Here is a 57,671-nt window from a genome sequence, read left to right as displayed (position 1 = left end):
ATGTAGAATCTGAAGCGAACGGAATTAATCCTGGTGCTATATTAGGATATTCTCCGTTGGCAAGCCCTTACAATGCAGATGGTAGTTTGAAAACTGTAATGAGTACTGCCGGAAATATTGATCAAACGTGGATCTACACACGTCAAAGATTAGAGAGTTTAGGAGAAAAATATGTAGATGAAACGAAAGCTTTTTCATCTTACAACAATATGTATGGTGAAATAAGCTTACCGCTTAATGGTTTAAAATACAGATTAAATGTAGGTTTAGACTATCGCACATCCAATAGTGGCAATTATACAGGCGTAGGAGTTTTCAACACAAATGCAACAGCTCCATCAAGTGCAGGCAGAGGAAATAATCAAACCTATCACTGGGTTTTAGAAAACCTATTGACGTATGACCGCACATTTGGTAAACATAAAGTCAATGCAGTGGCATTATATTCTGCTGAAGGCAATAGATATGTAAGCACTTACTTAAGTGCCAGAAACGTTCCTGCAGATTTCTTTCAGTATTATAATCTAGGTCAGTCTCCACAGGCAGACATTCAGGTAAGGCCAGAGGATCAGACTTACTACCAAAATGGTCTTATATCAGCCATGGGAAGAGCAATGTATACTTATGACAACAAATATATGTTGACTGCAACATTGCGTGCAGATGGATCGTCGAGACTTGCACAAGGCAATAAGTGGCATACATACCCGGCGATATCAGCAGGGTGGACGATCTCTAATGAGTCATTCATGGAAAATGTGAAAGCCATTAACCTTCTGAAATTAAGAGCAGGTTGGGGACAAACATCGAATCAGGCAGTACCTGAATATTCAACATTAGGAAGAATGGCAGTTACTCCTTATAATTTTGGAAATTCAAACACTACAGGTGTATATGTAACAGAAGCCCCAAATCCAAATTTAGGATGGGAATATTCTAAAACACAAAATTACGGTTTGGATTTCGGATTATTCAATAACAGAATTACTGGTAGTGTTGAATACTACAAAACGCATACTTATGACCTCCTTACTTCAAAAGTTTTGCCAACAACTTCTGGTCTGCAGAGAGTTTTAGAAAATGTAGCCGAAACGGAAAATAAAGGTTTTGAAGTAGCGCTTAATGGTTCTGTATTCAGTAATCCTGAAGGATTTTCATGGGATGTGGGTGTGAATTTTTATACAAACAGAAATAAAATTTTGGCGTTGGCATCAGGAACCCAAAAAGACGAGGGAAATCTTTGGTTTGTAGGGCACAACATCAATGCTATTTATGATTATCAGTACGTAGGTCTTTGGCAAGCAGGTGATCCTTACCAGAATATTCTTGAGCCAGGAACTCCAGCGGATGTAATAGGATCTATTAAAGTTCTGTATACAGGGGGGTACAATGCTGATGGTACCCCGACAAGAGCAATTGGTGCTGCGGACAGGCAGATCTTTGATACAGCACCTGATTTTCAGGGTGGATTTAATATGAGATTTGCTTACAAAAATTTTGATTTGAGCACAGTAGGAGCATTTCAGAAAGGCGGAATCTTAATCAGTACGCTGTACGGATCTGCAAGTTATCTGAACAGATTGACCGGTAGAGGAAACAACGTAGATGTAGATTACTGGACAGAAGATAATACGAGTGCCTATTTTCCCCGTCCTGGAAGACATCTAAGTGGTGACAACCCTAAATACTCTTCTACTTTGGCAATGTTTGATGCATCTTATCTAAAGCTTCGTACAATTACTCTGGGATATAATTTTGATAAAGATTTAATGGAAAGTTTAAGTATAACTTCTTTAAGACTTTACTGTACGGTTACAAATCCTGTGGTCTTATTTTCTTCTTATCACAAGTTTTCAGGTATGGATCCTGAGCCAAACTCTGTGGGGAATCAGAACCAGGCTGTAAACGGATATCAACAACGTCAATTAGTCATTGGTACCAACAATCCTTCTACTAGAAATTATTTAATAGGTGTAAACTTAACTTTTTAAAATACAGAATCATGATAAAACTTAATAAAAAACTGATTGTGGGAGCTGTTTTTCTTTCTCTTACCTTCACAGGGTGTAATGAGATTTTGGATGAAGAGCCAAGATCTATCTATACTGTAGACTATTTCAATACTGCAGATGGTATCAATCAAAGTATCCCGTCCTTGTACAGACATATGAGATTGCTGTACGGTAACGGATATTTTATGAGTAATTGCCAAAACGGGACTGATGAATCTACATTTGCCCAAAGTGCAGATGGCAACTTCAGAGAACTTGATATGTCTGGAAACGGTAACATCAATGCCGCTACCTTCCCTACAAGCATGGTATGGGGTGCAACATTTCCTAATATAAATACAGCTAACGGAATTATAGAAAGAGGCCCCGGTTTCGGAGTAGCTGAGGCTTTAATCTCGGAAGCACGTTTTTTCAGAGCATATGATTATTTTATGCTTGTACAGACCTATGGCGGTGTTCCGTTAGATTTAGGTTCTGGTGAATTAGCTTTTAACATCAATCCTACCACAACTTCTGTAAGAAATACAGTTCCTGAAGTATATACAAGAGCCGTTTTTCCTGATTTGAAGAAGGCTATTGATAATCTGCCTGTTAATCCTAGGGTAACCGGTGGTGTGACGAAAAATGTAGCACGGTTGTTTTTAGCGAAGGCATATCTTACCTACGGGTGGTGGCTACAGAACCCGAACAGTATTCCTACATATCCGGAGACTCCACGTACAGATCCGGACGGTCGTAGTGCTCAGTACTATTTTCAGCAGGCATATGATATTGCAATGGCCGGAATTACCAGTCCTGGACCCTATGGTTTAGAAGCAACATTTTATGATGTGAATGAGGGATCAAAGGATCGTAACAAAGAGTGTATGCTTTATGCAGATCACACACAGTCAAGTACCTTCTACAACGAAGGAGATCCTACAGGTTTCGGATCAGGATGGGCACCGGATAATTTTGCTGCATGGATGCAAACATGGAATTATACTGCGATAAAAAGTAGTAAAACTACTGCGTGGGCAGCTTCAGACATTGCAAGCGCAGTGCAGAGAGAGGCATCTCAACCTTTGGGAAGACCTTGGGTACGTATGGCACCTACCATTGGAGTAATAAAAAATACTTTTGCAGATAAAACCAATGATTCCCGCTATGATGGGACTTTCGTAACTACCTACAGGGGCAATTGGCAGAAAAATGGAACAGGATTGACATCTGTCCCGGTTCTATACAATGCCAATAATCTACCGGTACAGCCAGGAGGGGCTATTCTTAGCTTTCTTAATGACGATTCACAAATGCCTAATTATCCTTCAGGAGCAGGACAAAACGGTGTTGGAGCAGGAACTTTGCCGGGAAGAGCAGACTGGGTAGTTGCACCAAACGGAATCAGCCGTATCGTATATCCTGGTTTATGGAAAATTGGTACATACCGTACAGACGATCCAAACGGCCTTGGTTACCCGAATGCAGGTCTTACAAGACCATTTAATGTTGCTAAATTCTCAGAATTCTACTTTATTGCTGCAGAAGCTGCCGTAAAAGGTGCATCGGGTGCAATGTCTCCGAGAGATTTGATCAATGTAATCAGAGCCAGAGCAGGAAAATGGAGATTTAACAATAATGGAAATGTACCTTATGTAGCAGATAACAGTGCACAAATGACTGCTGCAACTCCGGCGACAATCACTATCGATTATATTCTTGCTGAAAGATCCCGTGAATATTATGGTGAGTTCTATAGATGGTATGATCTTGTACGTACACAAAAATGGATAGATTATTCAAAAACCTATCAAATTGGTGGTTCTTCATATGGAGATCATAATCCACAAACCGTTACAAGAACTATTCAGCCATTTCATTATCTGAGACCAATCCCTCAGGGGCAGTTGGACGCAATGCAGGTTTCGGCCGACATTAAAGCAAAATACCAGAATCCTGGTTATAATTAAAATTTAGACACATTCTTATTAACAGCAGCAAAGTAGGTGTTACATAGCACCTGCTTTGTTTTAATAAAAAATGAAATTTATGGAAAAAACATGGCGTTGGTTCGGGAAGAAGGATAAAATCAAATTAGATATGCTCCGCCAAATTGGAGTGGAAGGTATTGTTTCGGCGCTTCACGATATTCCAAATGGAGAAGTTTGGTCGTTGGAAGCTATTAATGATTATAAAAACTATATAGAAAATTTTGGACTTCGCTGGTCTGTCGTAGAAAGTCTGGCAGTAAGTGAAGCCATAAAATATGGAGGGGAAAACAGAGATCAATTAATAGAAAATTACATCCTGAGTCTTGAAAATCTGGGGAAAGCTGGCGTAACAACGGTTTGTTACAATTTTATGCCGGTTCTGGATTGGGCTCGTACAGATTTGTTTCATCAGTGGGAAGACGGTTCGTCGTCACTATATTTCGATAAAGCCAAATTTGCTTATTTTGAAATTCATATTCTGCAAAGAAAAGGTGCAGAAAACGATTATAATTCAGATATTCTTCAAAAAGTAGAACAATTAAAAAATACCTTAACTGATGAAGATAATAAAGATCTGATTGATTCTATCATTGTGAAAACGCAAGGTTTTGTGAATGGAAATATCAAAGAAGGCGACAAAAATCCTGTTCAATTATTCAAAAATCTATTGGCATTGTATGATGGGATTGATAAAGATCAGCTCCGTCAGAATATGAAATATTTCCTGGAAAAAATAATGCCTGTCTGCGAAAAATGGAATATCCAGATGTGCGTACATCCCGACGATCCGCCTTTTTCATTATTAGGTTTACCAAGAATCGTGACCAATGAAGAAGATATCGATTGGTTTTTAAACGCTGTCGATAATCCACACAATGGACTCACATTTTGTACAGGTTCTTTAAGTGCGGGTCTTCAGAATGATGTGCCGAAGCTTGCCCAAAAATATGCTCACCGTACAAAATTTGTTCATTTAAGAAGCACCAATGTCTTTGACAACGGCGACTTTATCGAAGCTCATCATTTAGGTGGAAGAGGAAAATTAATCGAAGTAATCAAAATCTTTGAAAAAGTAAACCCGGATTTACCAATGCGTGTAGACCACGGAAGACTGTTGACAGATGATATTGATAAAGGCTACAATCCCGGATATTCATTTCTAGGAAGAATGCTTGCTTTAGGACAAATTGAAGGCGTGATGGCAGCAGTACAATCAGAATTGCAAAAAAATTAAATCTAAAATTTGCAATAATTATAAAAAATAAAAAATGAACGAAATATTCAGCATAAAAGATAAAGTAGCTGTAATCACAGGTGCTTCCGGCGTTTTAGGCGGAAGTCTGGCTAAAAGTTTCATTGAGGCCGGAGCCAAAGTTGTTGCTCTTGGCAGAAATCAGGAGACTCTGGATTCTCGTGTAAAAGAACTGGCAGATTTAGGTGGCGATGCATTTGCGGTAGAAGCCAATGTAATGAATATCGAAAGTCTTGAAGCTGCTTCAAAAAAAGTCCTAGAAAAATACGGTAAAATCGATATTCTGCTCAACATTGCAGGTGGAAATATTCCTTCTGCAACACTATCTCCCGACCAATCTTTTTTCGATATGAATATGAACGGATGGGATGAGGTAACGAATCTCAATATCAACGGAACTGTTTACCCAAGCTATGTTTTCGGAAAAGTAATGGCAGATCAAGGCAGCGGAAGTATCGTGAATATTTCCTCAATGGCAGCATATTCTGCAATCACAAGAGTCGCAGGATATTCTGCAGCCAAATCCGCAATTACCAATTTTACACAGTGGCTCGCTTCTGATGTAGCTTTAAAATTTGGCGACAAAATCCGTGTAAATGCCATTGCTCCGGGATTTTTTATAGGAGATCAGAACCGGGCAATTTTATTAAATCCAGACGGCTCTTTAACCGACCGAAGTAAAAAAGTCATCGCCAAAACCCCAATGGGACGTTTCGGAAATGCAGACGAACTGAATGGAGCGGTACAGTTCCTTTGTTCGGATGCAGCCAGTTTTATCACAGGTGCTTTACTTCCTATTGATGGTGGTTTCAGTGCATTCAGTGGTGTTTAGAAATTAGTATTATTTTCTTCTTATAGTAAGCAAGGCCTTAATGATTTTCTCACTCGGTTAAGGTCTTGTTTTTAAAGATTTTCACAAAAATCAAAATCAATTTTAAATTTAAAAATGAATCACTCCATCAGCAATAAAGAAGTTTTCGGAGAATCGTTTTTGCTGGAATCGGCAAAGGCAGAAAATCTATATTTCGGTTATGCGACAGAAATGCCGATTATTGATTACCATAATCATCTCGAGCCGGATGTGATTTCAAATAATCAGAATTTCCGTTCACCGACAGCAATTTGGCTGGATGGTGATCATTACAAATGGCGGGCAATGCGGAATTTTGGGATTGATGAGCAATTCATTTCAGGCAATGCTTCAGACCTTGAAAAATTCAAAAAATGGTCAGAAGTAGTTCCTTTTACGCTTCGAAATCCTTTATTTCACTGGAGTCATTTGGAACTCAAAAATCCTTTCGGAATCAAAGAATATCTTTTCCCGAAAAATGCAGATTCTGTTTATCATCAAATGAATGAATGTTTGCAGACTTCAGATTTTTTACCTCAATCAATTATACAGAATTTCAAAGTAGAAGCACTTTGCACAACTGATGATCCTGCTGATGATTTGTATTATCATAAAGTATTAAAAAACAGTGGTTTCAAAACTCAGGTTTTACCGGCTTTCCGTCCCGATTCTTACATCAATATCATCAATCCGGAACACTATCTTTCAGGAATTAAAAAACTTGAAAATGTTTGTGGGATTTCAATCGAATCAGTTTCCGATTTATTAAATGCGCTTCAATCCAGAATCAATTATTTTGCAGAAGTAGGCGCCAAAGTTGCCGACCACGGTTTTGAATATTTTCCTGATACCACAAAATGGAATCTTAAATTAGAAACCGAATTTTCTGAATTTTTAAAAGGAAATAATCCAACATTCTCAAATCCGGAAGCGTTGTGCGGTTATCTGCTGAAAGAACTTTGCAAAATGTACGCTGGAAAAGGCTGGGTTCAGCAGTTTCACGTCGGTGCCACCCGAAATAATAATTCTGAAATGCTTAGTAAAATCGGAATTAATGCAGGTTACGATGCTATCAGCGAACAATATTTTGCACAAAGATTGAGTGTTTTGCTGAACGAACTAAATTCTGCCGGACAACTCACCAAAACCATTATTTATAACCTTAATCCCACTTTCAATGAGGTTTTAGCAACACTCACCGGGAATTTCAATGAAGGCGGAATTAAGTCCAAAGTACAATTTGGTGCAGCCTGGTGGTTTCTCGACCAATTAGATGGAATGAAAAAACAGATGAACACACTTTCCAACATTGGTCTCATCAGCACTTTTGTCGGAATGCTTACTGATTCCCGAAGTCTGCTGTCATTCTCAAGACACGATTATTTCAGAAGACTTTTATGCAATATGTTCGGCAGCGAGATGGAAAGAGGGCTGCTTCCCAATGATGAAGAATGGGTTGGGAAAATCATTCAGGATATCTGTTATCACAACACGAAAAATTATTTTGAAATTTAATACAATGCAAGATTCATCTTCCAATAAAATACTATGTTTCGGGGAATTGCTTTTGCATTTTGCTCCCGATTCCGAAGGAAACTGGCTCAATGACCAGTCTCTGAAAATTTTTGTGGGCGGTGCAGAATACAATGTAGCTTCTGCGCTTGCACAATGGAAAAATCCGGTAAAACTCCTTTCAGCTTTGCCTGAAAATTTTGTAGGAAGTCAATTAGAATCTCAACTCAAAAATAAAGGAATCGAAATTCTTGCAGAGAAAAACAACGGCAGAATCGGAACATTTTATCTTTCTTCGGACGGAGATATGCAGAACGCATCTGTTGTTTACGACCGTTTTCCGTCGGTTTTCACCGAATCGGATTTTGAAGCATTTAGTTTTGATGAAATCTTTTCAGAAGTAAAATGGCTTCATATAAGCACTATTACGCCGGCTTTGAGTGAAAATGCGTATCAAAAATGTTTGGATTTAATGAACGAAGCGAGATCAAGAAACATCACGGTTTCCCTCGATTTGAATTACCGTTCTGCACTTTGGAAAGGCAGGAATCCTTCAGAAAAAATAAAAAATCTGATGCCTTTTGTGAATGTTCTGATGGGAAATATCTGGTCGATTCAACAATTTTTGGACATTCCGGTAGAATATGAATTAAATGGAAATTTTGATGATAAAAATCTTTTAAAACAGACCGAAAAATCAGCTTTGGAAATTCAGAAGCAATTTCCTAATATAGAATTGGTTGCCAATACATTCCGGTTTACTAGCTGCTCAGAAGTCAATTATTTTGCGACTTTATTTGCTGATGAAAAGCTTTTAGTTTCTGAACATTATCATTCAGACAAAATTGAGGAAAGAGTAGGAAGTGGCGATTCTTTTATGGCGGCCTTAATTTACGGAACTTTAAAAGGAAATTCCTCACAACAGATTTTAGAAGATGCTACGAAAGTCGCTTTTAAAAAGCTTTTTGTAAAAGGCGATACGATTAATGACAGCATTAATATTGAAAAAATATGAGTTTAATATTGCAAAAAATAAAAGACCAGAAAATCGTTCCGTTGTTTTACAACGAATCATTTGAGGTTTCAAAAAATACCGTAGAAGCTTTATACGACGGCGGAATTCGTGTAATAGAATATACAAACCGCGGAAGTCAGGCTTTGGAAAACTTTACTAAACTGAAAGAAATCTCAGTCACCGAATTTCCGAAACTTTTATTAGGAATCGGAACCGTGAAAAATATAAAGGAAATGGATGATTATTCCAATGCAGAAGCTGATTTCATCATTGCACCTGTCATTAGCGAAGAACTGGTAAAACATTCTGTATCAAAAAATATTATTTTAATTCCGGGTTGTTTCACGCCTTCTGATGTTAATTTAGCCTTCCAAAACGGACTTCGCTTAGTAAAGATTTTCCCGGCAGATGCTTTGGGCAAAAATTACATCAAATCCATTCAGCCCGTTTTTCCTGGAATGAATTTTATGCCAACCGGAGGAATCAATGCCGATATTGAAGACATTACAGAATGGCTCAAAGGTGGCGCAATCGCTGTCGGTTTGGGAAGTTCGCTCATCAGAACAGATTTTACGACAGAACAACTGACTGAGAAAGTTCAGAATTTATTAAAACAACTTAATCAAAACTAAATGCAGGCTCCTAAAAATCACAATATCAGATGGTTTATGCTGTCTTTGGTCTTTCTCGCAACCACTATCAATTATCTCGACCGTCAGGTAATGGGATTGCTAAAGCCTGTTCTTGAAAAAGAGTTCAGCTGGGACGAAAAAGATTACAGCTATATTGTGATGGCATTTACCACCACTTACGCTATCGGATATCTTGCAATGGGAAGATTTATCGATAGAGTAGGAACCAAAATCGGTTATGCCGTTTCCCTCATTGTCTGGAGTTTAGCTTCCATAGGACACGGTTTTGTGAAGAGTACCGTTGGGTTTTTAATTGCAAGAAGCACACTCGGAATCAGTGAAGCCGGAAATTTTCCCGCAGCGATAAAATCAGTCGCAGAATGGTTTCCGAAAAAAGAAAGAGCTTTGGCAACAGGGATTTTCAATTCTGGAGCCACAGTCGGAGCTATTTTGGCACCACTTCTTGTTCCGATTATTTTAGCGCATTATGGCTGGAGAGAAACTTTCGTTTGGATTGGGGCGCTCGGTTTATTATGGATTGTCCTTTGGTGGAGATTTTATTCAATTCCGGAAAAGACTAAAAAATTAAGTCAGGAAGAATTACAATACATCAAAAGTGACCAGGACGGAAAAACTGAGGAACAGTCCAAAGTTCCGTTGTCCGAAATATTAAAATACAAAGTAACCTGGTCTTTTGCCATCGGAAAAATTCTGACCGACCCGATTTGGTATTTCTTTATGTTCTGGCTGCCTGCGTATTTTTCGGACGTATTTAAAATGGATATGACAAAACCTTCCATTCCGTTGATAATCATCTACAGCGGAACTACGATTGGAAGCATCGGTGGCGGTTATCTTTCCTCATTTTTAATTAAAAAAGGCTGGGCAATCGGAAGAGCGAGAAGTTTTACAATGTTGCTGTTTGCTTTAATGGTCGTTCCGGTAATGTTCTCAAAATATGTAGACAATATGTGGCTGATTACCATTATCATTGCTTTTGCGACTGCGGCGCACCAAGGTTGGGGAGCTAATCTTATGACCACGGTTGGAGATAAATTACCTAATAACTATGTAAGTTCGGTTATCGGATTTGGTGGAATGTTGGGTTCAGCAGCAGGAATTGTTTTTCCTTTGTTTATCGGAATCGTATTAGATACTTTCAAGAAATCAGGAAATATAAACGGTGGATACAACATCATATTTTTCATTGCCGGTGTTTCTTACGTTGTTGCATGGGGAATTATTTGGCTGATTAATAGGAAAAAAACTGAAATAATAATAAAATAACAATCACATAAAAAGAAAAAATATGGAACAGAACATAATGAATTGGGCATTTTTTAGGAATAAAACCAATATACTTTCAGCAGCGGCTTTGCTTTCCGTGAGCAGCATTTCTGCACAAACTTTCTCAGACTTTTCTTACCGTGGAAATGATAAAATTTACACAAACAATCCTTTAAAAGAAAACGAGTTTTACTCTCCGATTCTTCAGGGCTGTTATCCCGACCCGAGTATTACCAGAAAAGGAGACGATTATTACTTGGTCAATTCTTCATTTTCAATGTTTCCGGGCGTTCCTATTTTTACTTCTAAAGATTTGGTCAACTGGAAACAGGTGGGTCACGTTCTGGACAGGCCTTCACAGCTTAAAGTGGAAAAAGGAGGCGTTTCCGCAGGAATTTACGCTCCTGATATCAAGTATAATAAAAACAACGACACCTTTTATATGATTACTACTCAGATTGCTGGCGGAGTAGGAAATATGGTCGTGAAAACCAAAGACCCAGCAAAAGGCTGGAGCGAAGTCCAAAAACTGAATTTCGACGGAATTGATCCTGCAATTTTCTTTGATGATGACGGTAAAGCATACATCGTACATAACGATGCGCCGCCAAAAGGAACTGAGCAATACAACGGTCATCGTGTCATCAAAATGTGGGATTACGATTTGGAAAAAGACCAAGTTGTTGCGGGCTCAGATAAAATTATTGTGAATGGAGGCGTTGACCTCTCTCAAAAACCAATTTGGATCGAAGGTCCACATATTTACAAAAAGAACGGAAAATATTTTCTGATGTGCGCAGAAGGCGGAACGGGCGGTAACCACAGCGAAGTTATTTTTATGTCGGATTCTCCGAAAGGTCCGTTTGTTCCTGCACAGAACAACCCGATTTTAACACAGCGTTATTTCCCGAAAGACAGAAAAGATAAAGTGGATTGGGCAGGTCACGCAGATTTGGTGGAAACTCCTGATGGAAAATATTATGGTGTATTTCTGGCCATTCGTCCCAACGAAAAAGGACGGGTAAATCACGGAAGAGAAACTTTCATTCTTCCCGTTGATTGGAGCGGAACGTATCCTATTTTTGAAAATGGTTTAATTCCGATGAAACCAAAATTAAAACTGCCGGAAGGCGTAAAAAATCAAACAGGACAAAACGGATTTTTCCCGAACGGAAACTTTACTTATAACGATAAACTGACCGATAAAAATCTTGATTACCGATGGATTGCAATGCGTGGACCACGTGAGAATTTTATTACAACGGCTAAAAATGGGGTTAAAGTAAATCCTTTTGAAACGAATATCAAAGCGTTGGCTCCGGTTTCGGCATTATTTCACAGACTCCAGCATGAGGATTTTGAAACTTCCGTAACACTTGATTTTAAACCGAAATCTGAAAAAGAATTAGCCGGAATCACTTGTTATCAGAGCGAAAGATTCAATTACGTATTCGGAATTACGAAAAAGGATAAAGACTTTTACATCGTTTTAGAAAGAACAGAAAAAGGAGAATCAAAACTAATTGCGAGCGAAAAGATTTCACTATCAAAAACCATTAAATTGCAGGTTGTTGGTGAAAAAGATGACCTTAATTTCAATTATTCTTTGGATGGTAAAAACTTCAAAAATCTTGGAGGTTCGGTTTCCGGAGATATTCTTTCAACCGATGTTGCAGGAGGTTTCACTGGAAGTTTGATTGGTTTATACAGCACGTCGTCTAATGATATTGTGCCGAACTAATATTAAAAATAATTATCTCGCAGATAAAACGGATTAAGCTGATTTTTAAGATAATTATCTGCAAAATTCGTAAAATCTGCGAGAGGAAAATTTTAAAAATTGCAAGACTTTGCTGAGTTTACGCCCTTGTGAACCTTAAAAAAGTTAATTGTTAAAAAATCTTTACGTCTATTGCGTTTAAAAGATGAGTATCAACCAATCAAAATATTAAAATTTTGAAAATTAATAAACCATTTTATATAGTTTCTTTATACGGATTTATCGGGCTGAATCTACTTTCGGCTCAGGTAAATCCGGTTCAGAAACAGCAGACGACAGCATTTACCAATCCTATCATTTGGGCAGATGCTCCGGATTTGTCGGTTACCAGAAATGGTGATGATTTTTACCTGATTAGTACCACTATGCACTTGATGCCGGGCGCTCCGGTAATGCATTCCAAAGATTTGGTAAATTGGGAAATGTCGAGTTATGTTTTCAATACATTGAATGACAATTCTAAATATGATTTAGTTGATGGAACGGTTTATGGTCGCGGACAATGGGCTTCATCAATCCGTTATCACAAAGGGAAATATTACGTTTTATTTTCCCCGAATGACGAGCCTTTCAAATCCTATTTCTATGTAACGGATAATCCCGAAAAAGGAAACTGGAAACTGATTACCAGAACCCGACATTTTCACGATGCTTCGTTGCTATTTGATGATGACAACAGGGTTTATGTTTTCACTTCCAACAAAGTTTTTGAATTAAGTCCAGATTTTAAAGAAGTTATCGGAAATCCTGATGGAACGGTGGTTTTCGAAAAAGATTCTTCGGAAACCGGACTTCTAGAAGGCAATCAAATTATAAAAAAAGACGGAAAATATTATATGATGATGATTTCCTGGCCAAAAGGAGGAAAACGCCGTCAGGAGGTTTACAAAGCAGATAAAGTAACCGGACCTTACGAGAAAAAAGTGATTTTGGAAGATAACTTTTTAGGATTTTCTTACGCTGGACAAGGTGCTTTAATTGATGATAAAAACGGCAATTGGTATTCACTGATTTTTCAGGATAGAAATGGAGTAGGACGCGTCCCGATTTTGATTCCTGTGAAATGGGAAAATGACTGGCCTGTTTTAGGAGATAATGGAAAAGTTCCATTAACTGGCGAAGCTCCGCTTCCTACATTTAAACCAAAAAATAACATTGTAGAAAGTGACGAGTTTTCAGATGAAAAATTGAAAATCCAATGGCAATGGAATCATAATCCAGTGAATAAAGCTTGGTCCTTATCCGAAAGAAAAGGTTTTATGAGACTGAAAACGAGTCGTATTGTAGATAATATTTATGCCGCCCCGAATACTTTAATGCAAAGAATGGAAGGCCCGAAATCAAGTGCTGTTGTTGCCCTAGATTTGAAAGGGATGAAAGACGGCGATGTTGCGGGATTCAGCTCATTCAACGGAGATTCAGGGATTTTATCGATTTCAAAAGAAGATAATCAGAAGTTTCTCACTTTTTCAACGAATCAAGTCAGTTTAGATAATAAAACGAAAGCGATTACCGGAGTGAAAAAAGAAGAAAAAAAACGAGTTGAAATTAAATCTGATAAGATTTATCTCCGTATTGAAGCTGACTTTAACCTTGGAAAAGATTTGGCGGATTTCTCTTACAGCACCGACCAGAAAAACTGGACAGAAATGGCAAAAGACTACAAAATGATTTTCGATTACAGAAGATTTTTTATGGGTTCCAAATTTGCGATTTTCAATTACGCAACGAAAAGTATTGGAGGTTTTGTGGATGTTGATTTTTTTAGAATTAAAGATTCTTCAACCATAAAATAATTATTTTAAAATATAATTAAAGAAAAAATAATTCTACCAGATATTATTTTTTTATCTAAATTAATAAGTGTAAAAAATACAAATAAAAAATTATGAGTAAGCCAATCATATTTGTTTTAGGTTTTGTCTTGTCAGGAATTTTCATTTCTGCACAAACGCTTGATAAACAAGCACCGCAAGGTTTTGACGTTGAAAAGAAAGAAATTCCACACGGAAAAATTGATACGATTAACTACGAATCAAAAACGGTAGGAACTCAAAGGAAAGCGTTAGTCTACACACCGCCAGTCTTCAAAAAAGGGAATAAATATCCGGTTTTGTACCTGCTTCACGGTATTGGTGGCGACGAAAAGGAGTGGTTCAAAAACGGAACGCCTCAAATTATTCTGGACAATCTCTATGCACAAGGAAAACTTACGCCGATGATTGTGGTTTTGCCGAATGGCAGAGCAATGAAAGACGATAGAGCGACGGGAAATATTATGGCAAAAGATAAAGTGGAAGCTTTTGCTACTTTCGAAAAAGATTTGTTAAACGACCTGATTCCATTTATCGAAAAAAAATATCCTGTTAAAAAAGACCGAGAAAACCGTGCGATTGCCGGACTGTCAATGGGAGGCGGACAAACCCTGAATTTTGGATTGGGAAATATCGACAAATTCGCCTGGGTTGGCGGTTTTTCATCTGCTCCAAATACGAAAAAACCTCAAAAATTACTCCCGAATCCTGCAAAAGCTAAGGAATTAAAACTTCTTTGGATTTCCTGCGGTGATCAGGATGGATTGATGCCTTTCAGCAAAAGAACAAGTGATTATTTGACGGAAAATAAAATTCCACATATTTTTTACATAGAACCGGGCGGTCACGATTTTAAAGTATGGAAAAATGATCTTTTTATGTTTTCGCAATTGCTTTTTAAACCTGTTGATCAGGAGGAAATCAGCAATCTATTAAAATCAGAGTAGCGATTACAATTGATAAAAATATAAATACCATAAAAATGAATTTCAGAAAAATAAACATAAATGCTTTCATTATCACGATGATCATTATATCGGGAATAGAGCAAAATGTGAGCGCACAATCTTATAAAAAAACAGATTCGGGCTTGAGTTTTTCTGCGGATAAAATGAATGTGGAAGTGAAGTTTTACGGACCAAACACGGTGAGAATTATCAAATATCCTTCTGGAAAATCATTTGTAAAAAACAGCCTGTCTGTTATTAAGCAAGAACAAAAAACGAAATTCTCTATTACAGAAAATAAAGATATTTTATTGATAAAAACGAATAATTTACAACTTTCAATCAACACAAGAAACGGAGAAATAGTCTACAATACTTTATCAGGAAAAGAACTTCTGAAAGAAAAAGGTAGTGATTTTGAACCTTTTAATGATGCCGGAAATCCAACTTATTCTGTAACCCAATCTTTTCAGTTGGAAAAAGAAGAGCCGATTTACGGTTTGGGAATCCTTCAAAACGGAAAATTGTCCCAACGGAATCAGGACATCAGAATGATGCAGAACAATACCTGGGATTTTGTGCCTTTTTTCCAGTCTGTAAAAGGTTACGGCGTTTTTTGGGACAATTATTCCCCGACTCAGTTTACCGATAATGCTCTGAAAACGTCATTCGCCTCCGAAGTTGGAGAAGGCGTGGATTACTATTTTATGTATAGTGGAAATGCTGATGGAGTAGTTGCTGCAATGCGTGACCTTACCGGAAATGTTCCTATGTTTCCTTTATGGACTTACGGTTTCTGGCAAAGCAAAGAACGGTATAAAAGTCAGAATGAAATTGTAGATGTGGTCAAAAAATACCGTGATTTGAAAGTTCCTTTGGACGGAATCATTCAGGATTGGCAATATTGGGGAAATAATTATCAGTGGAATGCGATGGATTTTATCAGTCCGGATTTTCCTGATGCAAAAAAAATGATTAATGATATCCACGGAATGAATGCGCATTTGTCTGTTTCCATCTGGTCGTCATTCGGACCGATGACCAAGCAATATCGCGAAATGGACACAAAAGGAATGCTTTTCAATTTCAAAACGTGGCCGGAATCTGGTCGCGAAGTCTGGCCTCCCGATATGAATTATCCTTCCGGTGTGCGTGTTTACGATGCCTACAATCCCGAAGCAAGGGATATTTACTGGAAATATCTGAATAAAGGCGTTTTCAGTCTTGGCGTAGATACTTGGTGGATGGATTCTACAGAACCTGACCATCTTAGCCAAAAACCAGAAGATTTAGATACAAAAACCTATCTCGGTTCATTCAGAAAAGTAAGAAATGCCTATCCGTTGATGGCTGTTGGCGGTGTTTATGACCATCAACGGGCTACGACAAGTGACAAAAGAGTTTTTATTTTAACAAGATCTGCTTTCGCTGGTCAGCAACGATATGGTGCGAATACTTGGTCTGGAGATGTTAATTCTTCCTGGGAATCTTTACGCAATCAGGTTCCGGCTGGTCTTAATTTTACCCTGACCGGAAATCCAAATTTTAACTCAGATATCGGAGGATTCTTTGCCGGAACTTATAAAAAGGGCTGGAATGAAAGTTCGGGTTCAAAAAATCCAATGTTTCAAGAATTGTATGTTCGTTGGTTGCAATACGGAACCTTCACGCCCATGATGCGTTCGCACGGAGCCGATGTACCGAGAGAGATTTACCAGTTTGGAAAAAAAGGAGATATGGTGTACGATGCCGTAGAGAAATTCATCAGATTGCGTTACAGTATATTGCCTTACATCTATTCTGTTTCGTGGGAGGTTTCCAAAAATCAGTCAAGCTTTATGCGACCGCTTGCAATGGATTTTGCAGAAGATAAAAAAGTCTGGGACATCAATAACGAATATATGTTCGGGAAATCTTTTCTCGTCGCTCCTGTACTGAATGCCCAATATACCCTTGAAAAAATAGTTAAAACCGATGAAAATCAAGGTTGGGATAAAAAAGATGAGAGCAAAAAAGAAGGTTCAGTTTCCACTGTAGATTTTACCCAAAATAAAACTGTCAAAGTCTATCTTCCGTCCGGTTCTGTTTGGTATGACTACTGGAACAATGCAAAATATAAAGGCGGACAGGAAATCGAAAAAAAAGTCAATATCCAAAGTATTCCATTGTATGTAAAAGGTGGAAGCATCATCCCTTTTGGTCCCGATGTCCAATATGCGACAGAGAAAAAATGGGACAATTTAATTTTAAAAATTTATCCGGGTTCAGATGCAGATTTTGTATTGTATGAAGATGAATTTGACAATTATAACTACGAAAAAGGCGACTATACCGAAATACCAATGCATTGGGATGACAAATCAAATACACTTACGATAGATGCCCGCAAAGGAAATTATAACGGAATGATTGACAAAAGAAACTTCAACATAATTCTTCCTAATGGTCAGCAGAAAACGGTGGCTTATTCGGGTCAAAATGTTAAAGTGATTCTTAAATAGGATAGTCAAATTCTTGAAATACCAGGACAGAAGAATTAAATTCAAAAAAACTGATTATGATTAAAAAAATAGTTTTAAAATATACTTTAAATATTGGGTTGATGCTCACAGGATTATCGCTGTCTGCCCAAAATCCAATCATTCAGACCAAATTCACAGCTGATCCCGCACCAATGGTTTACAAAGACACCGTTTTTCTGTACACGAGCCACGACGAAGATGATGCATTCGGATTTAAAATGAAAGACTGGCTGTTGTACACTTCGACCGATATGGTCAACTGGACCGATCACGGTGTTGTAGCTTCATTAAAGGATTTCAAATGGACAGACCCGGAGAATGGAGCGTGGGCGCCTCAGGTCATCGAAAGAAACGGCAAGTTTTATATGTATTGCCCGATGCCCGGACAGAGAGGAATTGGTGTTTTGGTGGCGGACAGTCCGTATGGTCCTTTCAAAGACCCAATCGGAAAACCGCTTGTAAAAAATTCAAGTGATGATATCGACCCGACTGTTCTTATTGACGACGATGAACAAGCTTATTTATATTGGGGAAATCCAAATCTTTGGTATGTAAAGCTGAATAAAGATATGATTTCTGTGGATGGACCAGTCGTAAAAGACCCTTCGATTGCCAAAGTCAAAGGTTCGCCAGACTCATTTCATTATCAGGAAGGTCCGTGGGCTTGGAAACGAAACGGGAATTATTATATGGCATATGCCTCAACGTGTTGTCCGGAAGGAATCGGTTATGCAATGGGCAAATCGGCAACCGGTCCGTGGGAATACCAGGGAATGATTATGGACAGCGACAAACGTTCCAACGGAAATCATCCCGGAATCATTGACTACAAAGGAAAATCTTACGTATTCGGTTTCAATTACAATCTCGGAAAACGAACCATAAGCAAGCATTATGAGCGCCGTTCCATCTGTGTGAGCGAACTGACTTACAATGCCGATGGCACGATTCAAAAGTTACCATTTTGGAATCCTGAAGGCGTAAAAAGAATTGCGACTTTAAATCCGTATGACAGAGTAGAAGCGGAAACTATCGCTTATAGTGAAGGTTTGAAAACAGAAAAAATGACAGAGTGGGAAAGAAATAATCCGTACGACACAGGCAAAAAAATTACTGACCGAATAGTGGTTTCGTCTATCCACAACGGAGATTACCTCAAAGTTCAGGGTGTTGATTTTTCCAAAGGAACAAAATTTCTGGAAGTTTCAGTTGCTTCAATGAATGGAGGAAGTATAGAAATCCATACTGATGCGGTGGACGGGTCAATATTAGGAACTGTTCAGGTAACCGGAAAGGCAGAAGGCGACCTGTTTAAAACCATAAAATCTCAGGTAAAAAATATAAAAGGCGTACACGATGTATATTTTGTATTCAAAGGAAACAAAGACCTTTTCTACTTTGATTGGTGGAAATTCAGTTCAAATTAAAGTCAATTTTTAAAGCCAAATTGCTATGAAAATAAAAAAAAACACCCTAAAAATAATACTCAATGGTCTGCTGATTTGTTGTGGTGGAATTTTGTCTGCACAGAATCCCATCATTCAGACTGCATTTACAGCCGATCCTGCGCCAATGGTTTTCAATGACCGTTTGTATGTGTACACCAGTCACGATGAAGACGATTCTACGTGGTTCACAATGAATAACTGGAAATTATATTCTACCAATGATATGGTCAACTGGACAGACCACGGCGTGATACTTTCCTACAACGATTTCGATTGGGCAAAGCGTGATGCGTGGGCGGCTCAGTGCATCGAAAGAAACGGGAAATTCTTTATGTATGTCCCAATGATTTCGAAAACCAATAACAAAGGGGCAATTGGAGTTGCAGTTGCCGACAGTCCGTTTGGACCGTTTCACGATCCGCTGGGAAAACCGCTTGTTCAGAGTGAATGGGGCGATATTGACCCGACGGTTTTCATTGATGATGATGGTCAGGCGCATATGTATTGGGGAAATCCCAAACTTAAATACGTGAAACTGAATGAAGATATGATTTCCTATTGCGGTGATATTGTTGAAGTTCCGATGACTGAAGAATCTTTCGGAAAACGGGAAGGCAATCCTGAAAGACCAACGAAATACGAAGAAGGTCCGTGGCTTTACAAACGAAAAAATCTTTATTATCTCTTCTGGCCGGGCGGTGCGTTACCGGAATTTATAGGCTATTCCACCAGCAAAAGTCCGCAAGGTCCTTGGAAATATGGCGGAATTATTATGCCTGCAGAAGGAAAATCTTTTACCAATCATCCCGGTGTGGTTGATTTCAGAGGGAAAACCTACTTTTTCTATCACAATGGTGCTTTGCCGGGAGGAAGTGGATTCACACGTTCGGTCAGTGTGCAGGAATTAGAATTTAATAAAGACGGTTCAATTTCTCCATTCAAAATGACCAACGGAATTACGAAAGCCATTGCAACCGTCAATCCATACGCATTCAATCAGGCGGAGATGATTTCGTGGTCAGAAAATATGAAATCTTATCAGAACAAAACAGCGGGAGTTTTCATCAAAGCAAAGAAAAACAGTGCTTACACAAGTGTAAAAAATGTTGATTTTGGAAAAGATGGCGCAACAACTTTTTCTGCAAGAGTAGGAACTACGCATAATAGCGGCGTTACGATGGACGTTCGTTTAGACAGTCTGGACGGACCGATTGTCGGAACAATAAAAGTTCCGATGACTGGCGGAGACGACCGCTTTGAGACGGTTAAAATCAATTTATCTAATTCGATTAAAGGCGTTCACAATCTTTATTTCGTTTTCAATAGCAAAGCGGAAAAAGACATTATGTTTTTTGACTATTGGATGTTTTCAAAATAATTTAAAATGAAAAAATTTACACTCATATTTTTTGTATTAATAAGCTTCTGTTTTTTATCAGAACTTAAAGCACAGGTTGCCGAAATTTCGAGCCCGGACGGAAAACTGAAACTGAATGTATTTTCAGAAGACGGAAAAGCATTGTATTCCGTTACTTTTCAAGGAAAAACAATGCTCGAAAAGTCTCCTTTGGGTTTAATCACCAATGAATCGGATTTTTCTAAAAATTTAAAATTCATCAACAGTAAAAAGGATTTCGTTTCCAAAAAATACAGCAACGAGAAAATTAAAAAATCAGAAGTTGAATACAAAGCAAATACGTTGACCGTCAATTTTACCAATCAAGAGCAGTTCAGTATTGGAATTGAGTTTCAGGTAAGTGATAACAATATTGCCTTTCGATATGATATTCCTCCAATGAGAGATCATCTCAGTATTGTGGTACAGTCGGAAGTTACGGGATATCGATTTCCGCCACAGACGACAACATTTCTTTCGCCAATGATGAAACCGATGACCGGTTTTGCACGCACAGCACCAAGCTATGAAAGTGGCTACAAAGCCGATGCAGAATTAGGAACGAAAGCTGATTATGGTTACGTTTTCCCTGGGCTTTTTCATATCGGAAACGAGGGCTGGGTTTTGCTTTCAGAAACTGGAGTTAGTAGTTTGTATTGTGCTTCTCATCTCAACACCACTTCAGATAAAAATCTTTATCAGGTTGCCTATCCGAATATGGCTGAAAACAACGGTTTCGGAAGTTCAGGAGCAGCAATTTCTTTGCCTGGGAAAACTCCGTGGAGAACGATTACGATTGGAGATTCTTTGAAACCGATAGTTGAAACGACCATTCCATTTAATGTTGTAGAACCTCTTTATGAACCTTCGCAGAAATATCAATTCGGAAAATCTACCTGGAGCTGGATTCTATGGCAGGATAACAGTATGAATTATGATGAACAGACAATATTTATTGATTTGGCATCAAAACTTAATTATGAATTCATTTTGATGGATGCGCTTTGGGATAAAAATATCGGCAAAGACCGGATGAAAGAACTCGTTCAATACGCCAAATCTAAAAATGTGGGAGTAATGCTTTGGTATAATTCCAACGGAGCCACCAATGATGCGCCAATGGGACCAAGAAACAAAATGAGCACTTCTGTAGAACGCAAAAAAGAAATGAAATGGCTGAAAGAAATCGGTGTAAAAGGTTTGAAAGTCGATTTTTTTGGTGGCGACAAGCAGGAAACGATGCGTCTGTATGAAGATATTTTGTCGGATGCCAATGATTTTGGTCTGATGATTATTTTCCACGGCGCTACTTTGCCGAGAGGCTGGGAAGTAATGTACCCGAATTATGCTGGAAGCGAAGCTGTTTTAGCCTCGGAAATGCTTTACTTTTCGGAAGATGTCCGTAAGCAGGAAGCATTTTTTGCAACCTTACATCCTTTCATCAGAAATACGGTGGGAAGTATGGAGTTTGGCGGAACTTTTCTCAATAAATTTCTTACTAAATCCAATAAAGAAAAAAATAAAAGGCTTACCACAGATGGTTTCCAACTGGCGACAGCAGTTTTGTTTCAGAATCCGATTCAGATGTTTGGAATAATGCCGAATAACCTGACTGATGCTCCAAAATTCCAGTTGGATTTTATAAAAGAAGTTCCCACACTTTGGGACGAAACGGTTTTCATCGACGGTTATCCCGGGAAATATTCTGTGATAGCGAGAAGGCATAATGACAAATGGTATGTTGCGGGTGTAAATGCTGAAAAAACTTCTAAAAAACTTACACTCAATCTTCCAATGTTGGCTGGTAAAAATCTGGAACTCATTAATGATGATAAAAATGGAAACACTTTTACAAAAACGGTTTCCATCAATAAAAAAGGAGAATTTGAAATTGAAATTCAGCCGAATGGCGGATTTGTGTTGAAGAATTAATACAGGAATGATTTGGGCAGCTAATCCGCCCTCCGTTCCCGCTTTTTTGTTCCGCTTTGCTCCACTCAGGTCGGGCTGCGAAAGATTCGCTGCAATAAAAGAATCCGTAGGATTCAATAGCAATAGCCGTAGGTGCAACCTATGGAAAACGAAATATAAATAATATGCGAACCCTGAAAGGGTTCAATTAATCAGTAAGATTTCATTATTAATAAAAATAAAAGATTATGAATCGAATAAAAATATTTTTTCTTGTCGTATTTTTCGGATGTTGTCTGCAGATCAATGCAACAGAGCCGTTTATCAGCACAGAAAAAAAATCCGAAAACGTTGTATTAAAAGAAAAATCCGTTAGTCTATCCATTTTCACAAACTCAGAAATCGACAATGGAATTTTAAGAGCTGTCAAAAACCTGCAATCCGATTTCCAGAAAGTAACAGGTGAACAGCCCAATATACTGAATCAGATTTCAGGAATGAATTCTCCTTTAATCATCATTGGAACTATAGGAACCAAATCGGTGATTGATGATTTAATCAGACAAAAAAAGATTGATGGAAAAGCATTAACCGGAAAACGCGAAAAATACGTCATTCAGAATATCAGCAATCCATTTCCTGGCGTTTCCGAAGCGATTGTGATTGCAGGCAGCGACAAACGAGGAACCATTTATGGTATTTATGAAGTGTCTCGGCAAATCGGCGTTTCACCCTGGCATTACTGGGCAGATGTTCCGGTGGAAGCAAAAGAAAATTTATACTTCAAAAAAGGAATTTATACCGACGGAGAACCTGCCGTAGAATACCGCGGAATTTTCCTGAATGATGAAGAACCTTCTCTTGGCGGTTGGGCAAGAGCTACTTTTGGTGGTATCAATTCTAAATTTTATGAAAAGGTTTTTGAGCTGCTTCTTCGCTCCAAAGCCAATTATCTCTGGCCTGCGATGTGGGGAAAAGCATTTTACGATGATGATGTGTTGAGTGGACCTTTGGCAAACGAAATGGGAATCATAATGGGAACTTCACATCATGAACCGATGGCTCAGGCACAAACGGACTGGCACAGATACATCAAAAAAAATAATCTTCCGAACGTTTGGGATTATTCTAAAAATGCTAAAGTGTTGCAGGATTTCTGGAAAGCCGGAATAGTAAGAAGCAAAAACTGGGAAAAATTAGTCACTGTCGGAATGCGTGGCGACGGTGATGAAGCGATGGGAGAGGGAACCAATATTTCCTTATTAGAGAACATCGTAAAAGACCAGCGCAAAATCATTCAAAATGTTACAGGTAAAAATCCAAGCAAAACGCCACAGGTTTGGGCTTTATATAAAGAAGTTCAGGATTATTATGACAAAGGAATGAGAGTTCCGGATGATGTGATTTTGCTATTTTGTGATGATAACTGGGGCAACGTAAGAAAGCTTCCGGATCTTTCAAAACCTTTGCATAAAGGCGGTTACGGAATGTACTATCACTTTGACTATGTAGGCGGACCAAGAAATTCTAAGTGGATTAACATCAATCCGATTCAGAGAGTTTGGGAGCAGATGAATCTTTCTTACGAACATAAAGTAGATAAAGTTTGGGTTGTGAATGTTGGCGATTTGAAACCAATGGAGTTTCCAATCAGTTTCTTTCTGGAGATGGCTTGGAATCCGAAACAATTTAATTCTAAAAATCTTCTGGAATATACCGAGAAATGGTCTGCTCAACAGTTTGGCGAAAAACATTCAAAAGAAATTGCCAGAATGATTAATCTTTATGCAAAATATAACCGCAGAGTCACACCGGAAACGTTGGATAGCAAAACATTCAGTCTTGAAAATTATAATGAATTTGAAACGGTTTTGAATGACTACAGAGCTTTGGCGTTGGATGCATTACGTTTGAAAGACCAGATTCCGGCAGAATATCAGGATGCGTATTATCAGTTGATTCTTTATCCGATTGATGCGTGCAGCAATTTGTACGAAATGTATTATGCAGTGGCGAAAAATAAAGAATTGGCAGCGAAAAATGATATTCAGGCAAATTTTTATGCTGATAAAGTAAAGGAATATTTTGAAAGAAATGCATATCTCGACAATAAATATAACAATGAGATTGCAGGTGGAAAATGGACGCATATGATGGATCAGATGAAGATAGGTTACAAAGCCTGGTTTGATGGAAAAGTAAATATAATGCCTGAAGTCACGTATGTTTCGGAAGCAAATGTTCCGAAGAACAAAGTATTCCAAGAGAAAAACGGTTACGTTTCAATCGAAGCCGAAAATTTTGCGAGAATGAATAATTCAGACAGAAGCCATTGGGAAGTGATTCCTGACTTCGGAAAAACAAAATCCGGAATTACGACTTTTCCACAGAACGCTTATCCGAAAGTTGATGAAAATATTTATCTGGAATACGATATTAATTTCGAATCAAAAGGCGAATTTGAAATTCAGCTTTTACTCGCGCCGACTTTAAATTACAATCACAATAAAGGATTACGCTACGAGATTTCTTTTGACGGCGGAACACCACAAACTGTTAATTTCAATGGCCATTACAAAGGCGAACTGGGACGATGGCAGTCGGAACACATCATTAAATCAATCACAAAACATCAGATTTCACAACCGGGAAAACAGACTTTACGTTTCAGAGTTCTAGAACCCGGAATTGTTTTAGAAAAGATTTTAATCAACACAGGCGGACTTAAACCAAGTTATCTGGGAGCGCCGGAAAGTGATTATTCAGGAAATAAATAATCAATTTTCCACACATTTTATTTCAAAAAACAATAATAACATATTGAGTTAAATTAAAATTTATGTCACATTTAAAATCAAATTATTACTATGAGAAAAATCGTCAATTTAGTACTTGCTGCCATGGCAGGTATCGTATTCACAGGGCATCTTAATGCACAGAGTACACAGAGCGCAAAAGTGAAAATTGATAAGAATATTACTTATCAGAACATTACAGGATTTGGAGGCTTTGTCTGCAGTCCGCAGTTTGCCTACAATCACATGACAACTGCAGAAATTCAGAAACTCTGGGGAAATGGGGCTACCGATGCGGGATACAATATGCTGAGGCTGTATATTCCTGAAGACAGTTCCAACTGGCCACAGGTTTTGGCCACTGCACAATTGGCAAAATCAATGGGTCTGATTGTATTTGCAAGCCCCTGGACAATGCCTGCAGCATGGAAAACCAATAATCACGTTAACGCAGTGTACACAGATACAAACGGAGTACAGCAAATTGGTTATCTGAAACCTGCAAATTATCAGGATTATGCTCTTCATCTCAACAGTTTCGTAACTTATCTGGCAACCAACGGAGTGACACTTGATTATATTTCTATACAGAACGAGCCTGATGAAATGGCACAATACCAAGGTTGTATCTGGACGCCAACGCAGATTGCTACTTTCGTTAAAGATTATGGACATTTGATCAACTGTAACGTAATTGCTCCGGAAAGTGTAGGTTTTACAGATAATTTTGCAAATGCTTTTTTAAGTCCTGCAGTGATGGCAAATTTTGAAGTGTATGGAGGTCATCAATATGGATCTATGCAGTCTGTGTACAAGCAATTTCAAAATTATAATAAACAAATCTGGCAAACAGAATATCTCATCAACTGGAATTCCAATACCAGTGTACCTGCAAGAGACTTTAATTGGTCGATTGACGGTTTTACTTTTGCAAGAAGCGTAAATAATGCGATGCTCGGTAATATTAATGCATGGGTTCATTACGCATCAAAAAGATACTACGGAATGATGGGTGATGGTACAAATGGTACCGTAGCAGGTGAGATGACAAAAAGAGGATATATTTTATCGCAGTTCGCAAAGACGACAACGGGTAAAAGGAGAATTGATGCTAAATGGGAAGTAGCCAATGGAGCGTTGGAAGGTTCATCATACATTTCACAGGATGGAAACCAGATTACATTGGTGGTCATCAACTCATCTGCAAACTCTTATAACCTGAAAGCAGATCTGCCGTTTTTTACCAATTCAGGAACCAGTACAACAACGTCACAAACTTCGAATATGGTTTCTGCTCCATTCACATTTTCTACCGATACGTTCAGACCGCAGATTATGGTGAGTCCTTCAAGCGTAATGACTTTTGTTTTTAATAAAAGTGGAGACCGACCAGTATCGTTAATGACAGGAACAGAGATGCATTATAATAAAATTGAAACTCAGACCACTACAAATCCGGCTTTCGGTACAGGTCATCAGTTATCTGGTCAGACAGTTACGTTTTACAATTCTACACCGCTCATCAGTTCAAATACTACCGCAGCGAACGGATATGTAGCATTAAACGACAGATATAATAAACTAATTTTTAATGTCCTAAGTTATACGACCAGTAATTTGCCAACTTCTTCAAATACAACATTATATTATGTAGACAGTAATGGAACACTAAGAAATCACAATTACGGAAGTGTAGCGTTTCCAACGCCGGGATCAGGTAGTTTTAATCTGGTATTTGATATATCCAGATCGTTACTGCCTTTTGGATGCAAAGGAATTATTGGGCTGAGAAGTGGAAATTTCAGTTCTATTCTTACACTAAAGCTTGGCGATGTCTACTTCAATGTAGGAAACGAAAGAGCATCAAAGTTTGAAGCTGCATACGCATCTACAGACAGTAATCTTATGGATGCCTTGGAAAATGAATATTATACTTCATTAGATTTTAGAAATACAACTGGAATTAATTCGACATCAAGCTGGATCAGTACCTCTCAAAACATAAACAGTTTATTCTACGTCAACAATTCAGTGAGCAATAACAATATAAATGTGGTATCCGGAACTACCTGCAGTACACTTATTCTTTCTGATCAGGGTAAAGACTTCCAGATACCTTTTAATTTTACTGCAACGGCAGCATCATATACACGAAATTTCAGCGATTATGGCGTTGTATTACTGCCTTTTGAGGCAAGTATTCCGTCGGGAGTAACCGCATATACCATGATTCCGTCTGCAACGGGTGTAGCATCCACGCAGATTACCAATGGTATCATTCCTGCAAATACACCTGTACTCGTTAATGCTACTGGAAACATGAGTTTCGTCGGTTCAGGTAATGTATCAACTCCAAAAGCAATATCTGTAAATCAGATGAATGGGGTTTATCATACGATAAAAGTTCCTGCTGGAGCGTACGTGCTTAAGACAGAAAACGGAGTTACGGGATTCTATAAAGTAACTGCCGGAAACGAACCTTTTATAAATCCTTTCCAAGGATATATTACTGAAGAAAATACTTACACCAATACTTTTCTTCCATTAAGTTTTGCTACGCTTGCAGTTTCTCAGAGTGAAATGATAAAAGATGAGGTAAGTGTTTATCCAAATCCTGCGCAAAATGAATTTTTTGTCGAGCTTAAATCAAATACGGCAAACTATTCACTATTTGATGCAAAAGGAAGTTTGATTGCTGGAAAGCAGAAACTTTCTTCAGGTAAAAATAAAATTAATATTGCGAACCTTCCGGTTGGAGTGTATTTCGTTGAAATATCTGATTCCGGTCAAACGGTAACACGTAAATTGATTAAAAAATAATCTATTAAAATTTAATTCTAAAGCCATCAGCTTTTCTGGTGGCTTTTCTTATGCGATTATGCAAAATATTGATCAGGATTATTTCGTGAATTAAAATAACAGAAACATTAAGATAAAAAACAAGTGTATTTTATACATTTATTAAGGATAGAATCTTATATTTGTCATTATCACATTATAAAAACACATCCAGTGATTTTATTTGAGCCAAATGAATAAAATAATGGATTTAAAATCAACAATATGAATAAAATTCTGTTCACCTTATTATTTGTAATCAGTAGCGTAAGTTATGCACAGAACTACAAACATCCCTTCCAAAACCCCAAACTTCCCGTCGAACAAAGAATTGACAACCTTCTCGGACTACTAACCATAGAAGAAAAAATCGGAATGATGATGGATAATTCCAAAGCAGTTCCTCGCCTCGAAATTCCCGCTTACGGATGGTGGAACGAAGCGCTTCATGGTGTGGCGAGAGCAGGTACAGCTACAGTTTTTCCCCAAGCCATTGGTTTAGCCGCAACCTGGGATGTTCCGGAACATCTCAAAACTTTCGAAATGATTTCTGATGAAGCCCGTGCAAAATATAATAAATCTTTCGATGAAGCCAGTAAAACCGGACGTTATGAAGGGTTGACATTCTGGACTCCGAATATTAATATTTTCCGTGACCCACGGTGGGGAAGAGGTCAGGAAACTTACGGAGAAGACCCTTATCTGACTTCTGTTCTCGGTGTTGCTGCGGTAAAAGGTTTGCAGGGAAATGACCCAAAATATTTCAAAACACACGCCTGCGCCAAACATTTCGCTGTTCACAGCGGTCCGGAATGGAACCGCCATTCTTACAATGCAGAAGTTTCCAAAAGGGATTTGTATGAAACTTATCTTCCTGCTTTTAAATCTTTGGTTTTGGAAGGAAATGTAAGGGAAGTGATGTGTGCTTACAATGCTTTCGACGGACAACCGTGTTGCGCCAACAATACATTGCTTACAGAAATTCTTCGGGGAAAATGGAAATACGATGGGATGGTAGTTTCCGACTGTTGGGCTTTGGCAGATTTCTACCAGAAAAAATACCACGGAACCCATCCCGATGAAAAAAGTACTGCTGCTGATGCGCTGAAACATTCTACAGATTTAGAATGTGGAGATACTTATAACAATCTTAATAAATCTCTTGCCAGCGGATTAATCACCGAAAAAGACCTTGATATATCAATGCGAAGAATCCTGAAAGGTTGGTTTGAATTGGGAATGCTTGATCCCAAATCTTCCGTTCATTGGAACAACATTCCATATTCGGTGATAGATTCGGATGAACACAAGAAGCAGGCTTTGAAAATGGCTCAAAAGTCTATTGTGCTGATGAAAAATGAGAAGAATGTCCTGCCTTTAAATAAAAGCATTAAAAAAATCGCTGTGGTTGGTCCCAATGCTGATGACGAAATTATGCAATTGGGAAATTACAACGGAACACCTTCTTCAACGGTTACGATTTTAGACGGAATTAAAACTAAATTTCCAAACGCTGAAATAATCTATGAAAAAGGAAGTGAAGTAGCAGATCCTACGGCAAGAACTTCGCTCTATCAAAATTTTATCAGTCAGAAAAATGGACAAAAAGGGTTGAAGGTAGAATTCTTTAACAATAATGAATTCAAAGGTCAGCCGATCAATACATCAGTCAATAGTACTGCAATAACGTATAACAGCTTTGGAGGAACACAACTCGCTGCGGGAGTTGCCAGAGAAAATACATCGGCAAGAATTTCCGGAATTTTTAAAAGTAATTATTCGGGCGAAGTAATATTTTCTGCCGCAACATCAGATATTTACACGCTTTTTGTTGACGGCAAAGAAATCGCCACCAGAAAAGGTCCCGACGCAAGACATCCTTCGGAATTTCCTGTAAAAATGCAGAAAGGAAAAGAGTATCAAATAGAACTCCGTCACAGCCAGAAAGGAAAATACGTAAGCATTACGTTTGAAGTTTACAAAAAAGATCCTGTAAATTTCGCTTCGATAAAAGAAAAAGTGAAAGATGTTGACGTTATCATTTTTGCTGGCGGATTGTCGCCAAGTCTTGAAGGTGAAGAAATGTTAGTAAGCGCCGAAGGTTTCAAAGGTGGTGATAAAACCTCGATAGAACTTCCGAAAGTTCAACGTGAACTGCTTGCAGAATTAAGAAAAACCGGAAAACCTGTTGTTTTTGTGTTGTGTACAGGAAGTTCGCTTGGTCTGGAACAGGATGAAAAAAACTACGATGTATTGTTGAATGCCTGGTACGGCGGACAAGCCAGCGGAACTGCGGTTGCAGATGTTTTGGCTGGAGATTACAATCCGTCTGGAAAGTTGCCGATTACCTTTTACAAAAATTTGGAGCAACTGGATAATGCACTTTCTAAAACCAGCAAGCATCAGGGTTTTGAAAACTACGATATGCAGGGAAGAACCTACCGTTATATGACAGAAAAACCCTTGTATCCGTTCGGTCACGGTTTGAGTTATTCAAAATTCAATTATAGAGATGCAAAATTGAGTAAAAATTCTATTAATTCTAATGAAAATTTGATTATTACAATTCCGGTTACCAACATTTCAGAAAGAGACGGCGAAGAAGTGATTCAGATTTATGTGAAAAGGAATAACGATGCTTTAGCTCCTGTAAAGACTTTAAGAGCTTTTGAAAGAGTTTTGATTAAATCTAAAGAAACAAAAAATGTCCAACTCACAATTTCCAATGAATCATTCAAATTTTACGATGAAAAAGCCGATGATTTGGTTTCAAAATCAGGAGATTATACCATTTTTTACGGCGGAACTTCTGACAATGCAGGATTAAAAAGTATGCAGTTAAAAGTCAAATAAACTATTCTCAATTTAGAAAACCTATAAGGTTTATCAATAAACAGAAATACCACTCAATTTAAAAGTTTATTATTAGAGATGTCACACTGAGCGTAGTCGAAGTGTCTATTTGGACAATCAAAATAAATTATCAATGAAAACTAAAAATAAAATCTTCACCCTTCTTCTATCAACTTGCGTTGCATTTTCATCGGCACAAACCTCAAAGTTTACTTTAGATTTGGACGGAAGTTCCACCAACATCAAAATCCAGCCAACGATGTACGGAATTTTCTTCGAGGACATCAACTTTGCAGCAGATGGCGGTATTTATGCAGAACTCATCAAAAACCGGAGTTTTGAATTTGACGAACCATTAACGGGCTGGGAACAACAAAACACGAAAACCCTTTCTCCAAATTTAGATTCCGGTTTTCTGACGATTTATTCTGATGATTCCAAAACTAATAAAAACTACGGAAGAATAACCGTTTACAATGATAAAAATTATATTTTGGAGAATGAAGGTTTCAGAGGAATCGGACTTCATCAGAATTCCAGATATGATTTTAGTTTTGACTTGGAAAATGTATCAGGAAATATTTCTGCGGTCAATACAAGTCTGATAGATGAAAATGGAGTCGTAATTTCTACAGTTCCGATTTTAATCAAAGGAAAAGGCTGGCAAAAATATACTGCTGTTTTTTCTCCATCAAGAACGGTTGAAAAAGCGAAACTTCAAATCACCTTCACAGGAAACGGTGTCGTCAATATGGATATGATTTCCCTTTTCCCACAAGATACTTGGAAGGGAAGAAAGGGTGGTTTACGTAAAGATTTAGTTCAAAAATTATACGACTTGCAACCCGGATTTTTACGTTTTCCCGGAGGCTGTATTGTCGAAGGCAGAACGCTTGCCGAAAGGTATCAATGGAAAAAAACTTTAGGAAATGTCGCCGATAGAGAATATCTCATCAACAAATGGAGTTCAGGTTTTGCACATCGCCTCACTCCCGATTACTATCAGTCGTTCGGATTAGGCTTTTATGAATATTTTCAGCTTTCCGAAGATTTGGGAGCAGAACCTTTACCGATTCTGAGTTGCGGAATGGCTTGCCAGTTTAATACTGGAGAGTTGGTTCATTTAGAAGAATTAAATCCTTACGTTCAGGATGCTTTGGATTTGATTGAATTTGCTAATGGAAGTCAAACCACAAAATGGGGAAAAATCCGTGCTGAAATGGGACATCCGCAACCGTTCAATATGAAGTATATCGGTGTTGGGAACGAGCAGTGGGGAGAAGATTACATTGAACGTTACAAAATTTTTGAAAAAGCCATCCACGCCAAATATCCTGATATTAAAATTATTTCAGGAAGTGGACCATCGCCTGACGGAGAATTCTTTGAATACGGCTGGAAAGAGTTAAAAAAACTCAATGCACAAATTGTCGATGAGCATTATTACAATTCGCCCGAATGGTTTACAAAAAATGCCGGACGTTACGATGCTTACGACCGTTCCGGACCAAAAGTTTTTGCCGGAGAATATGCTGCTCAATCAGTCGGAGTTGTGAAACCTGATAACAAAAATAACTGGCAGACTGCATTGTCGGAAGCCGCTTTTATGACAGGATTGGAAAGAAACGCAGATGTGGTTACGATGACTTCCTACGCACCGCTTTTTGCCCACGCAGACGGTTGGCAATGGACACCGGATTTGATTTGGTTTAATAATTTGAAGTCATACGCAACACCGAATTATTATGTTCAGAAATTATTTTCAAATAATAAAGGAACCGATTTAATCAAAATTTCGGAAAACGGAAATGCTGTAAAAGGACAAAACCAACTCTTTGCATCTGCAGTGAAAGATGGTAAGAATAATGAAGTAATCATCAAAATAGTTAATACAGATTCTCAGGAAAAGTCAATTGAAATCAATCCAAAAAACATAAAATTAGGAAGCAAATTAACCAAAACAACCTTGACAGCTTCTCAACTTTCGAGTGAAAATAATTTTGAAAAAGAAAACATAAAACCTCTTGAAGAGAATTCTGTGATTAAAAAAGGGAAATTTTCTGTTCAAATTCCACCCAATTCTTTTGTTGTTTTAAAGATAAAATAGCCTTTAAGTACCATCAATAAAAGAAAAATTAAAATTAAGTGTAATATTTACATTTATTAAAAATAAAAATTTATATTTGTTTAAATCTCTTAATAGAAATGCAACGATTTCGTTCAACCTAGACATTTAGTATTAGAGATGTCACCCTGAGCCAAGCTTGTGCTGAGCCTGCCGAAGTAAAGGGTCTACCAAAATAAAAATTAATAAAAAATAATTCATCGCAAAAATGAAGAAATACGTTATCGGATTAGATTATGGAACAGATTCAGTTCGTGCAGTCCTGATTGATACAGAAAACGGAGCCGAACTCGCCACATCCGTAAGCTATTATCAAAGATGGAAAGGAGGAAAATTTTGTCAGCCGGAACAAAATCAATTCCGTCAGCATCCGCTTGACCATATCGAAGGCTTGGAAAAAACCATTTCAGAAGTTGTCAAAGAAAGTGGAGTAGCACCTGAAAGTATTGTCAGCGTTTGTATCGATACCACAGGTTCATCACCGCTTCCGGTAAACAAAGAAGGAATTGCATTGGCTTTAACGCCTGGTTTCGAACAAAATCCCAATGCGATGATGGTGTTGTGGAAAGACCATACTTCAATTTCAGAAGCAGAAGAAATCAACCATTTGGCGAAAGATTACACTAAATTTGAAGGCGGAATCTATTCCTCCGAATGGTTTTGGGCAAAAATTCTTCACATCAATAGAGTTGATGACAATGTGAAAAATTCGGCTTACAGTTGGATGGAACATTGCGATTATATCACGTTTCTTCTTTCTGACCATCAGGATTTGGCGACTTTCAAAAGAAGCCGTTGCGCAGCGGGTCACAAAGCGATGTGGCACGAATCGTGGGACGGACTGCCGTCAAAAGATTTCCTCGGTCAGTTAGACCCTTCATTAGCTGAACTTCGTGACAGGCTGTACGATAAAACTTACACTTCCGATGAGGTTGCAGGAAATTTAAATCAAGAATGGGCATCAAAATTAGGATTAACGACCAATACGGTGATTGCTGTAGGAACTTTCGACGCACATTCCGGAGCAGTTGGCGCAAAAGTGGAGGAGAATACACTCATCCGAATTATGGGAACTTCCACGTGCGATATTATGGTTGCACCTAACGAAATTATCGGAAACAAAACTGTGAAAGGAATTTGCGGACAGGTAGATGGTTCGGTCATTCCCGGATTGATTGGTCTTGAGGCAGGTCAATCTGCTTTCGGAGATTTGTTGGCCTGGTACAAAGATATTCTGATGTGGCCAACTCAAAATATTCTGATGAATTCTAGTGTCATCGATGATAATCAAAAAAAACTTTTAAAAGAAGAAATAGAGAATCATCTCATCCGAAATCTCACTTTGGAAGCGGAAAAAATTCCTCTTTCCGAAGCCGTTCCTATCGCCTTGGATTGGATTAACGGACGAAGAACACCTGATGCGAATCAAGAGCTGAAAGCTGCTATCAGCAACCTGTCACTCGGAACGAAAGCACCACACATTTTCAAAGCATTGGTGAATGCTATTTGTTTCGGTTCCAAGAAAATTGTTGACCGTTTCGAAGAAGAAGGCGTGAAAATCGAAAAAGTCATCGGAATCGGCGGTGTTGCCAGAAAATCGCCATTCATTATGCAGACGTTAGCAAACGTACTGAATATGCCGATTGTAGTAGCAGCATCCGACCAGGCCCCGGCTTTGGGTGCAGCGATTTACGCCGCAGTTGCAGCAGGAATTTATCCGAATGTTCAGGAAGCGATCCAGAAAATGGGTTCCGATTTCGAAGCCGAATATTTCCCACAGGCAGAACAGGTGGAAAAATATGCAGAATTAATGAATCAATATCAGATTCTCGCTGACTTCACGGAAAACAATATCAAATCGAAAAAGAAGTTGAAAGTTGACAGTTTATAGTTGATAGAAATTTTAACCAGGATTTGAGAGCTCCGTAGGAGCGTACTGTTAATAGCCAAACATAATCATCCATACACATCAAGCCTCGTAGAGGCGACCTGTTAAATAGATTATAGTACAAAAACTAACGATTAAAATTTTTATGGCAGCTTTATCCGTCTTCCGCTCCCAATCTTTTTTGCCAACGCTTTTGCCAATACAAAAAAGGATTTCCGCTCAAGCCGGGCTGCAGATTCAACATAAAACAACGATCAACATAAAAACACAATTTTGTCATTCCGTAGGAAACCTAACGAAGTGGTTCGACGAAGTCAATCTAAGCAAACTTTGTATAGACTTCTACGGAATGACAAAGGAAACTTAAAAAATTAATTCTTGGCTAAGTTTACGCCTTTGCGAATTTAAAACAATAGAATAAATAAAAAACTTTGCGCTCCTTTTGCGTTAAAAAATATAATAAAATGAGCATCTATAAAGAACTCCAGAGAGAATGTTACGAAGCCAATATGCAGTTGGATGCCTTGAAGCTTGTCGTTTACACATTCGGGAACGTTAGTGCAGTTGACCGTGAAAAAGGAATCTTTGCCATCAAACCAAGCGGCGTTCCGTACGAACTTTTAAAACCTGAAGACATTGTGATTTTAGATTATGATGCCAATGTGGTAGAAGGAAACTTAAGACCGTCATCCGACACCAAAACCCACGCTTACCTTTACAAAAACTGGGGAAACATTGGTGGAATTTCTCATACTCACGCAATTTATTCAGTCGCTTGGGCGCAGGCTCAGATGGATATTCCGATTTTCGGAACCACTCACGCCGACCATCTAACGACAGATATTCCCTGTGCACCGCCAATGCACGATGATTTAATCGAAGGAAATTACGAATACAATACCGGAATTCAGATTTTGGATTGCTTCAAAGAGAAAGAATTGTCTTATGAAAAAGTCGAAATGGTACTTATCGGAAATCACGGACCATTCACTTGGGGAAAAAATGCGGACAAAGCCGTTTACAACAGCAAAGTTCTCGAAACCATTGCAGAAATGGCATATCGCACAAGACAAATCAACCCAAATGCTCCCCGTTTGAAAGATTCGCTTATCAAAAAACATTACGAACGAAAACACGGCAAAAATGCCTATTACGGACAGTAAGAACTGTTGACTAAACAAACCTTCAAGGTTTCAAAAACCTTGAAGGTTTATATATATAATAAAAATCAATCATCATTTATCAACTATAATATATGTTAACACCTTTAAATACAAAAGAAATCTGGTTCATCACCGGAAGCCAGCATTTATACGGACCTGAAACTTTAGCTCAGGTTGCGGAACATTCAAGGAAAATCGTAGAAGCACTTAATATTTCTTCATCAATTCCGGTAAAAGTGGTTTTAAAACCAACCGTAAAAACTACAGAAGAAATTTTTGAAACCCTTACAGCCGCCAATTTTTCAAAAGACTGTATTGGTATCGTAACCTGGATGCACACGTTTTCTCCTGCAAAAATGTGGATTCGTGGATTGACCGCTCTGCAAAAACCAATGTTGCATCTTCATACACAGTTCAATCAGGACATTCCGTGGGCTACGATGGATATGGATTTTATGAACCTGAATCAGGCAGCTCACGGCGACCGTGAATTTGGGTTTATGGTAAGTCGTCTCCGCAAAAACAGAAAAGTAGTTGTTGGACATTGGGCAGACGAAAGAGTTCAGAAACAAATCGGAGAATGGAGCCGTGTTGCAGCAGGTTGGGACGATTGGCAAGGTGCTAAATTCGCCCGTTTTGGAGACAATATGAGATATGTTGCCGTAACCGATGGCGACAAAGTAGAAGCGGAAACTAAATTCGGATTTTCAGTAAACACTTGGGGAATCGGGGATTTGGTAAGTGTTGTCAACTCAATCGGCGATGGCGAAATCAAAACTTTGATGGAAGAATATGAAGCCTCATACAAAATGGCGGAATCTCTTCTTTCAGGCGGAAGCAGCAGAAAATCTCTTGAAGCGGCTGCCAGAATAGAATTAGGTTTAGAAAAATTTCTGAAAGAAGGTAATTTCAAAGGCTTCTCAGATACTTTTGAAGACCTTCACGGTTTGGAACAACTTCCCGGAATTGCTGTTCAGAGGTTGATGGAAAAAGGGTATGGTTTTGCAGGAGAAGGCGACTGGAAAACAGCAGCATTAGTTCGTGTAATGAAAACGATGGGACAAGGTCTGAAGGGCGGAAATGCCTTTATGGAAGATTATACGTACCATTTAAATCCTTCAAATCCGTCGGTTTTAGGTTCTCATATGCTGGAAGTTGATCCTGTTTTGGCAGTTGACAAACCATCTTGTGAAATACATCCGTTAGGAATCGGTGGAAAAGCTGACCCGGTTCGTCTCGTCTTCAATTCAAGAGGAAATATCGATTCTTTGAACGCCGCCTTGATGGATTTCGGAAATCATTTCAGACTGTTAATCAACAAAACAAAAGCATTGGAAATCACAGAAGAATTACCAAAACTTCCTGTAGCAAGAGTCCTTTGGAAGCCGCTTCCTGACTTGTACACTGCTGCAGAAGCTTGGATTTTGGCTGGTGGAGCACATCACACGTGTTACAGTGAAAATATAAGTGCGGAAATGCTGGAAGATTTTGCAGAAATTGCTGGAATTGAATCTCTTGTTATCGATGAAGACACTAAAATCCGTGATTTCAAGAACACGCTTCGCTGGAATGAAATCTACTACCGTTAATTTGCTAAATTCCTAAACAATGAAAAAAACAACGATCAACCTGATTATTCTTTTTGCAGTTTTATGTATTTTCGGCTGCAATAAAAAAGAAACTCATCAAAAAACTCAATCAAAAAAAATGGAGAACATACAGGTCTCAGATTACGGAATTACTGCAAAAGGCGATTCCATTAAAAAATATACCTTAACGAATAAAAACGGGATGAAGCTGGAAGTCATCAACTTTGGCGGCATTATCACTTCGCTAACGGCTCCTGATAAAAACGGAAAATATGAAGATGTCGTTTTAGGTTTCACAAAACCTGAAGATTATTTCAACGGAAATCCATACTACTTCGGAGCTTTGATTGGACGTTATGGAAACAGAATTGCCAACGCAAAATTCACTTTGGAAGGCAAAACTTACGACATCGACAAAAACGACGGATCCAACAGCCTTCACGGTGGAAAAGAAGGTTTTCATACCAAATTCTGGAACATTGAACCAGTAAAAGATGCGAAATTTCCAACTTTGAAGCTGACTTACACAAGTGCAGACGGCGAAGAAGGTTATCCTGGAAAACTGACGACAACTGTTTTATATACTTTGACAGACGAAAATGCTTTGGAGATTTCTTACGAAGCAATGACGGATAAAGCAACGGTTGTGAATCTTACCCAACATTCGTATTTCAACCTTTCTGGGAATTTCACAAAAACTATTACTGACCACGAACTGCAAATTAATGCAGACAAGTTTTTACCTGTAAATGAAACATTGATTCCGACTGGTGAACAGAAGTCGGTAAAAGGAAATCCTTTTGATTTTACCACTTCAAAACCAATTGGAAAAGATATCAATGCAGATGACGACCAATTGAAAAAAGGAAAAGGCTACGACCACAACTGGATTCTGAACGGAAACGGAATGAAAAGCATTGCCAAAGTGTATCATCCAGAATCAGGAAGAGTGATGGAAGTTTTGACAGATGAACCTGGCGTTCAGTTCTATTCCGGAAATTTCTTGGACGGTAAATTCGATACCAAAACTGGTGGGAAAAATGAATTCAGAACAGGTTTTTGTCTTGAAACCCAGCATTTCCCGGATTCTCCGAATCAAGCTTCTTTCCCTTCAACTGAATTGAAGCCGGGTCAAAAATACCAGTCAAAAACAATTTATAAATTCTCAGTTAAAAAATAAAATATGGGAAACTTAGCAACTATTGATATCGTCATATTTCTGGTCTATTTTGTGGTGGTAGCCGGTTACGGAATCTGGATTTACAACAGAAAAAAAACCACATCTACAGGGAGTAAAGACTATTTTCTTGCTGAAGGTTCGCTTACTTGGTGGGCGATTGGAGCAAGTTTAATTGCTTCTAATATTTCAGCAGAACAATTCATCGGGATGTCCGGAGAAGGATTTTTTGTGGGAGTTGCCGTTGCAGCTTACGAATGGATTGCTGCTCTTGCTTTGATTATTATTGCGATCTGGTTCATTCCGATTTATCTAAAAAATAAGATTTATACAATGCCTCAGTTTCTTGAAAGGCGTTACAACAAATCGGTTTCACTGATTATGGCAGTTTTCTGGCTGTTCCTTTATGTCATTGTGAATTTAACTTCAATTCTTTACCTCGGAGCTTTGGCTATCGATACTTTATTGGGCGGAGACAACCTTCACATCATTATGATCGGATTGCTTCTTATGGCTTTATTGATTGGTTTGGGCGGAATGAAAGTAATCGGTTACACCGACGTAATTCAGGTTGCAGTTTTAATTATTGGAGGTTTTGCTACGGTGTATATGGCTCTTCAAATCGTTGACCAGAGAATCAACGGAGCTGTCATAGGAAATGCTTTCGCAGGTTTTCAAACATTGATGAAAGAGGCACCACAACATTTTAATTTGATTCTTGATAAACCGACCACAACCACTACCACATTGGCAATGCCGGAAAATCTTAGTGTTCAAAAATATGTTGTTCTCCCAGGGTTGGCGATGTATTTTGCAGGTCAGTGGATTGTAAACCTAAATTATTGGGGATGCAACCAATACATCACGCAACGTGCTTTGGGAGCAGATTTGAAGACCGCAAGAACCGGAATTTTATTCGCAGGATTTTTGAAATTATTTATGCCGATTATTGTAATGCTTCCGGGAATTGCTGCTTATGTTTTATATACGAAAGGACATTTGCCAGGTTTCAATGGGGTAAAAGACGGTGCTTATTCTGCAATTTTAGGATTTTTACCAACCGGATTGAAAGGTCTTGCAGTGGCAGCTTTGACGGCGGCAATTGTAGCTTCGTTGGCTGGAAAAGTCAACAGTATTTCCACAATTTTCACTTTAGATATTTATAAAAAATATTTGAAAGCTGATGCGACAGAAATCCAAATGGTAAGAACAGGACGTTGGGCAATTATCGTGGCAATGTTTGTAGCTCTGGCATTTACTTGGACAGATGTTTTGGGAATCGGAGGCGAAGGCGGATTTACATTCATCCAGAAATATACAGGATTTATAAGTCCGGGTGTTTTTGCGATGTTCCTTTTGGGAATGTTCTGGAAGAGAACCACAGGAACTGCAGCTTTAGTAGGCGTTCTTCTTGGTTTTTTGCTGGCGATTTTCTTCAACAGTTTTGCAGTAGATATTTTCGGAAAAGAAACGTGGTTGTACACCGCTTTTACGTATGAAAAATTAGAAAATGGAGTCGTGCAGACCATTACAGAAATTCCATTTTTGATTAATATGGGATGGTCATTCTTTATCACGGTTGCCGTAATGGTGATGATCAGTTTGGCTGGCCCGAAAGTGAATCCGAAAGCTTTTGCTATTGACGCAACAATGTTTAAAGTTGATAACAGAACTTTGGTGTTGATCGTAGTGACATTGCTTCTATTAACCGCACTTTATGTAAGATTCTGGTAATCTGAAAATACTTAAAAAAAATAGGATGTCGTTATCGGCATCCTATTTTTTTATATCTTAAACATAAAACCTTCAGCGATTTTTTTATGGTATTTTTCTTCGTCAAAAGTATAGAGAAAAGAACCTTTTTTGGAAGAACTCATATCTTTCTCGTTCGTATTTACCAAGACATCCAGTGCATTGATTTTGCTTGTGAAATTCCGTTTGTCATATTTTTCATCAAAAATCGCTTCGTAAAGATTCTGCAGATCTTTCATTGTGAATTTTTCGGGAAGCAATTCGAATCCGATCGGTCTTGTAGTTGCCCTTCTTCTCAATCTCAGCACGGCGTCTTTTACCATTGCATTGTGATCAAAAATCAAATCTGGGTGACCTTTTAAATCAAACCATTTGGCACTGTACTTCTCATTGATTTGAATAGAATCCTGAATGTTAATCAAGGCGTAATGTGATATCGACATTATTCTGGCACTCGGATCGCGGTCGACTGCGGTGTAGGTATTCAATTGTTCGAGATAGATGTTTTCAAGACCTGTTAGCGCATTCAGAATACGATCGGCCGCCTGGTCAGAACTTTCCTGTTCATTGATAAATCCACCCATCAGTGACCAATCTCCTTTATTGGGTTCAAAATTTCTTTTGATCAGAAGAATTTTAAGATTTTCTCCATCAAAACCGAAAATAATACAGTCTACTGCGACAAAATGTTTAGGATAATTCTCTTCCATCAAAAATGATTTTATACAAAGTTAAAGGTTTTAAGTAGATTTTAATATGAAAAATAAATAAATGTGTATTGAACACTTTATTTTTCTGTCATTACCTTTTTTTTAATGATTTGCTGGTTTCAAGAAGTGTTTTGGGGAATTGTTTTCATCTTTTCTGCAATTTATTTGCTAAAATTACTATGAATACTATGTGAATGTAATGTTAAAATTATGTTAAAATTACGTTTTGAATTTAAGTTTAAAATTTATTCGACATATTATTTAAAATACGATAAGTATGAATATAAATTTTCATTGTTTTTTATAAACCCACTCTATCTATTTTGATAATGACTAAATTATATTTATTTAATTGATATTGTATGGTTTGTCTATTCTTGTTTTTTATGATAAGGTAAAGCCTTTTTAAGTTTTTTTTCATTGTCCTAAAATGCTTTTACAATAAGATTTATTTCTAAATGATGAAAATTGTTTGCCATATAGATACTTTCTTTTATTTTAGAAATGTAGAAATAAAATTTATTAATGAACAAAAAATCACTGATATTATTTTTAGGCTTTACTTCACTTGCTTTTGGGCAGGTGAAGAAAAATGTTAGCTACTTTCCGCTCAACAAGGTTCATTTGTCCGAAAGTGTTTTCAGCAAAGCGATGCAGACCGATGAAAAATATATCCTCTCGATGGATGCAGATCGTCTTCTTGCACCATATCTGAAAGAAGCAGGACTGAAACCCAAAAAAGAAAATTATCCCAATTGGGAAAATACAGGATTGGACGGTCATGTCGGCGGTCATTATATTTCGGCTTTGGCGTTGATGTACGCATCGACGGGTGATGACAAAATCAAACAGCGTCTGGATTATATGATTGATGAATTGGAGCGTTGCCAAAATCTTTCGGAAAACGGCTATCTTTCAGGTATTCCGAACGGTAAAAAAATCTGGAAAGAAATTGCCGATGGAAACATTCGTGCCGCAACTTTCGGGTTGAATGACCGATGGGTTCCTTTATATAATATTCACAAAATTTATTCTGGTTTACGCGATGCCTATTGGTATGCAGACAGTGAGAAAGCAAAAAAAATGCTGATAAAACTCACAGATTGGATGGCTGATGAAGTTTCCGGACTTTCCGATGAACAGATTCAGGATATGCTTCGAAGCGAACACGGCGGTCTGAATGAAGTTTTTGCCGACATTTACGACATTACAAAAAATCCGAAATATCTAAAGCTTGCCCATCGTTTTTCTCATCTTGCAATTCTGAATCCATTGTTGATTCAGGAAGATAAACTCACAGGAATCCACGCTAACACACAGATTCCGAAAGTGATTGGTTTTAAAAGAATTGCAAATTTAGAAAATAACAAAGAGTGGAGCAATGCAACAGATTTTTTCTGGACGAATGTTACCCAAAAAAGGTCAGCGATTATCGGAGGAAACAGTGTAAGCGAGCATTTCAATCCCATTAATGATTTCAGCGGAATGATTAAAAGTATCGAAGGTCCCGAAACCTGCAATACGTATAATATGCTCAAGCTTTCCAAAGAATTGTATGCGACGAATCCAAAATCATCTTACGTAGATTATTACGAAAGAGCTTTGTACAATCATATTCTTTCCACACAAAATCCTGAAAAAGGCGGTTTTGTCTACTTCACGCCGATGCGTCCCGGCCATTACAGGGTTTATTCTCAGCCGGAAACCAGCTTTTGGTGCTGCGTAGGTTCGGGGATGGAAAATCACGCCAAATACGGTGAAATGATTTATGCGTATTCTGATGAAGATTTATACGTGAACTTGTTTATTCCTTCCATTCTAAAATGGTCTGAAAAGAAATTGGTTCTAAGACAGGAAAATAATTTCCCTGAAAATCCATCGACAAAATTAGTTTTTGATGTCGCTTCAAAATCAAATATAAATTTAAAATTAAGAGCTCCGGAATGGGCAAATGCTTCTGAAATTACGATTTCAGTTAACGGTAAAAATGTCAATGTTCCGGTTGATGCTGAAGGTTATTTTACCATCCAAAGAAAATGGAAAAAAGGAGATGTTATCGAAATGAAAATGCCGATGCACCTTTCCGCAGAGCAGCTTCCTGACCATTCGGATTATTTTGCCTTCAAATATGGTCCTATAGTTTTGGCTGCCAAATATGGAAAAGAAAATCAGGACGGACTTTTCGCAGATGACAGCAGAGGCGGACATATTGCGCACGGAAAGCAAATTCCGTTAAATGAAATCCCTACTATTTTGGGAAATTCGACTTCAGTTTTAAGCCATTTGAAACCAGTTATCGATAAAGATTTAACATTCAAACTGACAGGTTTATACCCCGAAAATAAGTTCAGCGACGGATTAGAATTGGTTCCGTTTTATAAAATTCAGGAAGAACGTTACATTATTTATTTTCCGCAGGCAACTCAGGATAAAATCGAAATGATTCAGAAACAGAAAGCCAGAGAAGAAGAGGAAATCAGAAAACTGGATAATATCACAATCGATAAAATCCAACTTGGCGAACAGCAACCGGAATCCGACCATTTCATCGACAGCAAAGATTCCAACACCGGATATATGGAAGATCGCCATTTCCGTGAGGCTAAAGGCTGGTTCAGCTATCAGATGAGAAACAAAGGTAAAAATGCACAATACCTTTTTCTTGTGTATTTTGATGCCAATAACAACCGTACTTTGAATGCAGAAGTCAACGGAATCAAAGTGATTTCTAAAAATTTTGATGGAAAAATGGGTGGTTCTCCACAATCCTTATTAATCCCTATTCCTGAATCTGAAAGTAGGAAAGAGATTCTTAATGTGAAATTTAACACAAATGAAAAATCGCTTACACCGAAAATCATCGAGGTAAGATTGCTGACCCAAATGCCAGATAAAAACTAAAAATAAACTGCAGAATTCAAATTTGCTATGAAAAACAGAATCTTTTTTAAAATATTAATTTTATTTGTAGGCTCATTATGCATTTCTTTTATCAATGCAAAAATCAAACTTCCGGCATTGGTTTCAGATGGAATGGTTTTGCAGCGTAACCAAAAACTGAATGTTTGGGGAAAAGCCGATGCAGGAGAAAAAGTGGAAGTGAAATTCCTCAATAAAAATTACAAAACCACTGCTGACCAAACCGGAAACTGGAAAATCACACTTCCCGAGCAAAAAGCCGGAGGTCCTTACACGATGACCATCAATGAGATTACACTAAAAGATATTCTCATCGGCGACGTCTGGCTCGCTTCCGGACAATCGAATATGGAACTGCCGATGCGCAGACTAACTCCGCTGTATGCTGACGAAATTAAAAATGCAAATAACCAGAACATTAGGTTTTTTACAGTACCTCAAAAATATAATTTTAAGCTACCTCAAACCGAGCTTGATGGCGGAAAATGGGAAGCGACAAACCCACAGACGATACTTAATTTTTCAGGAGTTGCTTACTTTTTCGCAAAAGAATTAAGCCAGAAAAATAAAGTTGCCGTTGGAATTATACACGCAAGTTTAGGAGGTTCGCCGATTCAGGCGTGGATGGATGAAAATTCTCTGAAAAAATATCCTGAATATCTGGACGAAGCCAAAAAATGGCAGAATGATGATTTAATAAAATCTACCGAATCCGGCGAGCAGGCGTTAAGCAAAGCGTGGTACACAGAACTCGACCAAAGCGATATCGGATTAAACCAACATTGGGAAAGTTTCGACCTAAACGATTCTGATTGGAAAACAATGAATATTCCCGGTTCCTGGGAAGATAAGGAAGGTTCTTTTGAAGGTTCAGTTTGGTTCAGAAAAGAAATTAATTTAACCAAAAATCAGACTGGGAAAACCGCATTTTTAAATTTAGGAAGAATAAAAGATGCAGATGTCACTTACATCAACGGCGTAAAAGTAGGCAATGTAACCTACGAATATCCGCCACGTTGGTACGATATTCCGGCAGGAGTTTTAAAGGAAGGGAAAAATGTGATTGCTGTTAGAATTTCAAACGGAAGCGGAAAAGGTCAGTTCATTGCTGACAAGCCTTATTACTTAGAAATCGACGGAAATAAAATCGATTTAAAAACCGAATGGAAATATAAAATCGGTGCTAAAATGGAAAAAATGGCTCCCGGAACTACTTTTATCCGTTGGAAACCGACCGGATTGTATAATGCAATGATTAATCCGCTTATCAGTTATAATATCAAAGGTGCAATTTGGTATCAGGGCGAAAGCAACACCGGAAAACCAAAAGAATACGGCGATTTGCTGACCACAATGATTACAGATTGGCGAAATAAATGGAATCAGAAAGAGATGCCTTTTTTCACAGTCCAATTAGCCAATTTTATGGAACCAAAAACACAGCCTATTGAAAGCAATTGGGCAGAACTCAGAGAACAGCAACGTCAGGTTTCGCTGAAAGTTCCGAACACCGGACTTGCTGTGATTATCGATATAGGAGAGTGGAATGACATTCACCCTTTAAACAAAAAAACAGTTGGAGACCGATTGGCTTTACAGGCACTGAAAGTTGCAGACAAAAAGAACATCATCGCAGACGGACCGGTTTATCAAACAATGAAAGTGGAAGAGAATAAAATTATTCTTTCCTTTAAAAATGGAACTGATGATTTTGCACCCGTTTCAGAACTGAAAGGTTTTGCCGTCAAAGGAAAAGACGCAAAATATGAATGGGCAAAAGCAAAAATGGAAGGCAATAAAATCATTGTCTGGAATGACAACATTTCAAATCCCGTTTCAGTAAGATACGATTGGGCAGACAATCCCGACGGAAATCTGAAAAACAAGACCGGACTTCCCGCATCGCCATTTACAACAGAATAATCAATTATCATTTATAAATTATTAAAATGAACAACTCATCTCAAAAAATATCTGTCGTTGAAAAAATCGGCTACAGTTTAGGAGATTTAGCCGCCAATCTGGTTTTCCAGACTTTGGTGACGTATTTAGCTTATTTTTACACCGATATTTACGGATTAAAACCAGAAGATGCATCCATCATTACACTTACGGTCGGTTTATTGGCTGGTTTTGTTTTCAACCCGATGGTTGGAGCTTTGGCAGACAGAACCAGAACAAAATGGGGGAAATTCCGTCCGTGGATTTTATTAACAGCAATTCCGTTGGGTGCTGCGGCACTTTTTGCATTCAGCACACCCGATTTTTCTTATAAAGGAAAAATGATGTATGCAGCAATTACTTATTCTGTTTTACTATTACTTTACGCAGCTAATAATTTACCTTACGCAGCTTTGAGTGGTGTAATCACAGGTGATATGAGCGAAAGAAACAGTATTTCTTCTTATCGTTTTGTAGCTGTGATGTTTGCGCAGTTCTTCGTTCAGGTATTTATGTTACCCATTATTTTATCAGCTGGACACGGTGACAAAGCAGCCGGAATCGAGGTGGTAATGACCTGGCTGGCAATTATCGGAACGGTAATGTTACTCATCACTTTTCTCACAACCAAAGAAAGAGTCATTCCAAAACCGGAGCAAGAATCTACTTTAAGCGCTGATTTAAAAGATTTAAAGAAAAACAAACCGTGGATTATTATGTTAACGGTTACCGCATTGATTTTCATTACATTGGCAATGAAAGGCGGTTCATATGTATATTATTTTAACAATTATGTTGACGAAGCTTCACTTCAGCAATTTATATCGCCAATTACCGATTTTTTCAATTCCATTGGGATGAATTTCTTTGGCGAGGACCCTCGTTCAGCAGGTTTTGGACTGTTTAATGGAGGCGGAATTATTATGATGATTGTTGGAATCACTTTCTCGAAAAAGTTTGCAGATAAATATGGCAAAAGAGATGCCTTCATCGCATCACTTTTTATATCAACATTATTTGTCTTAGCGTTTATATTTTATCCACCAAAATCGGTTGGATTAATGTTTTTGTCACAGATTCTACACGGTTTCTTTTACGGCATCGGAACGCCATTACTTTGGGCAATGATTGCAGACGTTGCCGATTATTCAGAATGGAAAAACAACAGACGTGCAACAGCCATTATTTTCTCGGCAATGATGGTCGGATTAAAGGTTGGCTTAAGCATCGGAAGTTCATTGGTAGCATTAATTATAGGAAAATACGGTTACATTTCCTCAGAAGGTGCAATGAGCGTTGTTCAGCCGGAAAGTGTTTCGGACGGAGCTAAAATGCTGGTCAGCGTATTTCCGTCCATCCCGTTCTTTTTAGCGTGTGGATTGCTTATGTTCTACGAAATCAACAAGAAAAAAGAAATCGAAATTGAACACGACCTTAAAGAAAGACGGAAAGCGAAAGATTAATAATATAATAAAAATTTGGGCAGCTTTATCCGTCTTCCACTCCCAATCTTTTTTGCCAAAGCTTTTCCAGCCGCAAAAAAAGGATTTCCGTTCAAGCCGGGCTGCGAGCGATTCGACGTATTAAAAAAAACTTTACTAGGGTTAAAAAAGGAATTTTATTTGAACTTTTGTATTTCTTCGCTGAGTTTACGCCTTTGCGAACTTAAAAAAAGCATAGTAGTCAAAAAAATCTTTGCGCGCATTGCGTTTAAATTTTAAAAAAAATAATTATGAAAAAAATAGTAGCATTATTAGGAATTTTAACTTTGACCGTCTCCTGCAAGACAGCCAACACGGCAACTTCCAACGATTCCCTGAAAAATGCATTCAAAAATAAATTCTACATCGGTACCGCAATGAGCTTACCTCAAATTGACGGGACAGAGGTAAAGTCTGTAGAAATTATTAAAAATCAGTTCAGCTCCATCGTTGCAGAAAACTGTATGAAATCGATGTTTCTTCAACCTGAAGAAGGAAAATTCTTTTTTGATGATGCCGATAAATTTGTAGCTTTTGGAGAGAAAAATAAAATGTTCATCATCGGTCATACGTTGATTTGGCATTCCCAATTACCAAAATGGTTTTTCGTAGACAAAGATGGAAAAGATGTTTCTGCCGAAGTCTTAAAACAAAGAATGAAAAATCATATTACCACTGTTGTCACAAGATACAAAGGTCGTGTAAAAGGTTGGGATGTGGTTAATGAAGCCATTATGGAAGATGGGATTTACAGAAAATCTAAGTTTTACGAAATTTTGGGTGAAGAATTTATTCCGTTAGCTTTTCAATACGCTCAGGAAGCAGACCCAAATGCAGAACTCTATTACAACGATTACAACGAATGGCATCCCGGAAAAGTAAAAACCGTGAGCAAAATGGTTCAAACCTTAAAATCCAGAGGAATCCGCATCGATGGAGTAGGAATGCAGACCCACGTTGGCCTAGATACACCAACCCTTGACGAATATGAAAAAGCAATTCTTGATTACGCAGCCAACGGCGTAAAAATCAATGTTACTGAAATGGAAATCAGCGCACTTCCGTCACCTTGGGGAACTTCTGCCAACGTTTCCGACAAAGTAGAATATGAAGCGAAAATGAATCCTTACACAGCCGGACTTCCCGAAAATGTAAAAACAGAATGGGAAAACCGTTATCTGGATTTTTTCAGATTATTCCTGAAACATCAGGATAAAATCAGAAGAGTAACCTTGTGGGGGACTACCGATGCCCAATCCTGGAAAAACGATTTCCCGGTAAAAGGCAGAACCGATTATCCGTTACTTTTCGACCGGAGTAATCAGACAAAACCTGTGGTGGGAAAAATCATTCAGTTAACGAAAGAAAAATAACAAATCAATTTTAATTAAACCACAAAAGGCACAAAAGAAAGTTTTGAAAATTGAGTTATTCAAAGAATAAAGAAGCCAATTATATGTTACATTTTTCTGTTTTGCTCTTTTGAAAGGCTTGAAAGCACAGCAATCCTTTTGTGACTTTTGTGGTTAGAAAATATTGTTGTTCATTAAAATCTATTATCTATCAGTCTATTATCTAAATATCTATATTAAAAAATGAAACAACCAAAATATCTATTCCCGAAAGATTATATGGCAGATCCTTCCGTACACGTTTTTGAAGGCAAAATCTACATTTATCCATCACACGACCGTGAAAGTGGCATCGAAGAAAACGACAACGGAGACCACTTTGATATGAATGATTATCACGTTTTTTCTCTTGATGATGTAGAAAACGGCGAAATTACAGATCACGGTGTTGTCCTTTCGGTAAAAGATATTCCTTGGTCGGGAAGACAGTTGTGGGATTGTGATGTGGCTTTCAAAAATGGAAAATATTATATGTATTTTCCTTTAAAAGATAAAAATGACATCTTCAGAATTGGCGTTGCTGTGAGCGACAAACCTTACGGACCTTTCATTCCTGAGAAACATCCGATGATGGGAAGCTACAGCATTGACCCTTGTATTTTTGAAGAGGATGGAAAACATTATATGTATTTTGGTGGAATCTGGGGCGGACAATTGCAGCGTTACAGAAACAACAAAGCTTTAGAATCTGCAGTAATTCCAAATGACGATGAACCGGCAATTCCCTCAAAAGTTGCATTGTTAAGCGATGATATGCTGGAGTTCAGAGAAGAACCAAAAGATGTTCTGATTCTGGATGAAAACGGAAATCCTTTGCTTCACGGTGACAAACACCGTTTTTTCGAAGCGTCCTGGATGCACAAGTTTAACGAAAAATATTATTTTTCTTATTCTACCGGAGACACACATTTGATTTGCTATGCAACCGGCGACAACCCGTATGGTCCATTTACTTTTCAGGGAGAAATTCTGACGCCTGTCATTGGCTGGACAACCCATCACAGTATTGTTGAATTTAGAGGAAAATGGTATCTGTTCTTCCACGATTCTGTTCCGAGTGAAGGAAAAACCTGGCTTAGAAGTATGAAAGTAATAGAATTGGAATACGATGAAGATGGTAAAATTAAAACCATTCAGGGCTTACAAGAATAATCTATAAAAAGTCCCGAAGGGACGCTTTAACGAAGGATAGGATGAAATCCTATTGTCAATAGGAACGGGTAATGTCATCCTGAGCGGAGTCGAAGGAAGCCCATTCAAAAAGACAACCTACAAATTTGGCTTTAGCCAAAACTTATTTAAATAAAAATTAAAAGCAAATCTAATGCGCTATTTCCGACTGTACATCCTATTATTTCTAATGATTCCTTTGACGATTTTCGCAGAAGACGGCAGTCAGCTTTGGCTTCGGTTTCCGGCAAAAAATGGAGTTTCGGCAGAGAAAATCATTTCCAAAGGAAACAATCCGACTCTGAATATTGCCAAAAAAGAATTGATTAATCATTGGCAAGGTCAGGAAGTCGAACTTCGCACGGATAAATCATTAAAAAATCTAAAAGGCGGTTATAAAATAAAATCAGCTCAGAACAAACTGGTTATTTCTGCAGAAAAAGAAATCGGATTGCTTTATGGAGTCTATCATATTTTGCGTTTACAGCAGACAAAATCTTCATTAGCAAATCTTGATATTACTGAAAAACCATCCTACGATGTCAGAATTCTCAACCATTGGGATAATCTTGACGGAACTATTGAACGTGGTTATGCCGGACATTCGCTTTGGAAATGGGAAGATTTGCCCAATACAATTTCTCCGAGATACGAAGAATATGCAAGAGCGAATGCATCTATTGGAATTAATGCAACTGTTCTCAACAACGTCAATGCTTCGCCCAATATGCTCCGCAAAGACTATCTTGAAAAGGTAAAAGTTCTGGCAGATATCTTCAGACCTTACGGAATCAAAGTTTATTTATCAGTCAATTTTTCTTCCCCAAAAGTTTTAGGCGGATTGGGAAATTCTGACCCTTTAAACAAAGATGTCCAGAAATGGTGGAAAGACAAAGCTTCCGAAATTTATAAATTAATTCCTGATTTCGGAGGATTTTTGGTTAAGGCCAATTCTGAAGGACAGCCGGGACCGCAGGATTACGGAAGAACGCACGCAGACGGCGCCAATATGATGGCAGACGTTTTGAAACCTCACGGCGGAATCGTGATGTGGAGAGCGTTTGTGTACAGTCCGAGCAAAGAAGACCGAGCAAAACAGGCTTATTTGGAATTTGTTCCTCTTGATGGAAAATTTAGGGATAATGTAATTGTTCAGATTAAAAACGGACCTGTTGATTTTCAGCCTCGGGAAGCGTTTAATCCGCTATTTGGAGCATTGAAAAAAACACCGGAAATGGTTGAATTTCAAATTACTCAGGAGTATTTAGGTTTCTCAAATCATTTGGTTTTTCTCGCACCTTTGTTTAAAGAAACTTTAGACAGCGACACGTATTCTGACGGAAAAGGTTCTACAATTGCCAAAATTACGGACGGAACTTTAAGGCCAGCAAAATTAACCGCAATTTCTGCGGTTGCAAACATTGGTGAGGATAAAAACTGGACAGGGCATCATTTTGCACAAGCCAATTGGTATGCTTTCGGACGTTTGGCTTGGAACCACGATTTGACTTCTGACCAAATAGCTGATGAATGGATTAAAATGACGTTTAGTGATGATGAAAAATTCCTCAATCCAGTAAAAGAAATGATGCTCACCTCAAGAGAAACTGCCGTAGATTATATGATGCCGCTTGGTCTTCATCATATTTTCGCAGGTGGACATCACTATGGTCCGGAACCTTGGGGCGATTACAAAGGCGGAAGACCTGATTGGTCGCCGGTTTATTATCACCAAGCTAATGCAGAGGGAATCGGTTTTGACAGAACCAAAACAGGAAGCAATGCTGTTTCACAATATTTTCCTCCACTCAACGATATCTACGGAAATATCAAAACGACTCCCGAAAACCTCATTCTTTGGTTCCATCACGTTCCGTGGGATTATCAGATGAAAGACGGTAAAACTTTGTGGGAAGAACTCTCTTACAAATATGATAAAGGCGTAAAAAATGTCCGTGAATATCAAAAAGTTTGGGATAAAATGCAGCCTTACGTTGATGAAGAAAGATTCCAACAAATTCAATCAAAATTAAAAATTCAGTCAAAAGATGCCGTTTGGTGGAAAGATGCCTGTCTCCTTTATTTCCAGACGTTTTCCAAAATGCCGATTCCTTATGATATCGAAAGACCGGTACACGAACTGGAAGATTTGAAGAAAATCAAACTCAATATGGGTCACCACAATTAATAAATCAATTTTAAAAATCACGCAATAACTTTCTGAATCTTTTTTAAGACAGGAAGTTGTTGGCTAAATAAATTAAGTGTAAATTTAACACTTAAATAAAAATTAAAATATAAAACCTATGAAATTTTTTATAGACACTGCCAACTTAGAGCAGATTAGAGAAGCTAACGACCTCGGAATTCTGGATGGCGTTACGACCAATCCATCTTTGATGGCAAAAGAAGGAATCAGCGGAACAGAAGCTATTTTGCAACATTACAAAGACATTTGTGACATTGTTGACGGTGATATTTCTGCGGAAGTCCTTTCCACAACTTACGAAGAAATGATTGCAGAAGGTGAAATTCTTGCAGCAATTCATCCAAATATCGTCGTTAAAATTCCAATGATAAAAGATGGTGTGAAAGCTCTAAAATATTTTTCTAACAAAGGAATCAAAACCAATTGCACCTTGATTTTCTCTGCCGGACAAGCTCTTTTGGCAGCAAAAGCCGGTGCAAGCTACGTTTCTCCGTTCTTGGGAAGATTGGATGATATTTCGACAGACAGTTTGAATCTTATTGAAGAAATCCGTCTTATTTTCGACAATTATGGCTACGAAACAGAGATTCTTGCGGCTTCTGTAAGACACAGTATGCACATCATCAATTGCGCAAAAATTGGTGCCGATGTCGTGACTTGCCCGATTCAGCCGATTCTTTCGTTATTAAAACATCCTCTGACAGATTCAGGACTGGAGCAGTTTATCAAAGATTCACAAAAAATGCAATAATTTATGCAGCACGATATTTCAAAACTTAATCATATCGCTTCGCAGGTAAGAAGGGATATTGTAAGAATGGTTCACGCCTGTCAATCCGGTCATCCCGGCGGTTCGCTCGGATGTGCAGACTTTCTGGTCGCTCTTTATTTTGATGCGATGAAAAGAAAAGAAGGGTTTGATATGAAGGGTAAAGATGAAGACGTATTTTACCTTTCCAACGGTCATATTTCCCCTGTTTTCTACAGTGTTTTGGCGCACGCAGGTTATTTTGATAAATCGGAACTGGCAACTTTCAGAAAACTGAATTCAAGATTACAGGGACATCCCACCACGCACGAACATCTTCCGGGCGTTCGTATTGCTTCGGGTTCTCTTGGACAAGGCTTGTCGGTCGCAATCGGTCACGCAATCGGAAAAAAACTTAATAAAGACGAAAATCTTGTGTTCACTCTTCACGGCGATGGCGAATTGCAGGAAGGACAAAACTGGGAAGCCATAATGTACGCCTCTCACAACAAGGTCGATAATATAATTGCAACGGTAGATTTTAATGGTCAGCAGATTGACGGACCGACTTCCAAAGTGCTTTCTTTAGGAAATCTAAAAACAAAATTCGAAGCCTTCGACTGGAAAGTTCTGGAAGTAGAAAAAGGAAACGATATGGAAGAAATTCTTAAAGTTCTGGACGAAGCAAAATTATTGACCGGACAAGGACAACCTATTTGCATTCTCCTGAAAACAGGAATGGGTCACGGTGTCGATTATATGATGGGAAGCCACGCCTGGCACGGAAAAGCACCTAATGATGAGCAATTGGCAAAAGCATTAGATCAACTCGAAGAAACTTTAGGAGATTATTAGACTTTAAATTTGGGCAGCTTAATCCGCCTTCCGTTCCCGCTTTTTTCTGTCATTGCGAACGAAGTGAAGCAATCTGTAGAACTTTTAGACCATCGCAATAACAGAAAAAGAGCTCCACTCAAGTCGGGCTACGAGCGATTCGCTGTTCAAAAAAACATCTAAAATCTAATGATTAAATTCCTTTGCTGAGTGAAATCGAAGATTCGACGAAGTCAAACGCCTTTGCGAACGAAAAATATTCTCAATACAAAAAAAATCTTTGCGCTTAAACAACCATCAACAGATAAAAACAATGAAAAAATATACCTACACAGAAAAAAAAGATACCCGAAGCGGTTTCGGAGCCGGTCTCGCAGAACTGGCAGACAAAAATCATGATGTCGTAGCACTTTGTGCCGACCTTATCGGTTCCCTAAAAATGGAAAGATTCATCGAGAAAGCACCGGAGCGTTTTTTCCAGATCGGAATTGCCGAAGCCAATATGATTGGGATCGCAGCAGGATTGGCCATCGAAGGAAAAATTCCATTTACGGGAACTTTCGCCAACTTTTCTACCGGAAGAGTTTATGACCAGATTCGTCAGTCGGTGGCGTATTCTGATAAAAATGTAAAAATCTGTGCATCTCACGCTGGATTGACTTTAGGCGAGGATGGCGCAACACATCAGATTCTGGAAGACATCGGATTAATGAAAATGCTTCCCGGAATGACGGTTATCAATACTTGCGATTACAATCAGACAAAAGCAGCAACCATTGCCATTGCAGATTACGAAGGTCCGGTTTACCTACGTTTCGGAAGACCTGTAATTCCTGTTTTTACCGATGAAAATCAAACTTTTGAAATCGGAAAAGCCTGGATGGTGAATGAAGGAAAAGATGTAACGATTATTGCAACCGGACATTTGGTTTGGGAAGCGATAAAAGCAGGCGAAATCCTGGAAGAGCAGGGAATTGATGCTGAAATTATCAATATTCACACAATCAAACCTTTGGATGCTGAAGCGATTTTAAAATCTGTAAAGAAAACGGGTTGCGTTGTGACTGCAGAAGAACACAACAGATTTGGCGGTTTAGGAGACAGCGTTGCTCAACTTTTGATTACAGAATATCTTGCACCTCAGGAATATGTTGCCGTAAACGATAGTTTCGGAGAAAGCGGAACACCAGATCAATTGATGGAAAAATACGGTTTAACTGCAAACGACATTGTTGAAGCCGCAAAAAAAGTAATGAAAAGAAAGTAATTGCTTGATTTAAAATATGCCACGAATGCAGGAATAAATTTTATATTTTTTCCAAAAAAACATTCGTGTATTCGTGGCAAAAAAGATTTAAAATCATAAATTGCAGTCACCTATGCAGGAGAAATTAATCAAACATACCAAAGAGGCATTTCAATCAGCCTTTCAATCTGAACCTGACAGCTTTTTTCTGGCTCCCGGAAGAATTAATATTATCGGTGAACACGTTGATTACAGCGATGGTTTCGTTCTTCCAGCCGCCATCGACAAGCATATTTGTTTTGCCGTAAAAAAGGTGGGTGAGTCAGAAAACTGTACTTTTTTTGCGAAAGATTTTAATGAATCTTTTAGTTTTAATATTCATCAAAAGCAAACTCCGGTTGAGCAGATCTGGGTCAATTATTTGCTGGGTGTTTTCAATGCAATCCAGGAAAGTGGAAAACAGATTGGCGGTTTGCAGATTGCCTTCAGCAGTACGATTCCGATGGGTTCAGGCTTGTCGTCTTCCGCAGCTTTGGAATGCGGATTTGCTTATATTCTCAACCAGATTTTTGATTTAAATTTATCTAAAAAAGAATTGGCACTCATTGGTCAGAAATCCGAGCACACCTTTGTTGGCGTAAAGTGCGGAATTATGGATCAGTTCGCATCCGTTTTCGGAAAAGAACACCAAGTGATAATGCTCGACTGCAATTCTCTGGAGCATCAGTATTTTGAAGCTAATATTGAAGGGTACAGTCTTGTGCTTTTCGACAGTTGTGTAAAACATACGCATCTGACTTCAGGCTACAACGACAGGAGAAATGATGTTGATAACGGAAAGAAAGTACTGTGGAAAAAATTCCCGGAAGTAGAAAAATTCAGAGATTTCAGCTTTTCAATGTTGGATGAAGTGAGAACGGAAATAGGAGAGACATCTTACAAAAGATGTCTGTATCTTTTGAAAGAAATAAAAAGAGTAGAAAAAGCTGCCAAAGCCTTATCTGAAGGCGATGTGAAATATTTGGGAGAACTTCTTAACGAAACTCATTCCGGACTTTCAACAGAATTTGAAGTAAGCTGCGGAGAATTGGATTTTATGGTGGAAGAAACTTTAAAAGAAAACGGCGTTCTGGGCGCAAGAATAATGGGTGGTGGCTTTGGCGGATGCAGTATCAATCTTATAAAAGATGAAAATGTAGATGAAGTGATTAAAAACATCAGTGCAAAATACAGAGCTGATTTTGATATCGAAATGAAAGTGTACCGTGTAAAAATATCAGATGGAATTAGAGAATACAAAAAGAATGAATTCGTCATTTAATCAAAAGCAGCACCCTCACAGAAGATACAATCCGCTTTTGGATGAATGGATTCTAGTGTCTCCGCAACGAGCCAACCGACCTTGGCAGGGACAAACTGAAAAAGTAACCGAAGAAAAACTTCCTTCCCACGACCCGAATTGCTACTTATGTTCGGGAAATGTACGTGTGAATGGTGATAAAAATCCTGATTATAAAGGTGTTTTTGTTTTCGAAAACGATTTTGGTTCTTTGATGAAAGATGATGTTGAATTTTCTGATGAACAATCGGATTTTTTTTCATTAAAACCGGAACGAGGTATCAACAGAGTTATTTGTTTTTCGGAAAATCACAGCCTGACTTTGCCAGAAATGGAAGTCGACGACATCAAAAAAGTGGTAGATGTTTGGCAACAGCAGTACGAAAATTTGGGAGCTGAAGATTACATCAATCATGTTCAGATTTTTGAGAACAAAGGAAGTGTGATGGGGTGCAGCAATCCGCATCCACACGGACAGATCTGGGCACAGTCTTCGATTCCGTCGACAGTTTTGAGAACTCAGGAAAATCTTAAAAAATACTTTGATAAAAACGGAAGTTCACTTTTAGAAGACTATGTTAAAAAAGAATTAAAAGCCGAAGAAAGAATCATTCTTGAAAATGAGGATTTCGTCGCATTAGTTCCGTTTTGGGCAGTCTGGCCTTATGAAACAATGATTGTCAGTAAAAGAAAAGCGGAAGATATCCTTCAATTTTCTGATTCCGAAAAGCTTTCTTTGGCTTCAATAATAAAAGATTTAACCACAAAATACGACAATCTTTTTGAGATTTCGTTTCCATATTCAGCAGGAATCCACCAATCGCCGACTGATGGGAAAGAGCATACTGAATGGCATTTTCATATGCATTTTTATCCGCCGTTGCTGCGAAATGCCGAAGTAAAAAAATTTATGGTAGGTTACGAAATGCTGGCAGAACCACAACGTGATATTACCCCAGAGCAAAGTGCAGAGATTCTTAAAAAATTATCACTGATACACTATCGAAAGAAAGACAGTTTGTAAAATTTATTTAAGAAATTTTAAGGCTTTCTAAAGTAAACAGTATTTCTATTATTTAACCTCCATCAATATGGAAGTCCCTGCACGGCCAGAGAATTGAAAGCAAAGGGAAT

At 38.2% G+C, this 57,671-nt stretch carries 36 protein-coding genes (1 of these 36 running past the window's edge); 35 read left to right on the top strand and 1 reads right to left on the bottom strand.

Translation table 11 applies throughout. The features are described from left to right. The 24 genes from MQX03_RS04610 to MQX03_RS04495 form a co-directional block, all read left to right on the top strand. A protein-coding gene (locus MQX03_RS04610; protein WP_242801835.1) for a SusC/RagA family TonB-linked outer membrane protein crosses the window boundary here: on the top strand, nt 1-1,991 show its 3' portion. 919 nt of this gene lie to the left of the window's left edge; only the last 1,991 of its 2,910 coding nucleotides appear in the window; the start codon falls outside the window, past its left edge; the stop codon is at nt 1,989-1,991. 11 nt (nt 1,992-2,002) lie between these two features. Continuing rightward, nucleotides 2,003-3,961 (top strand): RagB/SusD family nutrient uptake outer membrane protein, encoded by a 1,959-nt coding sequence (locus tag MQX03_RS04605; protein WP_242801834.1) that lies wholly within the window; start codon nt 2,003-2,005, stop codon nt 3,959-3,961. A 79-nt stretch (nt 3,962-4,040) separates the two neighbouring features. After that, a complete protein-coding gene (uxuA, locus tag MQX03_RS04600) occupies nt 4,041-5,216 on the top strand; it encodes a mannonate dehydratase (RefSeq protein ID WP_242801833.1) in 1,176 nt (391 codons plus the stop codon). 34 nt (nt 5,217-5,250) lie between these two features. Continuing rightward, nucleotides 5,251-6,066 carry an SDR family oxidoreductase gene (locus MQX03_RS04595; RefSeq protein WP_242801832.1) on the top strand — a complete coding sequence of 272 codons (816 nt, stop codon included), beginning with the start codon at nt 5,251-5,253 and terminating at the stop codon, nt 6,064-6,066. A gap of 114 nt (nt 6,067-6,180) precedes the next feature. Continuing rightward, entirely contained in the window at nt 6,181-7,599 is a 1,419-nt protein-coding gene (gene uxaC / locus MQX03_RS04590) for a glucuronate isomerase (protein ID WP_242801831.1), read from the top strand. Nucleotides 7,600-7,603: 4 nt separating this feature from the next. Continuing rightward, a complete protein-coding gene (locus MQX03_RS04585) occupies nt 7,604-8,611 on the top strand; it encodes a sugar kinase (RefSeq protein WP_242801830.1) in 1,008 nt (335 codons plus the stop codon). Continuing rightward, a complete protein-coding gene (locus MQX03_RS04580) occupies nt 8,608-9,243 on the top strand; it encodes a bifunctional 4-hydroxy-2-oxoglutarate aldolase/2-dehydro-3-deoxy-phosphogluconate aldolase (RefSeq protein WP_242801829.1) in 636 nt (211 codons plus the stop codon). Before MQX03_RS04585 ends, MQX03_RS04580 begins: the two co-directional genes overlap by 4 nt. Next, nucleotides 9,244-10,530: an MFS transporter gene (locus tag MQX03_RS04575; protein WP_242801828.1), complete on the top strand. Its 1,287-nt coding sequence runs from the start codon at nt 9,244-9,246 to the stop codon at nt 10,528-10,530. It abuts the gene before it with no gap. A 22-nt stretch (nt 10,531-10,552) separates the two neighbouring features. Continuing rightward, nucleotides 10,553-12,271 (top strand): glycoside hydrolase family 43 protein, encoded by a 1,719-nt coding sequence (locus tag MQX03_RS04570; RefSeq protein WP_242801827.1) that lies wholly within the window; start codon nt 10,553-10,555, stop codon nt 12,269-12,271. A gap of 215 nt (nt 12,272-12,486) precedes the next feature. Next, on the top strand, nt 12,487-14,106 hold the full coding sequence (locus MQX03_RS04565) for a glycoside hydrolase family 43 protein (RefSeq protein ID WP_242801826.1): 1,620 nt from the start codon (nt 12,487-12,489) through the stop codon (nt 14,104-14,106). A gap of 92 nt (nt 14,107-14,198) precedes the next feature. Next, on the top strand, nt 14,199-15,071 hold the full coding sequence (locus MQX03_RS04560; RefSeq protein WP_242801825.1) for an alpha/beta hydrolase: 873 nt from the start codon (nt 14,199-14,201) through the stop codon (nt 15,069-15,071). Between the two features lie 35 nt (nt 15,072-15,106). Then, a complete protein-coding gene (locus MQX03_RS04555; RefSeq protein WP_242801824.1) occupies nt 15,107-17,572 on the top strand; it encodes a glycoside hydrolase family 31 protein in 2,466 nt (821 codons plus the stop codon). A 56-nt stretch (nt 17,573-17,628) separates the two neighbouring features. After that, a complete protein-coding gene (locus tag MQX03_RS04550) occupies nt 17,629-19,020 on the top strand; it encodes a glycoside hydrolase family 43 protein (RefSeq protein ID WP_242801823.1) in 1,392 nt (463 codons plus the stop codon). 25 nt (nt 19,021-19,045) lie between these two features. After that, complete coding sequence (locus MQX03_RS04545; RefSeq protein ID WP_242801822.1) at nt 19,046-20,419, top strand: glycoside hydrolase family 43 protein; 1,374 nt, start codon at nt 19,046-19,048, stop codon at nt 20,417-20,419. Nucleotides 20,420-20,425: 6 nt separating this feature from the next. Beyond that, nucleotides 20,426-22,369 carry a glycoside hydrolase family 97 protein gene (locus MQX03_RS04540; protein ID WP_242801821.1) on the top strand — a complete coding sequence of 648 codons (1,944 nt, stop codon included), beginning with the start codon at nt 20,426-20,428 and terminating at the stop codon, nt 22,367-22,369. Between the two features lie 227 nt (nt 22,370-22,596). Beyond that, nucleotides 22,597-25,125 (top strand): glycosyl hydrolase 115 family protein, encoded by a 2,529-nt coding sequence (locus MQX03_RS04535; RefSeq protein WP_242801820.1) that lies wholly within the window; start codon nt 22,597-22,599, stop codon nt 25,123-25,125. Nucleotides 25,126-25,215: 90 nt separating this feature from the next. Beyond that, nucleotides 25,216-27,963 (top strand): T9SS type A sorting domain-containing protein, encoded by a 2,748-nt coding sequence (locus MQX03_RS04530; protein ID WP_242801819.1) that lies wholly within the window; start codon nt 25,216-25,218, stop codon nt 27,961-27,963. 243 nt (nt 27,964-28,206) lie between these two features. Beyond that, the gene (locus MQX03_RS04525) at nt 28,207-30,834 is read left to right on the top strand and encodes a beta-glucosidase (RefSeq protein ID WP_242801818.1); all 2,628 of its coding nucleotides are present in this window, start codon (nt 28,207-28,209) and stop codon (nt 30,832-30,834) included. A 133-nt stretch (nt 30,835-30,967) separates the two neighbouring features. Further along, nucleotides 30,968-32,941 (top strand): alpha-L-arabinofuranosidase C-terminal domain-containing protein, encoded by a 1,974-nt coding sequence (locus MQX03_RS04520; RefSeq protein ID WP_242801817.1) that lies wholly within the window; start codon nt 30,968-30,970, stop codon nt 32,939-32,941. Between the two features lie 226 nt (nt 32,942-33,167). Then, nucleotides 33,168-34,850, top strand: coding sequence for a ribulokinase (locus MQX03_RS04515; protein WP_242801816.1), 1,683 nt, complete (start codon nt 33,168-33,170; stop codon nt 34,848-34,850). 461 nt (nt 34,851-35,311) lie between these two features. Continuing rightward, on the top strand, nt 35,312-36,010 hold the full coding sequence (locus tag MQX03_RS04510) for an L-ribulose-5-phosphate 4-epimerase (protein ID WP_242801815.1): 699 nt from the start codon (nt 35,312-35,314) through the stop codon (nt 36,008-36,010). A 92-nt stretch (nt 36,011-36,102) separates the two neighbouring features. Next, complete coding sequence (gene araA, locus MQX03_RS04505; protein ID WP_242801814.1) at nt 36,103-37,599, top strand: L-arabinose isomerase; 1,497 nt, start codon at nt 36,103-36,105, stop codon at nt 37,597-37,599. 19 nt (nt 37,600-37,618) lie between these two features. Continuing rightward, a complete protein-coding gene (locus tag MQX03_RS04500) occupies nt 37,619-38,779 on the top strand; it encodes an aldose epimerase family protein (protein WP_242801813.1) in 1,161 nt (386 codons plus the stop codon). Between the two features lie 3 nt (nt 38,780-38,782). Next, on the top strand, nt 38,783-40,510 hold the full coding sequence (locus tag MQX03_RS04495) for a sodium:solute symporter family transporter (protein WP_242801812.1): 1,728 nt from the start codon (nt 38,783-38,785) through the stop codon (nt 40,508-40,510). 50 nt (nt 40,511-40,560) lie between these two features. Here MQX03_RS04495 and MQX03_RS04490 read toward each other — a convergent pair whose 3' ends face one another. Next, entirely contained in the window at nt 40,561-41,238 is a 678-nt protein-coding gene (locus tag MQX03_RS04490; RefSeq protein WP_242801811.1) for an NUDIX hydrolase, read from the bottom strand. 525 nt (nt 41,239-41,763) lie between these two features. Here MQX03_RS04490 and MQX03_RS04485 point away from each other — a divergent pair. The 11 genes from MQX03_RS04485 (at nt 41,764) to MQX03_RS04435 (ending at nt 57,561) form a co-directional block, all read left to right on the top strand. Continuing rightward, entirely contained in the window at nt 41,764-44,139 is a 2,376-nt protein-coding gene (locus MQX03_RS04485; protein ID WP_242801810.1) for a glycoside hydrolase family 127 protein, read from the top strand. A gap of 27 nt (nt 44,140-44,166) precedes the next feature. Next, a complete protein-coding gene (locus tag MQX03_RS04480) occupies nt 44,167-46,080 on the top strand; it encodes a sialate O-acetylesterase (protein WP_242801809.1) in 1,914 nt (637 codons plus the stop codon). 26 nt (nt 46,081-46,106) lie between these two features. Then, nucleotides 46,107-47,561 (top strand): MFS transporter, encoded by a 1,455-nt coding sequence (locus MQX03_RS04475; RefSeq protein ID WP_242801808.1) that lies wholly within the window; start codon nt 46,107-46,109, stop codon nt 47,559-47,561. 269 nt (nt 47,562-47,830) lie between these two features. Continuing rightward, nucleotides 47,831-48,952: an endo-1,4-beta-xylanase gene (locus MQX03_RS04470; RefSeq protein ID WP_242801807.1), complete on the top strand. Its 1,122-nt coding sequence runs from the start codon at nt 47,831-47,833 to the stop codon at nt 48,950-48,952. Between the two features lie 222 nt (nt 48,953-49,174). After that, entirely contained in the window at nt 49,175-50,143 is a 969-nt protein-coding gene (locus tag MQX03_RS04465) for a glycoside hydrolase family 43 protein (RefSeq protein WP_242801806.1), read from the top strand. A gap of 172 nt (nt 50,144-50,315) precedes the next feature. Continuing rightward, a complete protein-coding gene (locus tag MQX03_RS04460) occupies nt 50,316-52,349 on the top strand; it encodes an alpha-glucuronidase (RefSeq protein ID WP_242801805.1) in 2,034 nt (677 codons plus the stop codon). A 118-nt stretch (nt 52,350-52,467) separates the two neighbouring features. Next, complete coding sequence (fsa, locus tag MQX03_RS04455) at nt 52,468-53,121, top strand: fructose-6-phosphate aldolase (protein WP_242801804.1); 654 nt, start codon at nt 52,468-52,470, stop codon at nt 53,119-53,121. A gap of 3 nt (nt 53,122-53,124) precedes the next feature. Next, complete coding sequence (locus MQX03_RS04450; RefSeq protein WP_242801803.1) at nt 53,125-53,973, top strand: transketolase; 849 nt, start codon at nt 53,125-53,127, stop codon at nt 53,971-53,973. A 292-nt stretch (nt 53,974-54,265) separates the two neighbouring features. Then, on the top strand, nt 54,266-55,219 hold the full coding sequence (locus MQX03_RS04445) for a transketolase family protein (RefSeq protein WP_242801802.1): 954 nt from the start codon (nt 54,266-54,268) through the stop codon (nt 55,217-55,219). A gap of 112 nt (nt 55,220-55,331) precedes the next feature. Next, nucleotides 55,332-56,519: a galactokinase gene (galK, locus tag MQX03_RS04440; RefSeq protein WP_242801801.1), complete on the top strand. Its 1,188-nt coding sequence runs from the start codon at nt 55,332-55,334 to the stop codon at nt 56,517-56,519. Beyond that, the gene (locus MQX03_RS04435) at nt 56,479-57,561 is read left to right on the top strand and encodes a UDP-glucose--hexose-1-phosphate uridylyltransferase (protein WP_242801800.1); all 1,083 of its coding nucleotides are present in this window, start codon (nt 56,479-56,481) and stop codon (nt 57,559-57,561) included. The genes galK and MQX03_RS04435 overlap by 41 nt, the downstream gene beginning before the upstream one ends. The last annotated feature ends 110 nt before the right edge of the window (nt 57,562-57,671 follow it).

This window comes from Chryseobacterium aahli (genome assembly GCF_022699665.1).
In the GTDB taxonomy this organism is placed as follows: domain Bacteria; phylum Bacteroidota; class Bacteroidia; order Flavobacteriales; family Weeksellaceae; genus Chryseobacterium; species Chryseobacterium aahli.
The sequence above is the reverse complement of the archived record's forward strand: the minus strand, read 5'-3'. Positions and strand labels throughout refer to the sequence as shown.

Excerpts from the sequence above, each read along its gene's own strand:
- MQX03_RS04540 (WP_242801821.1), top strand. The coding sequence starts at position 20,426 with ATGAAAAAATTTACACTCATATTTTTTGTATTAATAAGCTTCTGTTTT.
- MQX03_RS04445 (WP_242801802.1), top strand. The coding sequence starts at position 54,266 with ATGAAAAAATATACCTACACAGAAAAAAAAGATACCCGAAGCGGTTTC.
- MQX03_RS04485 (WP_242801810.1), top strand. The coding sequence starts at position 41,764 with ATGAACAAAAAATCACTGATATTATTTTTAGGCTTTACTTCACTTGCT.
- MQX03_RS04460 (WP_242801805.1), top strand. The coding sequence starts at position 50,316 with ATGCGCTATTTCCGACTGTACATCCTATTATTTCTAATGATTCCTTTG.
- MQX03_RS04480 (WP_242801809.1), top strand. The coding sequence starts at position 44,167 with ATGAAAAACAGAATCTTTTTTAAAATATTAATTTTATTTGTAGGCTCA.
- MQX03_RS04570 (WP_242801827.1), top strand. The coding sequence starts at position 10,553 with ATGGAACAGAACATAATGAATTGGGCATTTTTTAGGAATAAAACCAAT.
- MQX03_RS04560 (WP_242801825.1), top strand. The coding sequence starts at position 14,199 with ATGAGTAAGCCAATCATATTTGTTTTAGGTTTTGTCTTGTCAGGAATT.
- araA (WP_242801814.1), top strand. The coding sequence starts at position 36,103 with ATGTTAACACCTTTAAATACAAAAGAAATCTGGTTCATCACCGGAAGC.
- MQX03_RS04550 (WP_242801823.1), top strand. The coding sequence starts at position 17,629 with ATGATTAAAAAAATAGTTTTAAAATATACTTTAAATATTGGGTTGATG.
- MQX03_RS04465 (WP_242801806.1), top strand. The coding sequence starts at position 49,175 with ATGAAACAACCAAAATATCTATTCCCGAAAGATTATATGGCAGATCCT.
- MQX03_RS04470 (WP_242801807.1), top strand. The coding sequence starts at position 47,831 with ATGAAAAAAATAGTAGCATTATTAGGAATTTTAACTTTGACCGTCTCC.
- MQX03_RS04605 (WP_242801834.1), top strand. The coding sequence starts at position 2,003 with ATGATAAAACTTAATAAAAAACTGATTGTGGGAGCTGTTTTTCTTTCT.
- galK (WP_242801801.1), top strand. The coding sequence starts at position 55,332 with ATGCAGGAGAAATTAATCAAACATACCAAAGAGGCATTTCAATCAGCC.
- MQX03_RS04555 (WP_242801824.1), top strand. The coding sequence starts at position 15,107 with ATGAATTTCAGAAAAATAAACATAAATGCTTTCATTATCACGATGATC.
- MQX03_RS04500 (WP_242801813.1), top strand. The coding sequence starts at position 37,619 with ATGAAAAAAACAACGATCAACCTGATTATTCTTTTTGCAGTTTTATGT.
- MQX03_RS04435 (WP_242801800.1), top strand. The coding sequence starts at position 56,479 with ATGGAATTAGAGAATACAAAAAGAATGAATTCGTCATTTAATCAAAAG.
- uxuA (WP_242801833.1), top strand. The coding sequence starts at position 4,041 with ATGGAAAAAACATGGCGTTGGTTCGGGAAGAAGGATAAAATCAAATTA.
- MQX03_RS04530 (WP_242801819.1), top strand. The coding sequence starts at position 25,216 with ATGAGAAAAATCGTCAATTTAGTACTTGCTGCCATGGCAGGTATCGTA.
- MQX03_RS04520 (WP_242801817.1), top strand. The coding sequence starts at position 30,968 with ATGAAAACTAAAAATAAAATCTTCACCCTTCTTCTATCAACTTGCGTT.
- MQX03_RS04585 (WP_242801830.1), top strand. The coding sequence starts at position 7,604 with ATGCAAGATTCATCTTCCAATAAAATACTATGTTTCGGGGAATTGCTT.
- MQX03_RS04535 (WP_242801820.1), top strand. The coding sequence starts at position 22,597 with ATGAATCGAATAAAAATATTTTTTCTTGTCGTATTTTTCGGATGTTGT.
- MQX03_RS04490 (WP_242801811.1), bottom strand. The coding sequence starts at position 41,238 with ATGGAAGAGAATTATCCTAAACATTTTGTCGCAGTAGACTGTATTATT.
- fsa (WP_242801804.1), top strand. The coding sequence starts at position 52,468 with ATGAAATTTTTTATAGACACTGCCAACTTAGAGCAGATTAGAGAAGCT.
- MQX03_RS04545 (WP_242801822.1), top strand. The coding sequence starts at position 19,046 with ATGAAAATAAAAAAAAACACCCTAAAAATAATACTCAATGGTCTGCTG.
- MQX03_RS04575 (WP_242801828.1), top strand. The coding sequence starts at position 9,244 with ATGCAGGCTCCTAAAAATCACAATATCAGATGGTTTATGCTGTCTTTG.
- MQX03_RS04450 (WP_242801803.1), top strand. The coding sequence starts at position 53,125 with ATGCAGCACGATATTTCAAAACTTAATCATATCGCTTCGCAGGTAAGA.
- uxaC (WP_242801831.1), top strand. The coding sequence starts at position 6,181 with ATGAATCACTCCATCAGCAATAAAGAAGTTTTCGGAGAATCGTTTTTG.
- MQX03_RS04595 (WP_242801832.1), top strand. The coding sequence starts at position 5,251 with ATGAACGAAATATTCAGCATAAAAGATAAAGTAGCTGTAATCACAGGT.
- MQX03_RS04515 (WP_242801816.1), top strand. The coding sequence starts at position 33,168 with ATGAAGAAATACGTTATCGGATTAGATTATGGAACAGATTCAGTTCGT.
- MQX03_RS04580 (WP_242801829.1), top strand. The coding sequence starts at position 8,608 with ATGAGTTTAATATTGCAAAAAATAAAAGACCAGAAAATCGTTCCGTTG.
- MQX03_RS04475 (WP_242801808.1), top strand. The coding sequence starts at position 46,107 with ATGAACAACTCATCTCAAAAAATATCTGTCGTTGAAAAAATCGGCTAC.
- MQX03_RS04510 (WP_242801815.1), top strand. The coding sequence starts at position 35,312 with ATGAGCATCTATAAAGAACTCCAGAGAGAATGTTACGAAGCCAATATG.
- MQX03_RS04495 (WP_242801812.1), top strand. The coding sequence starts at position 38,783 with ATGGGAAACTTAGCAACTATTGATATCGTCATATTTCTGGTCTATTTT.
- MQX03_RS04525 (WP_242801818.1), top strand. The coding sequence starts at position 28,207 with ATGAATAAAATTCTGTTCACCTTATTATTTGTAATCAGTAGCGTAAGT.